The sequence below is a fragment of the Micromonospora sp. NPDC126480 genome, from assembly GCF_040302465.1.
GTDB lineage: Bacteria > Actinomycetota > Actinomycetes > Mycobacteriales > Micromonosporaceae > Micromonospora.
The window spans coordinates 1-57,186 of record NZ_JBEORU010000029.1 but is presented as its reverse complement, the minus strand read 5'-3'; the positions used below and the strand labels follow the sequence as shown (position 1 = coordinate 57,186).

At 72.3% G+C, this 57,186-nt stretch carries 50 protein-coding genes and 1 pseudogene (1 of these 51 only partly in view); 32 read left to right on the top strand and 19 right to left on the bottom strand.

All coding sequences use genetic code 11. From position 1 onward, the window contains the following. The 4 genes from nadA to ABTW87_RS23690 all read right to left on the bottom strand — a co-directional run. Positions 1-439: the start of a quinolinate synthase NadA gene (gene nadA / locus ABTW87_RS23705; protein WP_350653151.1), read on the bottom strand. The gene continues 731 nt to the left of window position 1, outside the view; only the first 439 of its 1,170 coding nucleotides appear in the window; its start codon is at positions 437-439; the stop codon falls past the left edge of the window. A 61-nt stretch (positions 440-500) separates the two neighbouring features. Next, entirely contained in the window at positions 501-1,463 is a 963-nt protein-coding gene (locus ABTW87_RS23700; RefSeq protein WP_350653150.1) for an aldose epimerase family protein, read from the bottom strand. Positions 1,464-1,501: 38 nt separating this feature from the next. Further along, entirely contained in the window at positions 1,502-2,746 is a 1,245-nt protein-coding gene (locus ABTW87_RS23695) for an ATP-grasp domain-containing protein (RefSeq protein WP_350653149.1), read from the bottom strand. A gap of 105 nt (positions 2,747-2,851) precedes the next feature. Further along, positions 2,852-4,219 carry an aldehyde dehydrogenase family protein gene (locus tag ABTW87_RS23690; RefSeq protein WP_350653148.1) on the bottom strand — a complete coding sequence of 456 codons (1,368 nt, stop codon included), beginning with the start codon at positions 4,217-4,219 and terminating at the stop codon, positions 2,852-2,854. A 225-nt stretch (positions 4,220-4,444) separates the two neighbouring features. Between ABTW87_RS23690 and ABTW87_RS23685 the strand changes: the two genes are divergently transcribed. Both ABTW87_RS23685 and ABTW87_RS23680 read left to right on the top strand, forming a co-directional pair. Beyond that, positions 4,445-4,867 (top strand): cupin domain-containing protein, encoded by a 423-nt coding sequence (locus ABTW87_RS23685; protein ID WP_350653147.1) that lies wholly within the window; start codon positions 4,445-4,447, stop codon positions 4,865-4,867. Positions 4,868-4,893: 26 nt separating this feature from the next. Continuing rightward, the gene (locus ABTW87_RS23680) at positions 4,894-5,388 is read left to right on the top strand and encodes an N-acetyltransferase (RefSeq protein ID WP_350653146.1); all 495 of its coding nucleotides are present in this window, start codon (positions 4,894-4,896) and stop codon (positions 5,386-5,388) included. Between the two features lie 61 nt (positions 5,389-5,449). On the opposite strand, the gene ABTW87_RS23675 is transcribed toward ABTW87_RS23680, so the two are convergent. The 5 genes from ABTW87_RS23675 to ABTW87_RS23655 all read right to left on the bottom strand — a co-directional run bounded on the left by ABTW87_RS23675 (position 5,450) and on the right by ABTW87_RS23655 (position 11,668). Continuing rightward, positions 5,450-7,036, bottom strand: a complete 1,587-nt coding sequence (locus tag ABTW87_RS23675; RefSeq protein ID WP_350653145.1) for a class I adenylate-forming enzyme family protein — start codon at positions 7,034-7,036, stop codon at positions 5,450-5,452. Continuing rightward, a complete protein-coding gene (locus ABTW87_RS23670; RefSeq protein WP_350653144.1) occupies positions 7,033-8,634 on the bottom strand; it encodes a pyridoxal phosphate-dependent aminotransferase in 1,602 nt (533 codons plus the stop codon). The genes ABTW87_RS23675 and ABTW87_RS23670 overlap by 4 nt, the downstream gene beginning before the upstream one ends. 19 nt (positions 8,635-8,653) lie before the next feature. Beyond that, positions 8,654-9,523, bottom strand: coding sequence for a TauD/TfdA family dioxygenase (locus tag ABTW87_RS23665; RefSeq protein WP_350653143.1), 870 nt, complete (start codon positions 9,521-9,523; stop codon positions 8,654-8,656). Positions 9,524-9,747: 224 nt separating this feature from the next. Further along, a complete protein-coding gene (locus ABTW87_RS23660; protein WP_350653142.1) occupies positions 9,748-10,863 on the bottom strand; it encodes an SIS domain-containing protein in 1,116 nt (371 codons plus the stop codon). 4 nt (positions 10,864-10,867) lie between these two features. Further along, positions 10,868-11,668, bottom strand: a complete 801-nt coding sequence (locus tag ABTW87_RS23655; protein ID WP_350653141.1) for a BtpA/SgcQ family protein — start codon at positions 11,666-11,668, stop codon at positions 10,868-10,870. A gap of 258 nt (positions 11,669-11,926) precedes the next feature. On the opposite strand from ABTW87_RS23655, the gene ABTW87_RS23650 reads away from it, so the two are divergent. Continuing rightward, positions 11,927-12,892, top strand: a complete 966-nt coding sequence (locus ABTW87_RS23650; RefSeq protein WP_350653140.1) for an LLM class flavin-dependent oxidoreductase — start codon at positions 11,927-11,929, stop codon at positions 12,890-12,892. Between the two features lie 2 nt (positions 12,893-12,894). Here the strand turns inward: ABTW87_RS23650 and ABTW87_RS23645 are convergent, their stop codons facing one another. Continuing rightward, complete coding sequence (locus ABTW87_RS23645; RefSeq protein WP_350653139.1) at positions 12,895-13,137, bottom strand: acyl carrier protein; 243 nt, start codon at positions 13,135-13,137, stop codon at positions 12,895-12,897. Between the two features lie 328 nt (positions 13,138-13,465). Here ABTW87_RS23645 and ileS point away from each other — a divergent pair, with 328 nt between their 5' ends. Next, positions 13,466-16,588, top strand: coding sequence for an isoleucine--tRNA ligase (gene ileS / locus ABTW87_RS23640; protein WP_350653138.1), 3,123 nt, complete (start codon positions 13,466-13,468; stop codon positions 16,586-16,588). Positions 16,589-16,637: 49 nt separating this feature from the next. Here ileS and ABTW87_RS23635 read toward each other — a convergent pair whose 3' ends face one another. Further along, positions 16,638-17,606: a GNAT family N-acetyltransferase gene (locus ABTW87_RS23635; RefSeq protein WP_350653137.1), complete on the bottom strand. Its 969-nt coding sequence runs from the start codon at positions 17,604-17,606 to the stop codon at positions 16,638-16,640. Between the two features lie 151 nt (positions 17,607-17,757). On the opposite strand from ABTW87_RS23635, the gene ABTW87_RS23630 reads away from it, so the two are divergent. From ABTW87_RS23630 to ABTW87_RS23620, 3 genes are all read left to right on the top strand, one after another. Then, the gene (locus ABTW87_RS23630; protein WP_350653136.1) at positions 17,758-18,276 is read left to right on the top strand and encodes a hypothetical protein; all 519 of its coding nucleotides are present in this window, start codon (positions 17,758-17,760) and stop codon (positions 18,274-18,276) included. 56 nt (positions 18,277-18,332) lie between these two features. Beyond that, positions 18,333-19,286 (top strand): lytic polysaccharide monooxygenase auxiliary activity family 9 protein, encoded by a 954-nt coding sequence (locus ABTW87_RS23625; protein ID WP_350653135.1) that lies wholly within the window; start codon positions 18,333-18,335, stop codon positions 19,284-19,286. Positions 19,287-19,400: 114 nt separating this feature from the next. Further along, the gene (locus tag ABTW87_RS23620) at positions 19,401-22,772 is read left to right on the top strand and encodes an endo-1,4-beta-xylanase (protein ID WP_350653134.1); all 3,372 of its coding nucleotides are present in this window, start codon (positions 19,401-19,403) and stop codon (positions 22,770-22,772) included. 86 nt (positions 22,773-22,858) lie between these two features. Here ABTW87_RS23620 and mgrA read toward each other — a convergent pair whose 3' ends face one another. Beyond that, positions 22,859-23,854: an L-glyceraldehyde 3-phosphate reductase gene (gene mgrA / locus ABTW87_RS23615; protein WP_350653133.1), complete on the bottom strand. Its 996-nt coding sequence runs from the start codon at positions 23,852-23,854 to the stop codon at positions 22,859-22,861. Positions 23,855-24,272: 418 nt separating this feature from the next. Between mgrA and ABTW87_RS23610 the strand changes: the two genes are divergently transcribed. From ABTW87_RS23610 to ABTW87_RS23600, 3 genes are all read left to right on the top strand, one after another. After that, positions 24,273-25,517, top strand: a complete 1,245-nt coding sequence (locus tag ABTW87_RS23610; protein WP_350653132.1) for a sensor histidine kinase — start codon at positions 24,273-24,275, stop codon at positions 25,515-25,517. Next, complete coding sequence (locus ABTW87_RS23605; RefSeq protein WP_350653131.1) at positions 25,514-26,167, top strand: response regulator transcription factor; 654 nt, start codon at positions 25,514-25,516, stop codon at positions 26,165-26,167. Before ABTW87_RS23610 ends, ABTW87_RS23605 begins: the two co-directional genes overlap by 4 nt. 76 nt (positions 26,168-26,243) lie before the next feature. Beyond that, on the top strand, positions 26,244-27,314 hold the full coding sequence (locus ABTW87_RS23600) for a hypothetical protein (protein ID WP_350653130.1): 1,071 nt from the start codon (positions 26,244-26,246) through the stop codon (positions 27,312-27,314). A gap of 44 nt (positions 27,315-27,358) precedes the next feature. Here the strand turns inward: ABTW87_RS23600 and ABTW87_RS23595 are convergent, their stop codons facing one another. Beyond that, positions 27,359-27,823 (bottom strand): GNAT family N-acetyltransferase, encoded by a 465-nt coding sequence (locus ABTW87_RS23595; protein WP_350653129.1) that lies wholly within the window; start codon positions 27,821-27,823, stop codon positions 27,359-27,361. A gap of 76 nt (positions 27,824-27,899) precedes the next feature. Here ABTW87_RS23595 and ABTW87_RS23590 point away from each other — a divergent pair, with 76 nt between their 5' ends. The 5 genes from ABTW87_RS23590 (at position 27,900) to ABTW87_RS23570 (ending at position 33,080) form a co-directional block, all read left to right on the top strand. Continuing rightward, positions 27,900-28,487, top strand: coding sequence for a TetR family transcriptional regulator C-terminal domain-containing protein (locus ABTW87_RS23590; RefSeq protein ID WP_350653128.1), 588 nt, complete (start codon positions 27,900-27,902; stop codon positions 28,485-28,487). A gap of 43 nt (positions 28,488-28,530) precedes the next feature. Beyond that, a complete protein-coding gene (locus tag ABTW87_RS23585; RefSeq protein ID WP_350653127.1) occupies positions 28,531-30,042 on the top strand; it encodes a magnesium chelatase ATPase subunit I in 1,512 nt (503 codons plus the stop codon). A gap of 2 nt (positions 30,043-30,044) precedes the next feature. After that, entirely contained in the window at positions 30,045-32,000 is a 1,956-nt protein-coding gene (locus ABTW87_RS23580; RefSeq protein WP_350653126.1) for a VWA domain-containing protein, read from the top strand. Between the two features lie 109 nt (positions 32,001-32,109). Continuing rightward, positions 32,110-32,577, top strand: a complete 468-nt coding sequence (locus ABTW87_RS23575) for a hypothetical protein (protein WP_350653125.1) — start codon at positions 32,110-32,112, stop codon at positions 32,575-32,577. A gap of 35 nt (positions 32,578-32,612) precedes the next feature. Further along, positions 32,613-33,080 carry a hypothetical protein gene (locus ABTW87_RS23570; RefSeq protein WP_350653124.1) on the top strand — a complete coding sequence of 156 codons (468 nt, stop codon included), beginning with the start codon at positions 32,613-32,615 and terminating at the stop codon, positions 33,078-33,080. Between the two features lie 36 nt (positions 33,081-33,116). Here ABTW87_RS23570 and ABTW87_RS23565 read toward each other — a convergent pair whose 3' ends face one another. Further along, positions 33,117-34,115: a GlxA family transcriptional regulator gene (locus ABTW87_RS23565; protein WP_350653123.1), complete on the bottom strand. Its 999-nt coding sequence runs from the start codon at positions 34,113-34,115 to the stop codon at positions 33,117-33,119. 125 nt (positions 34,116-34,240) lie between these two features. On the opposite strand from ABTW87_RS23565, the gene ABTW87_RS23560 reads away from it, so the two are divergent. Then, on the top strand, positions 34,241-35,515 hold the full coding sequence (locus ABTW87_RS23560; RefSeq protein ID WP_350653184.1) for an MFS transporter: 1,275 nt from the start codon (positions 34,241-34,243) through the stop codon (positions 35,513-35,515). A gap of 3 nt (positions 35,516-35,518) precedes the next feature. On the opposite strand, the gene ABTW87_RS23555 is transcribed toward ABTW87_RS23560, so the two are convergent. Next, on the bottom strand, positions 35,519-36,232 hold the full coding sequence (locus tag ABTW87_RS23555; protein WP_350653122.1) for an RICIN domain-containing protein: 714 nt from the start codon (positions 36,230-36,232) through the stop codon (positions 35,519-35,521). Between the two features lie 57 nt (positions 36,233-36,289). Beyond that, positions 36,290-36,574, bottom strand: coding sequence for a DUF427 domain-containing protein (locus ABTW87_RS23550; protein ID WP_350653121.1), 285 nt, complete (start codon positions 36,572-36,574; stop codon positions 36,290-36,292). A gap of 117 nt (positions 36,575-36,691) precedes the next feature. On the opposite strand from ABTW87_RS23550, the gene ABTW87_RS23545 reads away from it, so the two are divergent. The 6 genes from ABTW87_RS23545 to ABTW87_RS23520 all read left to right on the top strand — a co-directional run bounded on the left by ABTW87_RS23545 (position 36,692) and on the right by ABTW87_RS23520 (position 43,655). Then, positions 36,692-38,074 carry an FAD-binding oxidoreductase gene (locus ABTW87_RS23545; RefSeq protein WP_350653120.1) on the top strand — a complete coding sequence of 461 codons (1,383 nt, stop codon included), beginning with the start codon at positions 36,692-36,694 and terminating at the stop codon, positions 38,072-38,074. Next, a complete protein-coding gene (locus tag ABTW87_RS23540; protein WP_350653119.1) occupies positions 38,071-39,414 on the top strand; it encodes a class I SAM-dependent methyltransferase in 1,344 nt (447 codons plus the stop codon). The genes ABTW87_RS23545 and ABTW87_RS23540 overlap by 4 nt, the downstream gene beginning before the upstream one ends. 293 nt (positions 39,415-39,707) lie before the next feature. Beyond that, the gene (locus ABTW87_RS23535) at positions 39,708-40,619 is read left to right on the top strand and encodes a CHRD domain-containing protein (RefSeq protein WP_350653118.1); all 912 of its coding nucleotides are present in this window, start codon (positions 39,708-39,710) and stop codon (positions 40,617-40,619) included. Positions 40,620-40,728: 109 nt separating this feature from the next. Further along, positions 40,729-40,962 (top strand): zinc-ribbon domain-containing protein, encoded by a 234-nt coding sequence (locus ABTW87_RS23530; protein ID WP_350653117.1) that lies wholly within the window; start codon positions 40,729-40,731, stop codon positions 40,960-40,962. A 281-nt stretch (positions 40,963-41,243) separates the two neighbouring features. After that, on the top strand, positions 41,244-42,629 hold the full coding sequence (locus ABTW87_RS23525; protein ID WP_350653116.1) for an MFS transporter: 1,386 nt from the start codon (positions 41,244-41,246) through the stop codon (positions 42,627-42,629). A 267-nt stretch (positions 42,630-42,896) separates the two neighbouring features. Then, entirely contained in the window at positions 42,897-43,655 is a 759-nt protein-coding gene (locus ABTW87_RS23520) for a MerR family transcriptional regulator (protein WP_350653115.1), read from the top strand. A 45-nt stretch (positions 43,656-43,700) separates the two neighbouring features. On the opposite strand, the gene ABTW87_RS23515 is transcribed toward ABTW87_RS23520, so the two are convergent. Then, positions 43,701-45,971 carry a VPS10 domain-containing protein gene (locus ABTW87_RS23515; RefSeq protein WP_350653114.1) on the bottom strand — a complete coding sequence of 757 codons (2,271 nt, stop codon included), beginning with the start codon at positions 45,969-45,971 and terminating at the stop codon, positions 43,701-43,703. A gap of 181 nt (positions 45,972-46,152) precedes the next feature. Here ABTW87_RS23515 and ABTW87_RS23510 point away from each other — a divergent pair, with 181 nt between their 5' ends. Beyond that, positions 46,153-46,437, top strand: coding sequence for a putative quinol monooxygenase (locus ABTW87_RS23510; RefSeq protein ID WP_350653113.1), 285 nt, complete (start codon positions 46,153-46,155; stop codon positions 46,435-46,437). Positions 46,438-46,464: 27 nt separating this feature from the next. On the opposite strand, the gene ABTW87_RS23505 is transcribed toward ABTW87_RS23510, so the two are convergent. Next, on the bottom strand, positions 46,465-47,703 hold the full coding sequence (locus ABTW87_RS23505; RefSeq protein WP_350653112.1) for a serine hydrolase: 1,239 nt from the start codon (positions 47,701-47,703) through the stop codon (positions 46,465-46,467). A gap of 70 nt (positions 47,704-47,773) precedes the next feature. Then, entirely contained in the window at positions 47,774-49,321 is a 1,548-nt protein-coding gene (locus ABTW87_RS23500) for a gluconokinase (protein ID WP_350653111.1), read from the bottom strand. A gap of 351 nt (positions 49,322-49,672) precedes the next feature. On the opposite strand from ABTW87_RS23500, the pseudogene ABTW87_RS23495 reads away from it, so the two are divergent. The 9 genes and pseudogenes from ABTW87_RS23495 to ABTW87_RS23455 form a co-directional block, all read left to right on the top strand. Continuing rightward, positions 49,673-49,999 (top strand): annotated as a pseudogene (locus ABTW87_RS23495) (IS110 family transposase); the annotation flags it as partial. 43 nt (positions 50,000-50,042) lie between these two features. After that, complete coding sequence (locus ABTW87_RS23490; RefSeq protein WP_350653110.1) at positions 50,043-50,909, top strand: ABC transporter permease; 867 nt, start codon at positions 50,043-50,045, stop codon at positions 50,907-50,909. 45 nt (positions 50,910-50,954) lie between these two features. Beyond that, positions 50,955-51,350: a hypothetical protein gene (locus ABTW87_RS23485; protein WP_350653109.1), complete on the top strand. Its 396-nt coding sequence runs from the start codon at positions 50,955-50,957 to the stop codon at positions 51,348-51,350. A gap of 135 nt (positions 51,351-51,485) precedes the next feature. Further along, positions 51,486-51,866, top strand: a complete 381-nt coding sequence (locus ABTW87_RS23480) for a peptidase inhibitor family I36 protein (RefSeq protein WP_350653108.1) — start codon at positions 51,486-51,488, stop codon at positions 51,864-51,866. 318 nt (positions 51,867-52,184) lie between these two features. After that, positions 52,185-53,318 carry a hypothetical protein gene (locus ABTW87_RS23475; protein WP_350653107.1) on the top strand — a complete coding sequence of 378 codons (1,134 nt, stop codon included), beginning with the start codon at positions 52,185-52,187 and terminating at the stop codon, positions 53,316-53,318. Between the two features lie 228 nt (positions 53,319-53,546). After that, positions 53,547-54,686: a hypothetical protein gene (locus tag ABTW87_RS23470; RefSeq protein ID WP_502891637.1), complete on the top strand. Its 1,140-nt coding sequence runs from the start codon at positions 53,547-53,549 to the stop codon at positions 54,684-54,686. 111 nt (positions 54,687-54,797) lie between these two features. Then, on the top strand, positions 54,798-55,211 hold the full coding sequence (locus tag ABTW87_RS23465) for a GntR family transcriptional regulator (protein WP_350653105.1): 414 nt from the start codon (positions 54,798-54,800) through the stop codon (positions 55,209-55,211). Positions 55,212-55,222: 11 nt separating this feature from the next. Continuing rightward, complete coding sequence (locus tag ABTW87_RS23460; RefSeq protein ID WP_350653104.1) at positions 55,223-56,110, top strand: ABC transporter ATP-binding protein; 888 nt, start codon at positions 55,223-55,225, stop codon at positions 56,108-56,110. Then, positions 56,107-57,162 carry an ABC transporter permease gene (locus tag ABTW87_RS23455; RefSeq protein ID WP_350653103.1) on the top strand — a complete coding sequence of 352 codons (1,056 nt, stop codon included), beginning with the start codon at positions 56,107-56,109 and terminating at the stop codon, positions 57,160-57,162. Before ABTW87_RS23460 ends, ABTW87_RS23455 begins: the two co-directional genes overlap by 4 nt. Positions 57,163-57,186 lie beyond the last annotated feature (24 nt).

Below are 57,186 nucleotides of genomic sequence, written 5' to 3'. Positions count from 1 at the left end.
TCAGCAGGTCCCAGCACTGCTCGACCTGCTCCAGCACGGCCATGTCGGCCATGGAACAGCCGGCGGCCAGATCCGGCAGGACCACGCGCTGGGACCCGGAGGTGAGGATGTCGGCCGACTCGGCCATGAAGTGCACGCCGCAGAACACGATGAACTCGGCGTCCGGCCGCGCCGCGGCCTCGCGCGCCAGCTTGAACGAGTCGCCGGTCACGTCGGCGAACTGGATGACCTCGTCACGCTGGTAGTGGTGGCCGAGCACGAAGACCCGTTCACCGAGCGCGGCCTTCGCGGCGGCAGCGCGTCCGACCAGGCCGGGGTCGCTGGGTGCGGGCAGGTCGCCCGGACACTCGACACCGCGTTCGGAGTTCGGGTCCCTGCCGCGTCCCAGCAGCAGCAGCGCGGTGGCCGTAGCACCTGGTGCACCCCGTGCGATCGTCATGCGGCGGATCCTCCCATGGCAGGCGCCGGCGCGCGGTCCTGTCGAGTTGCCGGGCCGATCCTCACGGTGCGACCGTGAAGACGTAGCGCGTCCGGCTGCGGTACGTCTCGCCGGGGCGGAGCAGGCACGAGGGATAGTCGGGCCGGTTCGGCGCGTCCGGCCAGTCGCCGGTCTGCACGCAGAGGCCCGCCCGCGGCCGGGCGAGACCTTCCGCGGTGTACAGGGCGAGCCCGGGTTGATCCGTCCAGACACGCATCCGCCGGCCGCCCGCCGGCTCGGACAGCTCCAGGCACCAGGCGTCGTCGACCGCCCAGCAGGCGTCCAGGCGGAGCCCGGCGAGCGGACGCGGTCGGCGTAGATCGGCTCCGGTGCCGTCCACCGGCGCCGGGGGGCCGGTCGGCACGAACGCCTCGTCCGTGGGAATGACCCGGCCGGACGCCACGCGCAGCTCGTGGTCGTCGATGACGCCGCGCCCGGCCAGGTTCCAGTACGCGTGCGTGGTCAGACCCACCACGGTGGGGCGTGTCGTGGTCGCCTCGTGCTCGACCGACAGGGTGTGGTCGGCTACCACCGTGTACGTCGTCCGGGCGAGCACCTCGCCCGGGTATCCCTGGTCGCCGTCGGGCGAGCGGTGGGTCAGGCGCACCCAGGCGGTCCGCGCGGTGGCGCCGGACTCGGCAGCCCACACGTGGCTGTCGAACCCCCGCGAACCGCCGTGCAGGTGGTGCCCGTCGATGTTGCGGTCCAACTGATGCGGCACGCCGTCGATGACCATGCGGCCGTGGGCGACGATCCGGGCGTACCGGCCCATGGTGACGCCGAGATAGCCGACGGACGTGCGCAGGGAGGCGAGGTCGGGGGCACGGTGGACGACGTTCGCGAACGCCCCGGACCGGTCGGGCGCCCACACCTCCAGCAGCGCCGCGCCGTAGGAGCAGACCAGGGCGTCGAACCCGGTGCCCGTCCGCAGGTGGTACGCCCACACGGGCACCGACCCGCCGGCGCCGTCCGGTACGGACCCCAACGGGCTGCTCGACACCGACGGGCGTGCGGCAGGGCCACTCATTCGACTTCGACCGGGAAGGTCGTCTCGATGTCCTCCGCGACCGAGACCAACTCGCTCTCCGAGTCGGCACCGATGATCAGCATGACGCACCACGCGGAGGGATGGTGGACCTCGATCTCGTCCCCGCTGGCGTAGAGGACGGACGCACCGAGAACGTGCGGATGGGCCAGCAGCTCGTCGCGGCCGGGTACCGCCGTGAGGCGACCCGAGCGCGGCGGGGCCACGTTCATCATGCCGACGTAGCGGAAGCGCCCACGGTGGAAGTCGAGAACGTCGGGATTGCCGCCCAGCAGCTCGTGGGCCCAGGCTTCCCGCATGTCGACGCCACAGTAGGCGCCCACCATCTCCGAGATGTTGCCGCCGCCGATACGCGACGCCATCTCGGTGAGGACGATGCGCTCGGTGCCCTTCTCGAGAAAGACCTCCATGTGGGTTGCCCCACCACTGATGCCGAAGGCCTTGTTGAGGCGGGTGTTGAAGTCGAGCAGGCGGGCGTAGAGCTCGCCGAAGTCCTCCTCGGGGAGCACGATGGAACCGTTGAGCCCGCCGGACATCCACAGCTGCAGCAGCGGCTTGAAGTATCGGCTCACGCAGAACAGCCAGGGCCGGTTGTCCCGCCAGATCGCGTCCACGTGCAGTTCGACGCCCTCGATGTACTCCTCGGCGACCAGGTGGTGCGAGGTGAGGTCGCTCTCGAACCGGTAGTTCCGGAGCACGTCCGTGAGTTGCTCACGGCTGTCCACCTTGACCGTGGACGAGGCGCCCCAGCCGTTCGCCGGCTTGACGACCAGCGGCAGGCCGACCGTCCGGACCACGGCGTCGAGGTCGGCGTCGCGTCCCGCGTCGGGTAGCGAGTGGAATCGCGGCGTGGCCAGGCCCTCGCGCTGCGCGTGCAGTTTCATGAGCCGCTTGTCCCGGCTGTTGGCGGCCGACTGGATGGAGAATCCGGGAACGTCGAGGAGGCTCGCGAGACAGCCTGCGGCGTACTGCGTGTATTCGGTGGTGCTGGCGATGCGGTCAATGGTGACGCCACTGACGATCAGGTCGGCCGCGACCGCGTTCAACTCCTCGACCGAGTCGTAGGACCCGATTCGATAGATGCGCTCAAAGCGATCGGCAACGCTCGCGGGAAGCTTCTCCGAGTCGCTGTGGGTGACGACGGCATAGACGCGGGCGTCGCGCGCGAGCAGTGGTCCGTACCAGTATCCGCTGTATCGCAGCAGCAGCACGTTCAACGACATCCAGACACGCCTTTCGGACCCCTGGCACGACAGGCGGCAGAGTAGCCGACGCCGATGGCGGCTGCTACCCCGACGCCGCTCGGCAGCGGCGTACCCGACCGGCGGTCAGTCCAGGCGGACGGTGACCGTCTTGGGGCGCTGGTACTCGGTCAGGGCGATCGTGCTCAGATCGGTGCCGTGGCCGGAGCCGCCACGGCCGCCGTGCGGGAGTTCCGCGGTCTGCTCCAGGTGGCAGTTGACCCACACCTCACCCGCGTTGAGGGCACCGGCGACGCGCAGCAGGCGCCCCGCGTCACTGCCCCAGACGCTCGCGGCCAGCGCGTGCGGCGTGGAGTTGGCCAGCCGGACGGCGTCGTCGAGGTCCTCGGCTGCCTGCACCGTCAGGCAGGGCCCGAACACCTCCTCGGCCACGGCCGGATCACTCTGTGCGGCCGCGGCGATGATCCGCCCGGGACGCCAGAAGCCGCCGGCCTGGTCCGGGGCGATCTCGGTAGGGGCGACGACGACGACGTCGCCCTTCGACTCGCTCACGATGCGGTCGTAGCGGTCTGCCTGGTCGGCGTTGTTGAGCGGACCGAAATCGACGCCCGCGCGCCGCTCGCTCATGGCCGCGGCCAGCCCGGCGACGACCTCGTCGTGGCACTCGGCCGGTGCGATCACCCGAGCGGGTGCGGCACAGCTCTGGCCGGCGTTGTACACGCACGCGTCCACGATCGCGGCGTAGGCGTAGTGCGGTGCCCCGGGCAGCACCAGCACGGGACAGTTGCCGCCCAGTTCCAGGCTGGTGCGGCGCAGCCCGGCGGAGGCGGCCACGTCCAGCCCGGCCGTGGCGCTGCCCGTGAAGGCGATCATGTCGACGTCGCTGCGGACCAGCGCGCGTCCGGTCCCGCGATCACCGGGGACCGCCGTAAGGACGGCGGGGCCGAGAATCGTGCCCGCCAGCTCGTGCAGCAGCAGCGCGCTGTCCGGCGTCGTTTCCGCGGGCTTCAGCAGCACCGTGTTGCCGGCGGCCAGTGCGGGACCGATCCGCCACGCCGCCATCAGGATCGGATAGTTCCACGGCACGACGCAGGCGACGACACCGATCGGCTCCCAGCGCACCCAGCTCTCGCGCTGCGGCAGCAGGTGGCCGGACGCCGGCGCGGTCGCGGCTCGGGAGGCTCCGGCGTAGAACCGGATCACGTCGGCCGCCGTGCGCACCTCGGCCTGCGCGTCGGCCAGCGGCTTTCCGGTGCCGGCCACCTCGGCCGCGGTGAACCGGTCGAGGTCCGACTCGATGGCCGCGGCCAGTTCCAGTAGGCGTGCCGCGCGGTCGGCCGGCGTACGGGCGCCCCACCTGCTCGATGCCGCCCGGGCAGCCCGCACGTGCTGCTCGATCTCGGCCGGCGAGGTCACGGCGAGTGTGTCGCGCACGCGTCCCGTCCGCGGATCGACGAGGTTGACATCGACTGCGACCGACGAGGTGATCGTCATGGCCCCCGCTCCCTGTGCTGGCTCCACACTGAACAACAGGCTGGCACTGTACTCCGGGCAGTGGGCGGTCTCGATCCGCTGCCCCCCGGAATGGTTCATGATCCGGTAGCATCCTCGACTGCCGGAGAAGGAATCCACCGTGGGTCGTCGCGTAATCGCCTTCGCGGAGACCCTCGTCCGTCGCAACCTGTTGGCGCGTCACGGAACCGAAGAGGGGGACAGCAGGTGCAGGCGCAATTCGATCCGCAGCGGCACATCCAGAATCTGTCGACCGGGCAGGAACGCAAGCTCCTGAGCAACGACGGCAGCATTCTCGACGGGATTCTCGGAGTGCCGGGAGCCGCCGAGCTGATCGAGACGGGCGTCGAGATCGGGGTCGACCGCATCGTCATGAGTCCCGGGGCCGAGTTCGAGCTGCACACGCATCCCGGCGCGCACATCCTCTACGTGCTCAAGTCGCGTGGATTCATCCACGTGGACGGCGTCGACTACGACATGGTCGAAGGCGACTCGGTGTACGTCCCGGCCAGGTTCGCCCATGGCGTGAAGACGAACAGGAGCGTGGACGAGCCGTTCGAGATCCTCGCCTTCGGCGTGCCGCACATGCCGATCGACTCCCGCGACCGTATGACGGTCGTCAGGCGGTGAGCCGGCCGCCCCGATGGGCGCTGGCCGTGGATGCCGACGCGGTGCACGCGCTCCTCCGCGAAAGCGATGCGTACCAGGCGGCCAAGACGGGCACGGGTGTCCCGGCACGCCGGCTGGAGACGACCCGCCGTCTGGTGGCGGCGGGGGCGGTCCGGATCCTGGCCGCGGACGACGTACCGATCGCCATGTTCACACTGACCGAGACCCCTCCGTTCGACCTCGCCGCCACCGGATACGGGCCATCGCCGCGTCCGTTGTACCTGCAACGGTTGGCCGTCTGCGCCGAAGCGGCCGCGGCTGGATCGCTTGTCGGCGTGCAGGCGGTGCGCCGGGCGATCGAGGAGGCGCAGGATCTGGGCGCCACTGCGCTGCGGTGTGAGGCCAACCCCGACCTGACCGGCACGCGGCAGTTGCTCGATCGCCTGGGATTCCGGCAGCGGGGCCGGGTGCACGCCGACGTCACCCGTCGCTGGGTCCATCTGGAACTGCCGCTCGAGGCGGCGGTTACCGAAGCCGGCTGAGCCGCGGTGCCGGCCCGGCCCGATGCCACATCGGAAGACGGGCGACGCACCGGCTCGGCTGTCACCGCAGGTTCGGCAGGATCTCACGAAGCTGCGGGCGGAGCACCTTGCCGGTGGGTGTCCGCGGGATCTCGGCCAGGTGCACGACCTGGGCGGGCAGAAGATTCTCCGCGAAGTGCCCGCGCAGAGCCGCCCGGACGTCGACGTCCGGGCTCGCCTCCGGGGACCACACGACCGCCGCGATGATCTTCTCGCCCAGGTACCGGTCGGGAACGGCGACGCACGCCGCGTCGCGGATGGACGGCATGCCGCGCAGCACCCGGTCCATCTCGTCGAGCGACACCGCCTCGCCGCGGACCTTGGCGATGTTCTTCAGCCGTCCGGTGATCGTCACGTAGGTACGGCCGACCGCGTCGTGCGTCTCGAACCCGGTGTCCTGCGAGTGGAACCAACCGTCGGCGAAGGCCTCGGCGGTGGCCTCGGGATTGGCGGCGTACTCCGTCATCACGTTGTGCCCGCGCATGCAGATCTCGCCGACCTCGCCGGGCCGGGCGAACGAGCCGTCCGGCCGCAGGACGCGGACCTCGTTGCCGAACAGAGGCGTCCCGACAGAGGGGATCTCGCAGTCCAACAGGAAGCGGCGGTAGGTCTCGGCATCGACGTCCGGGGGCATGGTGGTGGAGAAATTCGTGGTCTCGGTCAGGCCGTATCCCTGCAGGACGCGGATGCCGGTCCGCTCGACGACCGTCCGCGCGGCTGAGGCGGTCAGTGGCGCGGCCGCCGTGACAACGTAGTCGAGGCCTTCGGGCGCCCCGGTCAGGCGCCAGGTCTGCGCGAGCGCCTCCAGGATGCTCGGTACGACGCTGGCGATGCGTGGCCGGTAGGTCTGCAGCAGGCTCGGGTAGCGGAACGGATCGAACCCGGCGTCGAGCACGACATGGGCGCCCGCGACCGCGACACCGAAGACGGTGAAGTGCAGGCCGTTCACGTGATGCACCGGCAGGCAGCCGAGCAGCCGGTCACCGGGGGTGAGGCCGTGATGCCGCAGGAGCCCGTACGCGTTGGCGGCCCCGTTGTAGTGCGACTGGGTGACGATTTTGGAGGCGGCGGTCGAGCCGGATGTACCGAAGAAGAACGCCGGGGCGTGCGGGTCGAGCGCGGAATCGCCCGGACCCTCCGGCAGCGTCGCGGGGAGCGCGGCCGGGTCCGGCACGTCGACGCCCGGGCCGTGGAGTGCCTTGGGGCCTCGCAGGAACACGTCCACGCCCAGCACCGCGGCCTGCTGGCGCACCCGGGACTCCGGGTCGCCCGGATTGGTCAGCAGTGTGGGACAGCCGGAACGCAGCAGCGCGTACAGCGTCACGACGGAGGTCAGGTCGTTCGACGGGGAGAAGCAGACCTGCGTGCCACGGGTGACGCCGATGCTGGACAGCCAGCGCGCCATGTGACGGCTCTGCCGGTCGACGTCCAGGTAGGTCAGTGTGACCGGCTCCGGCCCGTCCAGGAAGGTGAGGTACGGAGCATCCGGCTGCACGGCGACGCGATGCAGGAACGCCGCGAGGACCGTCGGTTGCGGAGTGAGGATGCGGGAGTTCGGCGTGCCCAGGTACGTGTGCGCGCGCTCCGCGTCCGTGGGCGCGCCGGTCACGAGCCGGCTCGCTGGGCCGGGATGACCAGCGATCCGTGGCTGCGCTGGTCGAGGTAGCGGGTCAGCCGCCGCATGCCCTCGTCCAGGATGTCCCAGCGGCGCGCCGCGGTGACGCGCATGATCGACTTGGACAGGCAGAACGTGAGGATCCCGGGAAGCACGGAGACCCCCGTGTTGCGGAGGACATCGCGGAAGCAGAGGTACGAGTCGTCCCACCCCCGGAACTCGACGGCCATGTTGATCGAGTACCGCGGTGGCGTCACCGTCATGGCCGGGTGACAGAGCCCGCCGACGGCGGCGTCACGCAGCAGCATGAGCCCGTCCGCTCGTTCTCTGCGCTCCTGGCGGTAACCGTCGTATGCCTGCTGCAGGCCGCGCAGGTCCATCGCGTACGTCGACTCGAACTCGCCGGCGTGCTCACCGGTGAGGATGTCGACCCCCTCGACGACCCAGCGCTCCATCCGTGCCAGGACCTCGACGAGCGTGTAGAGGAAGGAGGGCGGGCCGCCGAAGGTCGTCGAGGCGTACTCGTAGTAGTCGGCGACGAGACGCTCGTCCGCGACGATCCAGCCGATCTTCAGACCGGGTGCCGACCAGTTCTTGGAGAGGCTTGAGATGCGGATGACGTTCGGGGCGGCGCGCTTGGCGTCGGCACGCCGCAGCGGGCCCAGCCACTCGTGGCACTCGTCGAGCAGGATCATGGTCGACGGCCCGGCGGCGTCGATGAGCCGCGCCAGGTCAGCCTCGAGCACCGCGGCGCCCGTGGGGTTGCCGACGGTCTGCAGCATGATCAGGGGGGTGTCCGGACGCAGCGCCGCGATGAGCGGCTCCAGCGAAGTCCGGCCGTCCTCGCTGGCGAGCGGAACGAGTTCGATGGCGCCTCGGCGGGCGATCGTCTCGACCAGCGGCGGATAGTTGGGCGTAGCGCACAGGGCCGGGGCGTTGGTCTTCGCCTCGTGGAGCAAAAAGTCGGCCAGCGAGCTCATCGCGAATGTGCCGCCCAGGGTGAGGGCGATGTTCCCGGCGGTGTAGGGCTCGGTCTCGATCCGGGAGTTCTCGTAGCGGGCGACGGCCTCGCGGGACGGCTCGCGTCCGCGGGAGTCGGAGTAGCCGTACCAGTCGCGGTCCAGCGCGTACCGGATGCAGTCCTTCAGGGCCGAGGGGACTCCCCAGGCCTCCTCGTCGACGGCGCCACCGGAGAGGATGATCTCGGCCTGGTCACGCAGCCTCCCGTAGAGCTCGTCGCGGAAGTACCAGTTGAACAGCTCCTTGACGAAGCGCACGGTGGCGCGAGAGCGCAGCACGTCCTCCGCCCCGACCTGGCGGCGCACGGCTGAGCTGCGCCACTTGTCCGCCTGCCAGGTGCGGTCGCCGTGCTTGCCGAGTTCCTGGTCGACGCGGCCCAGCCAGAGGTCGCGCAGCTCCATCGGATCGTCGGGATTCTGCGCTCGGGCGTACACCTCAAGCATCCGCTCGTCCACGAAGCTCTCGAAGCGGTCGGGGCCGGTGCTGGCGGCGGACGTCGCGTGGGCCGCCTGGTGGACGGCGTCCGGCACGTCGAAGACACGCGGCGGGGAAGGGCTGGCGAAAAGCTGCATGGGTTCCCTTGTCCGTGGGTCAGCGGTGCGATGACGAGATGATCCGGAGCCGCTTGAGGTGGCGGCTGCGGACCACCGCACGCGTCGACCGGCTCGTCCGCGCGTGGAAGTAGCGAGTGTTGTCAATGACGACGAGCATTCCGCTGCGCCAGTGCACGCCGGTGGCGTCGTCGCCCTGATAGGTGGCGCGGAGGAGGCTGAGCAGGGCGTCGTTGACGTCCTCCGGCGTGGCGCCCGCACAGGTCGAGACCCACTCCAGGGGATCCGCCATGAAGTCGCGGAATGAGAAGACCAGGCCGTGGCCTTCGGCCCGGCAGATGTTCGGCCCGGCAGTGTTACGCAGGTAGCGGGTCTGGCTGAGGATCTCGATCGCCCGGTCGCTCAGCCGCGCGGCGACGTCCGCCATCGACACCAGCGCCGTCTGCGCCGTCGTCGCGTCGTCGCCCGGTTCGCAGCACATCAGAACGATGTACCTGGGTTGCTCGGCGACGGGACGGCCGCTGCCCTCGCTGTGCACCGAGAGGAAGGTCCGCGCGAACGGCTGCAGGTTGGCGTCCGTGGTGGCGCCGTGCCTGGCGATGAGATTGAGAATGACCTCGGACTCGACGTAGGACGCGACGGTCGGGTGTGATTCCGGCATCGGCTCACCCAGGGTCCGTCCGAACGAGAGGAACGCCGGGTTGGACAGGACTTCGTCGAACTGGATCACCGCCAGCCCGTCGCGACGCAGTGCGGCGATTGCCTGGTCGCCGCCGAATTCCGGAAAGCGCGCGGATATTAGATTCAGCGCTGGAATCGTCGGCGGCGGCAGAATCGCGCCGCACAGCATTGCCTCGCGCAACTTGACATGCACGTCGTCGGGCTTCTCGAGAAAGGATCCTCGCAGCATCTTGATCCCCCGTGATCAATGAGAAAAATGCCGCATAGCCCTGAGGAGAAAGCGAACCGCGGTCTGGCGGCGATCCATACAGTACCCGGGATGATCGTTCCGTCAAGACCCGAACCATCCACTCCCGCTGATGGCAGCCTCGCCCGCCGGGGCGACGGCGAGCCGCCGTGCGGCCTGCCCCGCCGCCTCCGCCCCGCGTCGTGAGCCCGCCGGACCGGGTTCGTTCACATCGTTGTCGTCGGTGATGCCGCCCGCACCGGTCGTGACCGCCCGGTCGCACCGCCCTGGAACGGGATCCAGCCGCGTGCCTTCGCGAGGTGCGCCGCCAGCAGCCCGCCCACGACGCTGTAGACGAGAGGGCTGAACTCCTCCCGCATGGTGCCCGGCATCGGCAGGTGCCGCCAGCCGGCCCGCACCAGTTCCGTGTTGCCGGGCGGTGTCACCGCGACCACACGCCGTCCCAACGAGGACGCCTTGACGCCCATCGCCGTGGCGCACCACTGCGCCCGCCCGGTCGGGGCGTACACCAGGATCGGCATGTCAACGGGAGCGGCGAACCGCTCGACGTGGCACCACTCCTCGGCGTCCTGCCCGACGGCGAAGCATCCGGCGGCCTCGACCAGTTTCGCCGCGCCGAAGGTGGCGGAGCCGCGGCTCGGCCCGCTGCCCACGATGACGACGACCGGTGCGGACCCGATCTCGTGCGCGATGTCCCGGCAGGGCGCATCCAGCCTCTCGACGGTGTCCGCTATGACGTCGGCCGACGCGACGAGTTCGCCGCGCAGCCGGTCCGCGGCACCGGCATCGAGCCGCCCGCGCGCCTCGGCGAGCCTGATCGCAGCGAGCAGCATGGTCGTCACGCTCACCTGGTAGGTGCGCATCCCGGGTGACGGCTCGCTGCCAGGGAGCGGGATCGCAACGTGGTCGTCGGCGACCTGGGTGACAGGTGAGCCGGGGGTCACCGTGACGGCCAGGGTACGGGCGCCGAGCCGCTTGGCCCGCTCCAACACCTGCACGACGCGCTCGGTGGCCCCGGAGGCCGACGCGGCGATCACCAGCGTCCGGCCGGGGCCTGCCCGCTCCACCCGCTCGGCGGCGTACTCGAGCATCTCCAGGGCGCTGATGGCGTCGCAGGTGGAGCCCGCGATGGACTCGAACGCCAGGGCCGTGGCGAGCCCGGCGTGGTAGGAGTCGCCGTCGCCGGTCAGGATGACGGACGCGTAGTCGGCCCCCTCGCCGGCAGGGATCATGCCGGCGAGCCGCTCGGCGATCGCCGGGACCACGGCGGTCAGATCCTCCGGGAGGCGGCTGACCTGCCGCAGCAGCACTTCGGGTTCCATTGGCTCACTCCTGCTCGAGGCCGCGCACCAGGTGCACGAAGGACGTGACGAGATCGAGGTCGACGACACCGTGCTCCCGCTCCAGGCATCCGCCGACGTACGCGCCGTCGGCCTTCCGGATGAGGGTGGTGATGTTGTCGTGGTTGGTGTACCCGGCCAGCAGCACCCGGGCAGCGGGATCCACGGCGCGCACGTCATCGAGCAGGCGCAGCGTGGTGGCCGGGTCGGGCGTGCACACGGCGACCGCTGCGGCGCCCGCGAGGCGGGCGTTCTTGGCGACCTCGCCGACCGACTTGGCCGGGTCGAGCGGCCGGAAGTGCATCGAGTGCACGTCGGCGAGGATGGCCACGGACTCGGCGCCGATCTTGGTGCGGTACTCGAGCGCCCGTACCGTGTCCGGCTCGACCAGGCCGTGGACGGTCTCCGTGCGGCCGATGAACGCGCCCGCTCGGATGAACGTGGCGCCGGCCACCTGGGCAACGGCGAGCGAGGCGATCAGATCGTTGCGCAGCATGTGCACGCCGACCTCGAAGCCGTCCCGGGTGGCGTCGACGACCGCCCGCACGACGAGGCTCATCGCCGCCACGCGGGCGGGGTCGCTGAGGTCCTTCGTCGTGTAGATCCGGTCCGAGGTCTGCACGAGGCAGCCGTCCGCGCCGCCCTCGTCGAGAGCGCGCGCCGCGGCGACGGCCCTGGCGATGATCTCCGTGAGGCTTCCGCGCTCGTAGAAGGGTGTGCCCGGCAGCGGTGCCAGGTGGACCATGCCGATGATCGTCTTGTGGCCGGGTGCGGGTTGCAGGTTCACGTTGCTCCGGGTGGTGGCAGGGCGGATCGAACACGACCGTCCAAAGTGAATGGCAGCCGTCGGAAGTCCACCCCAGCGTAGCGGCGGCCCGGCCCCGGCCCCGTCCCGCCGAAGTCGCGTCGGCGCCGTCGGGATTGATCAGGAACCGGGCGGTCGTTATCGTCCTGCCTGCGGTCGCGGACGGCGGCACACCACCTCTCGGGAGGACCACATGCGCGACGTCCGGAACCAGTCGGCCACCGTGGTCCGGCGCGCCGCGTGAGCCTGCCACACCCCTCCGCGGTCCGGGTGGGGCTGCACTCCGGGCAGATGCACGGCAGCTTCCCGGCGATGGTGCGGCTCTGGCAGCGTGCGGAGAGCCTCGGCTACGACTGGATCTCGCTGTTCGACCACCTGCGGCCGCACCTGTACGGCCCGTCGGCCGACTGCTTCGAAGGCACCACCATGCTGGCGGCCCTGGCCGCGAGCACCACGCGCATCCGCTGCGCGATCCTCGTCTCCGCCGTGACGCTGCGGCATCCGGCGCTCGCCGCCAACATCGCCGCGACGATCGATCACGTCTCCGGCGGCCGGCTGGAGTACGGCATCGGGGCGGGCTCGGCGGACCTCGCGTACGCCGAGTACGGGATCCCCTTCCCGCCGCCGGGGCAGCGGGTCGACATGCTGGAAGAGGCCTGCACGGTGCTGCGTGGTCTCTGGACGCAGAAGGAGACGACCTTCTCCGGAGAGCATTTCCAGCTCGACGCGGCGCACCTGGGTCCGAAACCTCTGCAGGGAACGATCCCGCTGGTCATCGGCGCGGAGGGTCCGCGCATGATCCGGGTGGCGGCCCGGCACGCGGACATCTGGAACACGCTGGCCGGGGACGTCGCCCACTACCGGGGCCTCAGCGATCGTGCGGATGCGGCGTGCCGGGCGATCGGCCGCCCACCGGAGGAGCTGCGCCGGTCCGTCACCTTCCGCGCCGTGCTGGCTTCGAACGCGAGCGAGGCGGAACGGCGCTACGCCGAGGTGTTGGGTGGCGCACCGGGTGAGGTCAGGTCCGAGTGCCTCGTCGTCGGCTCGGCCGCGGACTGTGTGGCGGCCCTGGAGCCGTTCGCGCGTGCCGGGGTGCGTGACTTCGTGCTGGCCGTCCGACCGCCGCTGGACTGGCAGACGATCGAGATCGTCGCGGAGAAGGTGGCGGTCGAGCTACGGGATCGCGCTGAGGCCTGGAACGGCTGACCTCAGGAGGCGGTCCGCAGGGACTCGATGGCCGCCGACGCCGCCCGGGGGGTGCGGAACGTCGACGCCGCGACGAGCTCCGCGGGGAAACGCACCGCGAACCGGGTCTCCAGGTCGACCATGAACGCCACCGTGAGCAGGGAGTCCATCCCCAGCGCGGGAAGGTCCGCGTCGAGGTCGTCGAGGTCGGCCCGTTCGAGCACGTGCCGGGCCGACTCAAGGACCTGGGCTGCCAGGTTGTTCATGGCGGGGCAGCCTAGCAGCCGTCAAGGGTGCCGTGAGCCCATGGCCGATGACCGCCCGGAGTGCGGCTACAATGCGAGCTGCAAGGCGTGGATGGGGACAGGTAACGCCGTACGCAGCCGATAGAGACCCGGGGACGGTGGAAGCCCGGGGGTGTGCGCGGCGTGAGGATCACCCCGGAGCCGTCGGAGGAAAGGCCCTCATCGGGGGCCGAGTAGAGCCGGCAGCGACACCAATGAGAGGGCTGTTCGCAGCCAAGGAGGGTGGTACCGCGGGACGCGAGTCTCGTCCCTCCGCCGGAGTCGACGCTGCATCCGACGGAGGGTTGAGATGTACAACGCCGTGCCCAATCAAGTACATCTGCCGCGGCTGGAACACGAGATCCTGGATTTCTGGCGGGAGCGCGGCGTCTTCGAGCGGAGCCTGAGCCAGTCGGCGGGTCGGCCGGAGTGGGTGTTCTACGAAGGTCCGCCCACCGCGAACGGCATGCCCGGCGCGCACCACATCGAAGCGCGCGTGTTCAAAGACGTCTTCCCCCGCTACAAGACGATGAAGGGGTTCCACGTCGCCCGCAAGGCCGGATGGGACTGCCACGGCCTGCCCGTCGAGCTCGCGGTGGAGAAGGAGCTCGGGTTCTCCGGCAAGCAGGACATCGAGGCGTACGGGATCGAGAAGTTCAACGAGCGCTGCCGCGAGTCGGTCACCCGGCACACCGACGCGTTCGCCGAGCTGACCCGCCGCATGGGCTACTGGGTCGACATGGACGACGCCTACCGGACCATGGACCCCGGCTACATCGAGTCGGTCTGGTGGTCGCTGCAGCAGATCTTCGACAAGGGTCTGCTGGTCCGGGACTTCCGCGTCGCACCGTGGTGCCCGCGCTGCGGCACCGGCCTGTCCGACCACGAGCTGGCCCAGGGGTACGAGACCATCACCTCCCCGTCGGTGTACGTGCGGTTCCCGCTGACCTCCGGCCCGCTGGCCGGTCGAGCCTCGCTGCTGGTGTGGACGACGACGCCGTGGACGCTGGTGTCCAACGTCGCGGTCGCCGCCCACCCCGACGTCACGTACGTCGTGGTCACCGACGGTGTCGAGCAGTTCGTGGTGGCGGAGGCGCTGGCGGCGAAGGCCCTGGGGGAGAGCTTCACCCCCACCGGTGAGTCGTTCACCGGCAGCCAGATGGAGCGCTGGACCTACGCCAGGCCGTTCGAGCTGGTCGACGTCCCGAACGCGCATTTCGTGGTCAACGCCGGCTACGTCACGACCGAGGACGGCACCGGTCTGGTGCACCAGGCGCCGGCGTTCGGCGCTGACGACCTCGCCACCGGTCGCGCGTACGAGCTGCCGATGGTCAACCCGATCCGCCCCGACGGCACCTTCGACGAGGAGCTGCCGCTTGTCGGCGGGATGTTCTTCAAGGACGCCGACCAGGTCCTGCTGGCGGACCTGGCCGAGCGCGACCTGCTGCTGCGGCACCTGCCGTACGAGCACAGCTACCCGCACTGCTGGCGCTGCCACACGGCGCTGCTCTACTACGCCCAGCCGTCCTGGTACATCCGCACCACCGCCATCAAGGACCAGCTCCTGCGGGAGAACGAGGCCACGAACTGGCAGCCGGACACCGTCAAGCACGGTCGCTTCGGCGACTGGCTGAACAACAACATCGACTGGGCGTTGTCGCGCAGCCGCTACTGGGGCACCCCGCTGCCGATCTGGCAGTGCGAGGAGGGCCACCTCACCTGCATCGGCTCCCTGGCCGAGCTCGGCCGGCGCGCCGATCGCGAGCTGGGCGACCTCGACCCGCACCGGCCCTTCGTGGACGAGATCACCTTCGCCTGCCACTGCGGGCTGACCGCCACTCGCGTACCTGAGGTGATCGACGCCTGGTACGACTCGGGTGCCATGCCGTTCGCGCAGTTCGGCTACCCGTACCAGAACGCCGACCTGTTCGAGAGGCGTTACCCCGCGCAGTTCATCTCCGAGGCCATCGACCAGACCCGGGGCTGGTTCTACACGCTGATGGCCGTCGGCACGCTTGTCTTCGGGAAGTCCTCGTACGAGAACGTGGTCTGCCTCGGTCACATCCTGGCCGAGGACGGGCGCAAGATGTCCAAGCATCTCGGCAACATCCTCGACCCGATGGCGCTCATGGAGGAGCACGGCGCCGACGCCGTCCGGTGGTTCATGGCGGCCGCGGGCTCGCCGTGGGCGGCCCGGCGCGTCGGGCACAGCGCGATCCAGGAAGTCGTCCGCAAGACGCTGCTGACGTACTGGAACACCGTCGCGTTCCAGGCGCTGTACGCCCGCATCGCGGGCTGGGCGCCGTCGGCCGCCGATCCCCGCCCGGCCGACCGGCCGCTGCTGGACCGGTGGGTGCTCTCGGAGCTCCACCTGCTCATCGGCGAGGTGGACGCGGCGATGGAGCGGTTCGACACCCAGCGGGCGGGGCGGCTGTTGTCCGCCTTCGTCGACGACCTGTCGAACTGGTACGTCCGCCGGGGCCGCAAGCGGTTCTGGCGCGGCGACCCCGCCGCCCTGGCCACGCTCCATGAGGCCGTCACCACCGTCACCCTGCTGCTGGCACCGATCACCCCGTTCATCACCGAGCGGGTCTGGCAGGACCTGGTCGTCCCGGTGACACCGGACGGGCCCTCGTCGGTGCACCTGGCCGACTACCCGGTGGCGGACGCGAACCTGGTCGACCCGGTGCTGTCGGCGCGGATGGCGCTGGTGCGCCGCCTCGTGGAGCTGGGCCGGGCGGCCCGGGCCGAGGCGGGGGTCAAGACCCGACAGCCGCTGTCGCGGATGCTCGTGTCGGCGCAGGGCTTCGACGAGCTGGACGAGCAACTGCTCGCGCAGATCGCCGAGGAGCTCAACGTCGCGGAGGTCCAGCCGCTCGCCGCCGTGGGGGGTTCGCTGGTCCGCACCACCGCCAAGGCGAACTTCCGCAGCCTGGGCAAGCGTTTCGGCAAGGCGGTGCAGTCCGTCGCCGCGGCGATCGCCGCGGCGGACGCGGCCGCGCTGAACGGGTCCCTGCGCGCCTCCGGGACGGCCACGCTCGTGGTCGACGACAAGGAGATCACGCTCAGCGCCGAGGAGCTCGTCATCACGGAGACGCCACGCGAGGGCTGGGCGATGGCCACCGAGACCGGTGCGACGGTGGCGCTGGACCTGCAGTTGACGCCGGAGCTCCGGCGAGCCGGCGTGGCCCGCGAAGCCATCCGCCAGATCCAGGAGGCCCGCAAGTCGAGCGGTCTCGAGGTCGCGGACCGGATCGTGCTGCGCTACCGCAGCGACGACGCGGACACCGCCGCCGCGCTGGCCGAGCACGCGCCGCTGATCGCGGACGAGGTTCTGGCGGCGGACTTCGGCGCCGCCGAGCCCGAGTGGCCGGATCCGCTCGCCTTCACCGACGCCGGTCTCGGCCTGACCTTCTGGCTGCGCAGGGCGTGACACCACCCGGGTGTACGGGCGCCCTGGGGCGCCCGTACCCCCGGGACGGTCAGTAGCCGATCAGGCGGTGCAGTCGGAGGAACGTCTCGGTGAAGCCGAGGGCCGGCCAGGCCCGCGAGGAGAGCAGGTTGGTCACCCGCCAGTCGGTGACCACAGTGTCGAACCCGACCGACCCGGCCCAGTCGATGACCGCCGTGCCGAGCGCCCGGCCGGCACCGGCGCCGCGGGCCTCCGGGAGGACCGCCGCGAACCCGAGGAACCCGGCGTTGTCGGGGCGGGCCAGGCTCAGGTGCCCGCTCGACATCTCCAGCGCGCAACCGACGGCGGAGCCGATGACCCGGCCGCGCGATTCGGCCACGAAGGTGGCGTACGCGGGGTTGTCGACGTCGGCGGTCCACTCGGCGACGCTCTCCTCCAGAGTGCCCACCGGGCCGGCTGAGAACGTCGGTGAGCGGCCCTGATGCCGCGGCAACTCGATGTCGAGCCGGGCGAGCGCCGGGACGTCGGCGGGGGTCGCCCGGCGCACCGACAGCCCGGCCGGCGTAGCCGTTCCCGGCGGGGTGGCCGGCCGGATGGCGTGCGCGTGCTGCTGGCCGAAGCCCAGGCGGAACCAGGCCCGCAGCAGTTCCGCGTCGTGCGCCGGTACGACGACGTAGTGGGCAGTGCGCCCTTCGTCGACCCATCGGGCGGCGGCGACCGCGTACAGGTCGCGCATCACCTCGGGATCGGTGGCGGCGAGTCCGGCGGCCTCCACCCAGATGTTCGGCCCCCAGACCGGTGACGGTTTCGGGGCGCCGAGGACGAAGCCCACCGGGACGCCGGCGCGGTACGCGACCGCTCCCGAGGCGTCCGGCGTCTCGTACGCGGCGGTCAGCTCCGCCAGCGCGCCGGTCGCGTCCTCGAACCGCGCCGGCAGCAGCGGCTGGGCGGCGCGGTGCCGGCGGTGCCGGTCGGCCAGTAACGCGCCGCAGGCGGCCAGATCCTCGGCCGTGAACGGCCGCAGCTCGGTCCGGGACATGGCCGGCACGGTACGCGTCACGGGCGCCGGGGTCACCCGGGTTTCTGCGGGGCTTCGCAACTCGACGGAGGTTGATCCCGCGGGTGGCGGGTGTCAGACTGCCATGGGAACGCTCCCAACGACTCTGATCGATGCCAACGGAGGTCTGTCCATGCGTCGCACCACCGCCGCTCTGATCGGCGCGGTCCTCCTGGCCGTCGCGACCGGCTGCGGCACCGGAACCGGCGGCCAGGGCACGCCCGCACCGCCGGGGGCGAGCCAGCCGGCCGCCGACGGCACCCCGGTGCCGAACGGCCCCAACGTCGCCGAGGCGCTGGACGTCGCCAACAAGCAGTTCAAGCTCCTCGCCGACGGCGAGTGGGCCGGCGCGTACGCGCTCTGGACCGACGCGGCCAGGAAAGAGGTCGCTCAGAAGGACTTCGAGAAGGTCAACCGGGCCTGCCCGTACCTCGAGGGTGAACAGATCCAGCTCCAGGACGTCAAGGCGGTGAACATGGAGCTGGTCGAGCTGACCTGGCGGCACGGCGACCACGTCGGGCACAGCGCGCTGCGCCACGACGGCAAGACCTGGCGGTACGACCCGGGCGGCGAGACGCTCGTCGAGTACGCCTCGGGCGCGGACGCGGCGATCGCCAAGCGGAAGGCCGACAACCTCTGCCCCGCCACCTGAGAGCCTTCGAACTGTTGTGAGTCGCTACCCGTACCAGTGTGCGGGAGGTGGACGCCATGCCCGTACGCCGGATCCTGGTAGCGGCGCTGGTCGCGCTGGCCGCCGTACCGCTCGCCGGCACGCCGGCCCGCGCCCACGGCGCCCCGACGAGCCCGGTGAGCCGTGCGGCGGCCTGCGGTCCCGAGGGCGACCACGGGGGCGACTCCGCCTGCCAGGCCGCGACCACGGCCGGGGCCGCCCTGCGGGAGTGGGACAACATCCGGGTCTTCGGGGTCGACGGGAAGGACCGGGAGCGGATCCCGGACGGGGAACTGTGCAGTGGTGGGCTGTCCGCGTACCGGGGGCTGGACCTGGCCCGCGACGACTGGCCGGCGACCGAGCTGACCGCCGGCGCCCGGTTCAACTTCCGCTACCGGGCGACCATCCCGCACGAGGGCACCTTCCGGCTCTACCTGACCCGTGACGGGTACGACCCGTCGAAGCGGCTGCGCTGGGCCGACCTGGAGCGGGCGCCGTTCGTGCGGGTGACCGACCCGCCGCTGCGCAACGGCGCGTACCAGTTCGCGGCGCGGCTGCCGGCGCGGACCGGGCGGCACCTGATCTACACGGTGTGGCAGAACTCCGACTCCCGGGACACCTACTACTCCTGCTCGGACGTGGATTTTCGGGAGCCTGCCGGAAAGTCTTCGCTGGGCGGGCCGGGTGGCTCCCCGGCACCGTCCCCGGCCGGTCCGGTCGAGGAGGCCACCACGCTGGGCGGCCCGGCAGCCGCCGCAGGCGGGGACGGCTCCGGCGCGCGTACCTCGTCGGGAAGCGGGGCCGGCGGCGTGCCGGTCGCGGCGGTGTCCGACCTGGACCTGATGCGCTGGCCGCTGATCGGCGGCGTCGGTGCCGGCACGCTGCTGCTGGTCGTGGTGGTCGCGGCGCGGCTGCGGCGCGCCGGCAGCGTCCCGGTCGGCCGGCCCTGCGAGGTGCGCAACCACCGGGCCGGTCGCCGAAGGGAGTGGTGAGAAGCCCTAGGCCGGAGGCCCGGTCTCGGCTTAACATGCACGCGCTTGGATTGTTTCGGAAGTTTACCGGAAGTAGTGGCGCCCGCCGCTCCCGATCGCGTGAGGACACCACCGATGCGCCCCTGGTACCCGTCCCATCGAACACGACCACGCTCGCGAACACTTGCCGCACTGTGCTCGACCGCGCTCATCGCCGTCATCGCCGCGGCACCGGCTCCGGCCGCCGCCGCGCAGACCGTCCTGTCCAACGACTTCGAGTCCGGGTCGTACGCCCCCTGGGGGCCGCGCGGCGACGTGACCCTCGCCGTGGCCGACGAGGGCCACGAGAGCGGACACAGCCTCTCGGTCACCGGCCGCACGGCCAACTGGCAGGGCCCGGCGACGAGCGCCACCGCACTGTTCGAGCCCGGTACGCCGTACTCGGTCACCGCCTGGGTGAAACTGCCGGCCGGCACCGAGGGGAGCGCCGGCGTGCACTTCACCGTCGAGGCGACCCCGGCCGACGGCGGTGCCAACACCTACACCTGGATCGGCGACAACGTCACCACCACCGCGGACGGCTGGGTCCGGATCGGCGGCGACTACACGCTGCCGACCGGAGTCGGCGCGGCCACCCTCTACGTCGAGGCCGAGGGGACCACGCCGTTCCTCCTCGACGACGTCCTGGTCACCGGGCCGGACGGCGGTCCGGGCGGGCCGGAACCGGGCACCATCGTCATCGACACCGACTTCGAAGCCGGGCTGGACGGCTGGGGCCCGCGCGACGGCGGCCCGGGCGCCCCGACCGTGCAGCTCACCGACGTCGCGCACGGCGGCGCGGCCGCGGCGCTGGTCACCGAGCGGGTCAACCAGGGCGCCGGCCTCGGTCGCGACGTGACCGGCCTGTTCGAGGCGGGCGTGACCTACGAGTTCACGGCCTGGCTGCGGTTCGCCGCCGGCCAGCCGACGGACCAGATCTGGCTGAGCCTCGCCAGCACCACCGACGGCAGCCAGTCGTTCAGCACCCTCGCCCAGTTCGAGACCGTCAACAACACCGGCTGGACCGAAGTGACTGCCCGCTTCACCATGCCGGCCGCGGACAGCGCGTTCCTCTACTTCGAGACCCGCTGGCAGGGCGCCGACGTGCCCGGCAACACGAGCGACTTCCTCGTCGACGACATCCTCGTCCGGGTGCCCGAACCGCCGGTCATCGAGGACCTCACCGGCATCCACGAGACCACCGACTTCCCGGTCGGCGTGGCGATCGACAGCCGGGAGACGGTGGGCGCGGCCGCCCAGTTGCTGACCCGGCACTTCAACCAGATCACGGCCGAGAACCACATGAAGCCCGAGGCCTGGTACGACGCCGAGCGCAACTTCCGCCCGCACGAGCAGGCGCTGACCCTGATGGACTTCGCCCGGGACAACGACCTGCGCCTCTACGGTCACGTGCTGGTCTGGCACAGCCAGACCCCCGCCTGGTTCTTCCAGGACTCGGCGGGCGAGCCGCTGACCACCTCCGCGGCCGACCAGCAAGTGCTGCGCGAGCGGCTGCGCGCCCACATCTTCAACGTCGCCGAGTCGCTCAGCGAGCGGTACGGCCCGTTCGGCTCCGCCACCAACCCGCTGTACGCCTGGGACGTGGTCAACGAGGTGGTCAGCGACAGCGGCGAGCACGCTGACGGCCTGCGCCGCAGCGAGTGGTACCGGATCCTCGGCGAGAGCTACCTCGACCTCGCGTTCGAGTACGCGCACGAGGCGTTCAACGACGTCTACGCGGTCGCCGGCACCGACCCGGTCACCCTGTTCATCAACGACTACAACACCGAGCAGAGCGGCAAGCAGGCCCGCTACCGGGCGCTCGTGGAGCGGCTGCTCGCCCGCGACGTGCCGATCGGCGGGGTGGGCCACCAGTTCCACGTCTCGCTGGCCATGCCGATCGACAGCCTGGAGGCCGCGCTCGACGCGTTCGCGGACCTGCCGGTGACCCAGGCGGTCACCGAGCTCGACGTCACCACCGGCACCCCGGTCACCCAGGCGAAGCTGATCGACCAGGGCTACTACTACCGGGACGCCTTCCGGATCTTCCGGGCGCACGCCGACGACCTGTCCGCCGTGACGGTCTGGGGGCTCACCGACGGTCGCTCGTGGCGGTCGAGCAGCGGCGCCCCGCTGATCTTCGACGACAACCTGCGAGCCAAGCCCGCCTATCACGGGGCGGTGGACGGCGAGCTGCCCGCCCGGCTGCGGACCGCCAACGTCTTCGCCGGTGACGTGCCGATCACCTCGGCCGCCACCACCGACCTGACCTGGCGCAAGCTCCCGCTGCACCAGGTGGAGGACAAGGCGGAGTTCCAGCTGCGCTGGGCGCCGGACCACCTGACCGCGTACGTCACGGTCACCGACGCCACCGCCTCCGGCGACGACCGGGTCAGCTTCGTCCTCGGCGGCGAGACGTACCGGGTCGCCCGGGACGGCACCGGAGACGTGCCGGCCGTGGCAACCGCACGGGACGGCGGATACCACCTGGTCGCCTACCTGCCGCTGAACGGCGCCGCCCAGGGCGACACACTCGCCCTCGACGTGCAGGTCAGCGACGACGGTGCCACGTCCGGTTGGAACACCCCCGGGTCGACCGGCACCCTGACCCTGGTCGAGGAGCTGTCCTACCTGGAGGTGCTCCAGACCGCCACCGCGCCGGTGATCGACGGCACGGCCGACGCCGCCTGGGCCAACGCGGGCGTGGTGACCACGGCCAAGGAGGTCTCCGGCACCGACGGGGCGATCGCCGAGGTCCGCACCCTGTGGCGGGACCAGACGCTCTACGTGCTCGCCGAGGTCACCGACCCGGTGGTGGACGTGTCCGGGTCCGACCCGTGGACCCAGGACTCGGTCGAGATCTACGTCGACGCCGGCAACTTCAAGAACGGTTCGTACCGCTACGACGACACCCAGATCCGGATCAACGCCGACAACGTCGTGTCGTTCGGCACCGGCGACGAGGCGTTCCAGGCGAACCGGCTGACCAGCGCGGCCGTGCGCACCGAGACGGGTTACACCGTCGAGGCGGCGATCAGCCTGCTGGAATACGGTGGCCTCGGCACGTTCCACGGCCTGGACTTCCAGGTCAACGACGCCTCGGACGGCGCCCGTACGGCGATCCGCAACTGGGCCGAGCAGGAGGGCGCGGGCTACCAGAGCACCGCCCGGTGGGGTGTGGGCCGGCTGGTGCGGGGCACCAACGTCGAGGTCGTCGTGAAGACGTTCACCGAGTGGCAGTCCGGCAAGGGCGGCGGCTACTGCGCCACCATCACGGCCACCAACAAGAGCGACAAACCGGTCGAGTGGAACGCCGTCGTCCGGCTCGACGGCGACATCTACACCGCGTGGAACTTCGAGCGGGAACGGCTGGCCAACGGCAGCTACCGGATCCGGGGCGTGGGCTGGAACCGGATCCTGGCACCGGGTGCCAGCACGTTCAGCGTCGGTTACTGCGCCAACGTGTGACGCGCGGCGCGGCCTGACCGGCGGCCACCGCCCATCGCGGGCGGTGGCCGCCGCCGGCGTGCCGACCCGGTCGACGACGCGGAGCGTCAGCCGAGGTGACGGTCGATCTCGGCCAGCTCCTCGGCGGTGAAGTCGAGGTTGTCCAGGGCGGCGATGTTGGCCTCCAGCTGCGGCACGCTGCTGGCGCCGATGATGAGGCTGGTCATCCGCGGGTCCCGCAGGGCCCAGGCGAGCGCGAGCTGCGCCAGCGACTGGCCGCGCCGTGCGGCGATGTCGGCCAGCCCCCGGATGGTGGCCATGCGTTCCTCGCCGAGGTCGCTCTCGTCGAGGAAGACGCTGGTGCGCACGCGCGAGTCCGCCGGGATGCCGCCCAGGTAGCGGTCGGTGAGCAGGCCCTGGGCGAGCGGGCTGTACGCGATGCAGCCGGCGCCGACCCGCTCCAGCGTGTCGAGCAGGCCGTCGGCCTCGCTCCAGCGGTTGAGCATCGAGTACGACGGCTGGTTGATCAGCAGCGGCGTGCCGAGGTCGCGGAGGATGGCGGCGGCCCGCTCGGTCTGCTCCGAGTCGTAGTTGGAGATCCCGACGTAGAGGGCCTTGCCGGAGCGGACGACGGCGTCGAGCGCGCCCATCGTCTCCTCGAGCGGAGTGTCCGGGTCGAACCGGTGCGAGTAGAAGATGTCCACGTAGTCCAGGCCGAGGCGGCGCAGGGACTGGTCCAGCGACGAGATCAGGTACTTCCGGGAGCCCCACTCGCCGTACGGGCCGGGCCACATCAGGTAGCCGGCCTTGCTGGAGACGACCAGCTCGTCCCGGTACGGCATGAGGTCGGTGGCGAGCATCCGGCCGAAGTTCTCCTCGGCCGCTCCGGGGGGCGGGCCGTAGTTGTTCGCCAGGTCGAAGTGCGTCACGCCGAGGTCGAAGGCGCGCCGAACGATGTCCCGCTGCCGCTCGGCCGGCCGGTCCGGCCCGAAGTTGTGCCAGAGGCCGAGCGAGATCGCGGGCAGGCGCAGCCCGCTGCGGCCGCTGCGCCGGTAGGTCATCGTGTCGTAGCGCTCATCGGCGGCGAGGTAGGTCACGATCATGAGCCTAGTCCGGCACGGCTGCGGACGGAGGACTCGTCGTCTCCCCGGTACGGACGGCGCCGCGCGACCCTGGCGTACGGCGGTCCCGTGATGCCGACGCTTTGGAGCTGATGTCGTGAACGGATCGGCTCCCCGGTCGGCGTCGCCGGTCGAGTCGGTGCCGCCTCGGCGCGTGCGAGTCGGTGCCGCCTCGGCGCGTGCGAGTCGGTGCCGCCTCTTCGCGTGGGAGCCGGTCCGCCCCGGGCACCCGGGACGGCCCCGGATGACATGAACGAGTCAGCTCCAAAGGGAGTGCGACGTGCCACCGGACCGACACGACTGCGTCGGCCCGCCGGCGGCGTCCGCTCCGCGGCCCGCCGGCCGCGCCTCCCCGACGTGGGGGAGTCGGGGCGGGCCGGCCGGCGGCAGAATGGGCCGGATGAGAGCGCCCGCGGTCGTTGCTCCGCTGCTGGCCGCCAGCACCTGGCGGCGTGGCGTGTTCCTGCTGCTCGGCGGGGTGCTCGCGCTGCCGTACGTGCTGCTGGCGGTCACGTTCGCGCAGATGTTCGCCCAGGACGAGGTGTCCCGGCCGCTGGTGCTGGGCCTGCTCGTGGTGGCGGTCGGCATCGCCGCCGTGCCGCTCCTCCTCGACGGCCCCCGGGCACTGGAGATCGCCGCCGCCCGGTCCCTGCTCGGTGTGGACCTGCCCGATCCGGCACCCGGGCATCCCGCCGAGCGGGAGACCCGGCTGCGTTCCGCGCTCTGGATCGCCCTGCACCTGGCCAGCGGCGGCCTGGTGGTTGCCGCCCTGTTCAGCGCGGTGCCGATGGCGCTGGCCCTCATCGCGCACCAACTCGGTGTCGACACCGGGCTGACCGCACGGGACCGGTTCGGGCCGTTCGACGGCGGGGACACCGGCTGGCTGACCCTCACCGGGATCGTCGTGCTGGTGGCCCTCGGCTACGCGGTGGCCGGGCTCGGGGCCCTCGCCACGTCGATGGCGCCGGTGCTGCTCGGGCCGGCGGAATCGGAACGGGTCGCCGCGCTGGAGGCCCGGGCCACCCGGCTCGCCGAACGCAACCGCCTGGCCCGGGAACTGCACGACTCCGTCGGGCACGCGCTGACCGTGACCACGCTCCAGGCGGGAGCCGCGCGGGAGGTGCTGGACCGGGACCCGGAGTTCGTCCGGCGGGCGCTGACCGCGATCGAGGAGGTGGGCCGGACCGCCCTGGACGACCTGGATCACGTGCTGGGGCTGCTCCGGGAGACCGACGCCGGGCGGGCCGCGCCGGCGCCGCAGCGTACGCTCGCCGACCTGGACCGGCTCCTGGCCGAGACCCGCGCGGCCGGGCTGCCGGTCGAGGTGGTGCGCTCCGGCGACCTGGCCGAGCTGCCGGCGGCGGTCTCCCGGGAGGCGTACCGGATCATGCAGGAAGGGCTGACCAACGCGGCGCGGTACGGGCGCGGCCCCGTGACGGTGCATCTCGCCGCCGGGCCGGACGCGCTGGAGGTGGCGCTGGTCAACGCGTTGGACCCGGCGCGCCGCTCCGCCCCGGGCCGCGGCGGCCGCGGGCTGGACGGGATCCGGGAGCGGGTGCTGCTGCTCGGTGGCCGGCTGACCGCCGGGCCGGACGGCGACCGGTGGCGGATCGAGGCCCGCCTGCCCCTGGAGGAGGCCGGGTGACCCCGATCGGTGTGCTGATCGTCGACGACGACGAGCTGGTCCGGGTCGGCCTGCGGACGATCCTCGACGCCCAGCCCGACCTGCGGGTGCTGGGCGAGGCGGCGGACGGGTCGGCGGTGCCGCCGCTGGTCGCCCGGCTCCGCCCGGACGTGGTGCTGATGGACGTCCGGATGCCGGAGATCGACGGCATCCAGGCGACCCGCCGGCTGCTGGCCGCGTCCGCCGGGCCGCCGAAGGTGCTGGTGATCACCACGTTCGCCAACGACGAGTACGTCTACGACGCGCTGCGCGCCGGGGCGAGCGGCTTCCTGCTCAAGCGTGCCCGCCCCGCCGAGGTGGTGGAGGCGGTCCGGGTGGTCGCCCGGGGCGAGTCGCTGCTCTTCCCGGCCGCGATCCGCCGGCTCGCCGGAGCGTACGGTGGGCGGGGCAGCGATCGGCTGCGTGCCGCCCGGCTCACCGACCGGGAGGCCGAGGTGCTCCGGCTGATGGCGACGGGACTGTCCAATCCGGAGATCGCCGGGCAGCTGGTGGTCGGGGTGGAGACGGTGAAGACGCACGTCGGGAACGTGCTGGCCAAGCTCGGGGTGCGGGACCGCACCCAGGCGGTGATCGCCGCGTACGAGTCGGGGTTCGTCACCCCCGCCGGCTGACCGGTTCCCCCGCCCGGGGGAGCGGATTCCCTCTCCGCCGGGAGGGTTCGTGGGGCGCCCCGGCCGAGGGTGGAGCATGACGACGACAGCCGTACCCACCCACTCCCGGACGTCCCGCTGGCCCGACCGGCTCGCCCCGCTCGCCGCCGGTTGGCTCGGCCTCTGGGGCGTCCTGGCCCTGCTCGCCACCGTCACCGGCGCCGGCTACCCGTTCGGCGCGAACGAGTCGCGGCCCAGCGGGGCGAGCCTGCTCCGGCTCGTCCCGGTCGAGGCGGGACCGCCGCTCTTCGCCGGTCTGCTGCTCACCGCGGCGGTGGCCGCGCTCGCGATGAGCACCGTCCGGCCGTCCGGTCCGCTACGCGCGGCGCTGCTCGGTTACGGCTGGGCGGCCGCGTTCGTCCTGGCCGTGGTCGTACCGGACAGCACCGTGCTGGCCACCCTCGGCTACGCGCCGATGCTGCTCGTCGGCGCCCCGTTCGGCTGGCCGCCGGTGGACTACTCCGAGATCTTCACCTGGGCCCTGTTCGCCAAGTTCGCGGCCGTCGCGGGCGGAGTGCTGCTTGCCGGGGCGTCGCTCACCTTCGCGCGGCGTACCGCCGGGGCCTGCCTGGCCTGCGGCCGGGACGGCACCGACCGGGGCTGGACCAGCGCGGCGGCCGCGACCCGCTGGGGTCGGTGGGCGGCGTGGACCGCGGCGGTCATCCCCTTCGCGTACGCCCTGACCCGGTTCGCCTGGTTGGTCGGCATCCCGCTCGGCCTCGACCCGGAGTTCCTCGACGAGATGCACCGCACGGGCCTGGTCTGGGCCGGCTTCGGGTTGGGCGCGTTCGCCACCGTCGGGTCGGTGCTCACCCTCGGACTGGTGCAGCGCTGGGGTGAGCGGTTCCCGCGCTGGCTGCCCGGGCTCGCCGGTCGGCCGGTCCCGGTGAAGCTGGCCGTGGTGCCGGCGACCCTGGTGGCCGTGACGGTCACCGCCGCGAGCCTCGGCCTGTTCAGCGTCCCGGGGTTCTGGCAGCTCGGCGGCGGCTTCAGCGCCGCGTCCGCGCCGATGCTGCTCTGGCCGTTGTGGGGGGTGGCGCTCGGTGCCGCCACGTACGCGTACCGGCTGCGCCGGCGCGGTGCCTGCCGCGGCTGCGGTCGGGCGTGACACCTGCCGTCCGGTCCGGCCCCGCCACGCGGGGCCGGACCTCGTCACGGCAGGTCGCGGGCGTAGCAGACGGACAGGGGCTCACCCTGGTACGGGCCGAAGTTGTCGATCCGGTGGTAGCCCTCGCGTTCGTAGAACCGCATCGCGTCAGGCTGGGCGGTGCCGGTCTCCAGCAGCAGCGTCGTGACGCCGGCGGCCCGGGCCGCCTCCTCCAGGGCGTGCAGGATCGCGGTCGCCACACCGGTGCCGCGGGCGGCCGGCTCGACGTACATCCGCTTGATCTCCGCCTCGCCGGGGCCGAGGAACCGCAGCCCGCCACAGCCGACGGCGGCGCCGTCGGCGTCTCGTGCCACGAGGAAGACGCTGACCGTCTCGCCGGTCGGCGGTGCGCCCGGCTCGTGGTCGTCGTTGCCGTAGCGGGCGTCCAGCTCGGCCCGCTGGGCGGCGCGCAGCCGCGCGGCGTCGGCCGACTCCCACGGTTCCCGCTCGATGGAGACGGTGCGGATCATGCTCCCCCTCTTTCCGTAACAAGTGTTACCGTAACGCACGGTACGACAACGCTCCGGGTCAGGGGAAGGGGTACGGATGGCCAGGCGGCGGGATCTGCACGGCCAGCAGGAGCGGCTCTCCGCGGCCACCTGGGCGGTCCTCGCCGAGCAGGGCCTGCCGGGGCTGACCCTCCGGGCGGTCGCCGAACGGGCCGGCTGCACCACCGGCATGGTGCTGCACGCGTTCGCCGACAAGCGCGCCCTGCTCGTACACGCCCGGGAGGTGCTGCACGACCGGACCGGGGTGCGCGCCGACGCCGCCGCGTCCACCGCCGGCACGCCGCTCGACGCGCTGCGGGCGGTGCTCCTCCAGGCCGCCTCGACCAGCGCCGAGAAGCGCGAGGAGGCGCGGGTGTGGATCGGTTTCCTGGCCGCCGCGCTGGCCGACCCGGCGCTTGCCGAGCTGCACCAGCGGTACAACCGGTCCTTCGTGGACCGGATCGGGCGCCTCGTGGCCGCCGTCCGGCCGGACTGGGGCCGGGCCGCCTGCGCGACCGCCGCCACGACCCTGGTCGCCCTGGTCGAAGGGCTGAACGCGCTCGCCGCCGTCGACCCGGACACCTATGGCGAACCGGCACAGCGGTCGGCCATCGAAGCGGCCCTCGCCCGGCTGAACGCCGGGTGAACGGTCTCCTGGACGCCTGCCGCACCCCGGCCGCCGAGATAGCGTGGGTCGGGTGACCGCTCCTTCCCCGGTTATCCCGGTTCCGCCGGCCGACCTGCCCGGCACGCTCGGTGAGCTGCGCGCGGCGGGCCACCGGTACCGCAGCGTGAAGCAGGAACTCCGCGACAACCTCCTGGCCCGGATGCGCTCCGGCGCCGACCGTTTCCCCGGCGTCGTCGGGTACGACGACACCGTGCTGCCCGAGGTCGAGCGGGCGCTGCTCGCCGGCCACGACCTGGTGCTGCTCGGCGAGCGGGGCCAGGGCAAGACCCGGCTGATCCGGTCGCTGGCCGGGCTGCTCGACGAGTGGACCCCGGTGATCGCCGGGTCGGTTCTCAACGAGCACCCGCTGCACCCGATCACGCCGGCCTCCCGGGCGCTCGTCGCCGAGGCCGGTGACGACCTTCCGGTGGGCTGGCTGCACCGTTCCATGCGGTACGGCGAGAAGCTCGCCACCCCGGACACCAGCGTCGGTGACCTGATCGGCGACGTCGACCCGATCCGGATCGCGGAGGGCCGCACCCTCGGCGACCCGGAGACCATCCACTTCGGCCTCGTGCCCCGGACCAACCGGGGGATCTTCGCCGTCAACGAGCTGCCGGACCTGGCCGAGCGGATCCAGGTGGCGCTGCTCAACGTGCTGGAGGAGCGGGACATCCAGGTCCGCGGCTACCAGCTCCGGCTGCCGCTGGACCTGTTCCTGGTGGCCAGCGCCAACCCGGAGGACTACACCAACCGGGGCCGGATCATCACCCCGCTCAAGGACCGGTTCGGGGCCGAGGTCCGTACCCACTACCCGCTGGACCTGGAGCTGGAGCTGGACCTGATCCGGCAGGAGGCGGACCTGGTCGCGGAGGTGCCCGAGCACGTCCTGGAGGTGCTCGCCCGGTTCGCCCGCGCGGTCCGCGAGTCGCCCTCGGTCGACCCGCGCTCCGGCGTGTCCGCCCGGTTCGCGATCGCCGCCGCCGAGACGGTCGCCGCCGCCGCGTTGCGCCGCGCGGCGTTGCTGGCCGCCGCGCCGGGTGGGGACGGTGCGGGGGTGTCAACAGGGGACCCTTCCTCTACCGCAGGCGTTAACAGGGGGCCCTTCCTTACGCCCGTGGCGCGGGTGGGGGACGCGGTGTCGGTGACCTCGACGCTGCGCGGCAAGGTGGAGTTCGAGAGCGGCGAGGAGGGGCGGGAGGTGGAGGTCCTCGCCCACCTGCTGCGGACCGCCACCGCGGAGACCTTCCGGGCCCGGCTGGCCGGGCTGGACGTGTCCGGCTTCACCGCGCTTGTCGACGACGACCGGGTGATCGAGACCGGCGAGCTGGTCGGCGCCGCGGAGCTGCTGCGCCAGGTCGGCACCGTGCCGGGGCTGGCCAAGGCGCTCGACCGGCTCGGGCTCGGCGACGCGCCCAGCCCCGAGCAGGCCGCCGCCGGCGTCGAGTTCGTCCTCGAAGGGCTGCACCTGACCCGCCGGCTCGGCAAGGACGTCACCGACTCCGGCCGGACCCGGTACGGCGGTCGGAGCTGACCGTGGCCGGCAACCGGTTCCGGTACGGCCAGTGGCGTGGCGGCCCCGACCCGCTCGCGCCCCCGTACGACGTGCGGGCCGCGGTGGACGAGGTCGGCGCCGAGGTGCTGGCCGGCGGCAGCCTGCGGGAGGCGCTGCGGAACCTGCTGCGGCATGGGCCGCAGGGGCGGGGCGGCCTCGACGACCTGTCCGCTCGGGCGCGCCGGCTGCGCCGCGAGGCGCTGCGCCGGGGCGACCTGGACGGGGCGGTGACCCGGGCGCGGGCCCTGCTGGACCAGGCGCTCGCCGCCGAGCGGGACGAGCTGCGTGGCCGCGACGACGAGAACGCGCGGTTCGCCGAGGCGGTGCTTGACAACCTGCCCCGGTCGACGGCCCGGGCGGTGGCGGAGCTGTCCGGGTACGAGTGGGCCAGCGCCGAGGCCCGGGTCACGTACCAGCGGATCCTCGACGGGCTGCGCGCCGACGTGCTCGGCCAGCGCTTCGCCGGGCTGCGTGACGCGGTGCGGGCGTCCGCCGACCCGGCCGCGCAGCAGCGGCTGGCCGAGCTGATGCGTGACCTCAACGACCTGCTGGCCCGGCACGCCCGGGCCGAGGACACCACCGACGCGTTCGCCGAGTTCATGCGCCGGCACGGCGAGTTCTTCCCGGAGCAGCCGAAGGACACCGACGAGCTGGTGGACGTCCTGGCCCGCCGGGCGGCCGCCGGGCAGCGGTTGATGAACTCGCTGTCCGAGCGGCAGCGCGAGGAGCTGGCCGGCCTGATGCGCCAGTCGCTGGGTGACCGCCTGGCCGGCGAGCTTTCCGCGCTCGACGCGAACCTGCGCGCGCTCCGGCCGGACCTGCGCTGGGGGCGCGGCGAGCGGGTCCGGGGCGAACAACCCCTGGGGTACGGGGACGCGGCCGGCGCCCTCGGCGAGATCGCCGAGCTGGACGACCTGCTCGACGCGCTCGACCAGGAGCACCCCGGCGCCACCCTGGACGACGTCGACGTCGACGCGGTGGCCCGGACGCTCGGGCGGGACGCCGCCGACGACGTACGCCGGTTGCGTGAGCTGGAGCGGGAACTGCGCCGGCAGGGCTGGGTGAGCCGGGACGCGGAGGGGTTGACGCTGAGCCCGAAGGCGCTGCGCCGGCTCGGCGGCACGGCGCTGCGGCGGGTCTTCGCGGACCTCACCGCCGGTCCACGCGGCCAGCACGACCTGCGCTCTGCGGGCGCCGCCGGCGAGGTGAGCGGGGGCTCACGCCCCTGGGAGTACGGCGACGAGCAGCCGCTGGACGTGGTGCGCACCCTGACCCGGGCGGTACGCCGCAGCGGCGGCGGCGTGCCGGTGCAGCTCGCCGTCGAGGACTTCGAGGTGGTGGAGACCGAGCGGCGGGCGTCGGCGGCGGTGGCGCTCTGCGTGGACCTGTCGTACTCGATGATCTCGCAGGGCCGGTGGGGCCCGATGAAGCAGACCGCGTTGGCGCTGGCGCACCTCATGGCCACCCGGTTCCCGCAGGACGCGCTCCAGATCGTCGGGTTCGGCCGGGCGGCGTCGCCGCTGACCCAGCAGGAGCTGGCGGCCGTCGAGCCGGACCTGCAGCAGGGCACGAACCTTCAGCACGCGCTGCGGCTGGCCGGCCGGCACCTGCGGCGGCACCCGGACGCCGAGCCGGTGGTGCTGGTGGTGACCGACGGCGAGCCGACGGCTCACCTGGACCCGGACGACGGGGCGGCGTTGTTCCACTGGCCGCCCCTGCCGGAGACGGTGGAGGCGACGATCCGGGAGGTCGACCGGCTCACCCGGTACGGCGCGACGTTGAACCTGTTCCTGCTCGGCGACGACCCGGGCCTGCGCCGCTTCATGGACGCGGTGGCGCGCCGCTCGAAGGGCCGCCTGTTCACCCCCGACACGAAGGACCTCGGCGAGTACGTGGTCTCCGACTACCTCCGCACCCGCCAGTCCCGCCGCCGCTGACCCTCGCGTCGATCATGGAGTTGTGGTGGTGGACGAAAGCCGCCCATCCGGGTGAACCGGGCACCACAAGTCCATGATCGACGGGGCGGGGCGGGGTTGACTGGCGGGCATGGACAGCGGCGGGTTGCGGCGGGCGTACGGGGAGGTGCTCGCGGAGGTGGAGAAGGGCGGGTTCGGGAGGGCGCCGGAGGGGCAGCTCAGCGCCGAGCAGATCGTGGCCCACCTCGCCGCCAACGACGAGCTGATGAGCGAGGCGACCGAGGCGGTGCTCGCCGGGACGCCGTACGCCTACTACGACCTGGCCGGGGTGCACCGGCCGGAACTCGACGCGCTGGCCGCCGAGTGCGGCGGCCTGGACGGGCTGGCCACCCTGCTGCGCGCCACCAGCCAGAAACTGCTCACCCTGGTCGACCGGCTCGGTCCGGCCGCGGCCACCCCGGTCGAGACGCACCTGCGCGAGGGCTTCGACCTGATCGTGGACGAACCGTTGCCCTGGGCCCGGGTGCTCGACCTGCACAGCCGTGTCCACCTGCCGAAACACCTGGCCCAACTGCGGATGCTGCGCGCGGTGCCGTGACCTGACGCTGGCGCCGGCGATCTACCGTCGTGGCCATGTCGAGTGTGCGGCGGGCCCTGATGCGGCGGGTCGACCATGTGCTGGACCTCGGTTGGCGCAACCTGATCATGCTCGGGGTCGTCGCGTTCTTCCTCCTGTGCGCGTCGTTTCCGTTGCGGGACGGGGTCGACAACCTTCGGGCCGAGAAATGGGGGGTCGGCGGGACGCTGACGCTGACCCGCTGCGCTCTCGACGAGTGGGGCAAGGGCGACCCCTGGTGGTGCCACGGCACATTCGTCTCCGCCGACGGCGCGGTGCGGATCGCCGATGTCCGATACGGGATCTACTTCGACGAGGACCCGCGGGCCGCCGGCGAACCGGTCACCCTCGACGTCCGGGTCGCCGGGCCCGGCTCGTCGGAGGCCTGGCCGCCGGGGGACGAGTGGCAGCCCTCGCTGATCGTCGGGGTGTTCGCTCTCATCCTGGCCGGGCTCGTCTTCTCGTGGTGGATCAACCCGCGATGACGAGAGAGCCGCCGCCGGTGAGGCGTACGCCGGCTCTCATCCGGTCGGCCCGCCCCGGAAGGCGCGCCGGTAGGTCGACGGGGAGACGCCCAGCCGCGAGTGGAGGTGCTGGCGCAGGGAGGCGGCGGTGTTGAAGCCGCTGCGGCGGGCGATCTGGTCGACCGTCAGGTCGGTGGTCTCCAGCAGCAGACGGGCGTGATCGGTGCGCTGCTGGAGCAGCCACCGCGTCGGGCTGAGGCCGGTCTCCGAGCGGAACCGCCGGGTGAACGTGCGCACGCTCATCCGCGCCTGACCGGCCAGGTCGCGCAGGCTGACCGGCTCGTGCAGCCGCTGCCGGGCCCATTCCCGGGCTGCGGCCGTGCTGGTGTCGGCCGCCCTCGGCACCGGACGCTCGATGTACTGGGCCTGGCCGCCGTCCCGCCAGGGTGGCACCACGCAGCGCCGGGCCGCCCGGTTGGCGATCTCGCTGCCGTGGTCGGTGCGCACGACGTGCAGGCACAGGTCGATCCCGGCGGCGACGCCGGCCGAGGTGAGCACGCGGTCGTCGGCGACGAAGAGCACGTCCGGGTCGAGGTCGACGTCGGGGTGCAGGGTGCGGAACCGGTCCGCGTACGCCCAGTGGGTAGTGGCGCGGCGGCCGTCCAGCAGGCCGGCGGCGGCGAGGGCGAAGGCGCCGGTGCAGATCGACATGATCCGCTCGCCCCGGTCGTACGCGGCGCGCAGCGCGTCGGCCACGCCGGCGGCGAGCAGCCGGTCCGGCATGAGGGCGCCTCCGTGCACCCCGGGCACGATCACCGTGTCGGCGCTCTCCAGCAGTTCCAGCCCGTGGTCGGGGAGCACCTGGTAGCCGGCGGTGCTGCGGACCGGCCGGCCGCCCGGGGTGCAGGCCTCGACGGTGTAGAGCCGCTCACCGGCCGGGCTGCGGGCGGCGCCGAAGACCTGGGCCGGGGTGCCGAGGTCGAGACCGACGACATCGTCGAGGGCGAGCACGGCGATTCGGTGGGGTGCGGCGGTCATGGCCCGATTATTGCGCATGATGGCTTCCCGGCCACTCGTCGCCGGACCCGCCGAGCCCGAGACTCGTCACCGTGACCCGTACGACCACGGGCCCGGGCACGCCGGGCCGTACCCGCCACGGCCGCTCGGGCCAGGCTCGCCGGCTGCACCCGGCCTGGATCGTCGCCGCCGTCGCGTTCGTCGCGCTGGTCGGCGCCGCCGGGTTCCGGGCCACCCCGTCGGTGCTGCTGCACCCGCTGCACGCCGAGTTCCGCTGGCCGCTGGCCACCATCTCCGCGGCCGTCTCGGTGAACCTGCTGCTGTTCGGGCTCACCGCGCCGTTCGCCGCCGCGCTGATGGACCGGTTCGGCATCCGGCGCGTGGTGGCCGTGGCACTGGTGCTCGTGGCCGCCGGCAGCGGCCTGACGGTGTTCATGACGGCGAGCTGGCAGCTCATCCTCTGCTGGGGCGTCCTCGTCGGGCTGGGCACCGGGTCCATGGCGCTGGCGTTCGTGGCGACCGTCACCGGCCGCTGGTTCGTCCATCGCCGCGGGCTCGTCACCGGGGTGCTCACCGCCGGCGGGGCGGCCGGGCAACTGGTCTTCCTGCCACTGATGGCGGTGCTGGTCCGCGAGCACGGATGGCGAGTGGCGGCCCTCGTCGTGGCCGGGGCCGCGCTGGCGGTCGTACCCCTGGTGGTCCGGCTGCTGCGGGAGCACCCGGCGGATCTCGGGCTGCCCCCGTACGGCGGGACGGAGGTCGTACCCCCGGCGCCCCCGGCCGGCGGGGCGGCGGCGCGCGCGCTCACGGTGCTCGCCCGGGCGGCGCGGACCCGGCCCTTCTGGCTGCTCGCCGGCGGGTTCGCGATCTGCGGCGCGACCACGAACGGGCTGGTCGGCACGCACTTCGTGCCGGCGGCGCACGACCACGGCATGCCGCAGACCACGGCCGCCGGGCTGCTGGCGCTCGTCGGTCTGTTCGACATCGCCGGTACGGTCGCCTCCGGCTGGCTGACCGACCGGGCGGACCCGCGGGTGCTGCTCGGCGCCTACTACGCGCTGCGCGGCGGGTCGCTGCTGGTGCTGCCGGGGCTCTTCGCGGCCACCGCCGAGCCGAGCATGCTGGTCTTCATCATCTTCTACGGGCTGGACTGGGTCGCCACGGTCCCGCCCACGGTGGCCCTGTGCCGCGAGTACTTCGGCGACTCCGGCGCGGTGGTGTTCGGCTGGGTGTTCGCCGCGCACCAGGTCGGTGCGGCCGTCGCCGCGACCGGCGCGGGCCTGGTCCGCGACCAGCTCGGCAGCTACGCGCTCGCGTGGCACGTCGCCGGGGCGCTGTCGATCGGGGCGGCGGTGCTGTCGCTGCTGCTCCGCCGGGGGCGGGCGCCGTCGCCGCCGCCGCCGGTGGTCGCACCTCGGGCCTGGCGCTACCGGGACTAGGGCTCAGGCCAACTGCCACTGCTGTTCCGGGACGCCCGCGCAGGTCGCCTGCCGGATGTCGGTGCCCGCCTCGGCGCCGCCGTTCTCCGGCCGCGCGCACCGGCCGCTGTGCAGGGCCGCGAGCAGCACCCGGTCGCCGGCGGTGGGCACGATCCGCCACTGCTGGTTGGCGTTGCCGTGGCAGGGGTACTGCTGCAGCTTCGCTCCCTCGTCGTTGCTCTCGCCCTCGACGTCGAGGCAGAGGTTGGAGGCCTGGTTGACAAGTGTGACCAGGTCCGGGCCGGCCGGGTTGGGGATCCACTGCTGCTCGGGGCCGCCGGTGCAGTCGGCGAGCTGCGCGACCGCCTCCTTGCCGTCGCCGTCCACACCGAGGCAGCGGCCGGACGCCACGCCCCGGAACACGGTCGGGCCGGTGGGCCGGGCCGCCGCGGTGGTCGGTGCCGTGCTCGGGGCCGCCGTCGAGGTGGTCGGGGCGGGCTCGCCGGCCGGCGAGGTCGGCGCGACCCCGGCCGAGGGCGTGCCGGCCGCCGCGGGTACGACGGGAGCGGCACCGCCACCGCCGAGCACACCCGTGGCGAGGAACGCCCCCAGCAGGAGGCCGGCCACACCGACGAGCACCGCCACCCGCATCAGCGGGTCGCGGGGCAGCCCGGGACGGGCGGTACGGCGGCCGTACACCGTGCCGGAGGGATCGGGGCGTTCACCGGGGGCGGGCATACCGCATCCTGACCCACCGGCGGGGGCGACGGCCACCCACCCCCGGTGCGGCGTCGCTCAGTCGACGACCCGGACGTCCTTCCAGAACGCGACCCGGTCCCGGACCATCGCCGCCTCGGGTTTCGGGTCCGGGTAGTACCAGATCGCGTCCGGGCTGGTCCGCCCGTCGTGTTCGAGGGTGTAGTAGGAGGCGGTGCCCTTCCACGGGCACACGGTGTGCGTGTCGGACTCCCGGATCACGTCCTCGCGCAGCGCCGCGCGCGGGAAGTAGTGGTTCCCCTCGACCAGCACGGTGTCGTCGCTCTCCGCGACGACGAGGTCGTTCCACATGGCCTTCGGCATGACCTCCACGCTAGGCCGCCGTACCGACCGCGGCCAGTCGGCGTTCCGGCGTCCGAGTGAGAAACGGCCACCGTGGACATCCCGCGAGAACCGGCTCCGGGCGCGTAAAGTGATCTCATGTACGCCGTGCGTGATCATGACCAGGCGGTGGCCCGGCTCCGGCGGTCGTACGCGGCGGTGCCGCCGGGGGAGCCGGTCCGACTCGCCAAACGCACCTCCAACCTGTTCCGCCCGCGCAACGCACCCCGGACGCCGGGGCTGGACGTGAGCGGCCTCGGCGGCGTCCTGGGCGTCGACCCGGCCGCCCGCACCGCCGACGTGCAGGGCATGTGCACGTACGAGGACCTCGTCGACGCGACCCTCCCGCACGGGCTGATGCCCCTGGTGGTGCCGCAGTTACGCACCATCACGCTGGGCGGCGCGGTGACCGGCCTCGGCATCGAGTCCACGTCGTTCCGCAACGGACTGCCGCACGAATCGGTCACCGAGTTGGACGTGCTCACCGGGGCGGGCGAGATCGTGACGGCCCGGCCGGAGGGGGAGCACGCCGACCTCTTCGCGGCGTTCCCCAACTCGCTCGGCAGCCTCGGGTACGCGACCCGGCTGCGGATCGAGTTGCAGCCGGTCGGCCGGAACGTCGCCCTGCGCAACGTGCGGTTCACCCGGCTGGAGGACCTGGCCGACGCGATCGGGGAGGTCAGCGCCACCCGGGCGTGGGCCGGGGAGACGGTCGACGCGATGGACGGGGTGATGTTCAGCCCCGGCGAGTCCTACCTGGTCCTCGCCACGTTCACCGAGGACGCCGGGCCGGTCAGCGACTACACCGGGCAGCACATCTACTACCGGTCGCTGCGCCGGCGCACCCGCGACGCGTTGACCGCGAACGACTACCTGTGGCGCTGGGACACCGACTGGTTCTGGTGCTCGGCGGCGTTCGGGGCGCAGCATCCGGTGGTCCGGCGGATCTGGCCGGCGCGGTTCCGGCGCAGCGACGTCTACCACCGGCTGGTCCGGTTGGAGCACCGGCACCAGGTGGCCGCACGGATCGACCGGTGGCGCGGCCAACCGGCGCGGGAGCGGGTCGTGCAGGACGTGGAGATCCCGCTGGAGCGCAGCGCCGACTTCCTGCGCTGGTTCGCCGGCAACGTGGGGATGACCCCGGTCTGGCTCTGCCCCCTGCGGCTGCGGGAGCCGACCGGCCCGGGGTCGGCGCGGGCCTGGCCGCTGTATCCACTTCGGCCGGGGCAGGACTACGTCAACATCGGTTTCTGGGGGAGCGTGCCGATCGCCCCGGGCGCCGCCGACGGCGACGTCAACCGGGCGATCGAGCGCGAGGTGTCGGAGCTCGGCGGGCACAAGTCGCTCTACTCCGACGCGTACTACGACCGGGAGGTGTTCGACCGGCTCTACGGGGGCGACACCTGGCGGACGGTCAAGGACCGCTACGACCCGGATCACCGGCTCACCGGACTGTACGAGAAGGCGGTAGCACGAGCATGAGCCTCATCGATCGAGAACAGGGAGCGGCGAGCGCTCCCGCGACGCCGCCGGCGGGGGGCCGGCGACCTCGTCCGACCGTGGCCGACGTCGTCCGGGCGTTGACCACCGGGCCGCTGCCGGTTCGGGTGGCCGGGTACGACGGCAGCGCCGTCGGCCCGGCCGACGCCGGCATCACCCTCTCCGTTCATTCCGCGCGGGGCCTGTCGTACCTGCTGACCGCGCCGGGCGACCTGGGCATGGCCCGGGCGTACGTCAGCGGCGACCTCGGGCTGGAGGGTGTGCACCCGGGCGACCCGTACGAGGCGCTGCGGATACTCAAGGACGAGGTGCGACTGCGCGTGCCGCCGGTCGCCGAGGCGCTGGCCCTGGCGCGCGGGCTCGGCTGGGAGCGGCTGCTGCCGCCCCCACCGCCGCCGCAGGAGGCGCTGCCCCGCTGGAAGCGGGTGATGAACGGGCTGCGCCACTCCCGTACGCGGGACAGCACCGCGATCTCGCACCACTACGACGTGTCGAACGCCTTCTACGAGAAGGTGCTCGGCGAGTCCATGACGTACACCTGTGCGGTGTTCCGCTCGCCGGACGACTCGCTGGAGACGGCGCAGGCGGCCAAGTACGACCTGGTGGCGCAGAAGCTGGCGCTCAAGGCCGGGACGCGGCTGCTCGACGTGGGGTGCGGTTGGGGCGGCATGGTCCGGCACGCCGCCCGGGAGTACGGCGTCAAGGCGCTCGGGGTGACCCTGTCCAGGGCGCAGGCGCAGTGGGCGCGGGCCGCGATCGAGCGGGAGGGGCTGACCGGCCTGGCGGAGGTCCGGCACCTCGACTACCGGGACGCTCCGCGCGAGCAGTTCGACGCGGTCTCCTCGATCGGGCTGACCGAGCACATCGGGGTGCGCAACTACCCGGCGTACTTCGGGTTCCTGCGGGACCGGCTGCGCCCGGACGGCCGGCTGCTCAACCACTGCATCACCCGGGCGGACAACCGCGCGCCGCACCGGTCGGGGGCGTTCATCGACCGGTACGTCTTCCCGGACGGCGAGCTGGCCGGGCCGGGCCGGGTGCTCTCCGAGATCCACGACGTGGGCCTCGAGGTGCACCACGAGGAGAACCTGCGCCAGCACTACGCGCTGACCCTGGCCGCCTGGTGTCGCAACCTCGTGGCGAACTGGGACTTCTGCGTCTCGGAGGTCGGCCCGGGCACGGCCCGGGTCTGGGGCCTCTACATGGCCGGCTCGCGCCTGGCGTTCGAGCGCAACGGCATCCAACTGCACCAGGTGCTCGCCACGAGGACCGGCCCGGCGGGGGAGACCAGCTACCCGCTGCGCCCCGACTGGCTGCCCTGACCGCGTCCGCACGAGGGCCGCGCCGACCGGTCGGCGCGGCCCTCGTCGGGTGGAAGCTCCCGGGTCGGCGGCACTGTCGCCTGTAAGGGGGGCTCTACGCCCGAATCAGGAAGCTCCTCACCTTTGGTCGCCGAATGTGTGACTATTTCGTCATAGGCGCTGTTCAGGTCGAGTGCCGGGGTTCATCACACTCCAACACCTGCTGAACGGTGCCTTCCGCCTGTGTCCTCATCGACTGATGACGATCAGCCGTTGAGTCTGGCCAGGCCTGACCTAGGTGAGGAGCAGCAACGATGATGGGACGTACCCGACTGTGGGCAGTTGCGCTGGCGGCCGGCGCGGCCGTGGTGGCCACCGCCGCGGGAAGTGCGGCCATGGGCGACGGCAGGGACGACGCCGGCGGCGACAAGCGCGACTGGAGTGACTCGCGAGACTGGGGTGGCTCCCGTGACCACGATGACTCGAAGGGCGAGCGGTTCTCGGTGAAGGCGAGCCTCGACGGTTACCAGGAGGACCCGCTCACGATCTCGACACCGGGCAACGGTCGCTTCGAGGCGCACGTCGACGAGGAGAAGAAGGAACTCACGTACAAGCTCAGCTACGCCGACCTCGAGGGGGATGTCCAGCAGGCGCACATCCACTTCGGCGGCAAGCACCAGAGCGGCGGAATCATCGCCTTCCTCTGCTCGAGCGTGAAGGACGGCAAGGGCGGCGCGCCGAAGGGCACCCCGGAGTGCCCCGACGCCCCCGCCACGGTCGAGGGCACGATCAAGCCCTCGGACGTCATCGGCCCCGAGGACCAGGGCATCAAGCCCGGCGAGTTCGGCGAGATGGTCGACGCGATCAAGGCCGGCGTCACGTACGTCAACGTGCACACCGACAAGTACCCGAACGGCGAGATCCGCGGCCAGATCAAGTCCGACGACCGGAAGAAGGACGGCGAGGACTGGGGCTGGGGCGCCGACGAGGAGGAGCCCGGCCACTGGGGCAAGGACGACGAGGAGTCGGACTGGTCGAAGGGTGACGAGGAGTCGGACTGGGGCAAGGACGACGAGGGGTCGGACTGGTCCAAGGGCGACGAGAAGCCGGAGCACGGCAAGGACGCCAAGGGCGGCGAGGAGTCGGGCCACGGCAAGGACGCCAAGGGCGGCGACGCCCAGGACGAGCGCGGTGACCACAAGGACTCGGAGCACCGCGAGGGCTGACGGCTAGACCCGACGGGGCATTCCCTCACCTCGAGGGGATGCCCCGTCGTCATGCATTCGGCGGGGCGATCGAGGTGACTTCCCCCGCCGAGGTGGGTACTGGCGGGCGATGTTCTTCATCTTCGGCCTCCGCACCAAGGTCAGCCGGTCTGGCGTGGTGCAGCAGGTGTGCCGCAACTGCGGCAACCACGCCGCCCAGGTCGTCACCCGCCGGTCGACCCGGTTCACGCTGTTCTTCGTCCCGCTCATTCCGATCCGCACCCGGTACGTGCAGCAGTGCACCTTCTGCGGCGCGCAGTACGACGTCGCGAAGGCCGACGCGCAGCGGCTCCCGGTCGCCTGAACCGATGGCCCGTCTCCTCCACTGGCTGATCGGGCTGGGTGCGCCGGCCGTTGCCGCCGCGGCGCTCAGCGCTGCCCGCAGGCCCTGCACGCCGGGGCGCCGGCACCGCCGCCGACGACGCCGGCCGCCGGCCGGCACCGCCCTCCCCCGTTCGCCCCGGAACCGCTCGGCGGGCCGCTGACCGCGGTCCGACCAGGCGGCGCTGTGATCTTCGCCCCGACCTGGCGGCTGCCCCACCTCGCGCAACTAGCCTGGAGCGGTCGCAAGGAACGAGGGAATCTGTGCGTAACCACCCAGCCGTCGTGCTGGTCGCCGTCCTGCTGTCGACCTTCTCGCTGCCGCTCTCGCTGACCGGTGCGTCCGTCGCGCTGCCCGACATCGGGCGGGATCTCGAAGCGGGCCTGGCCGCCGTGCAGTGGGTGGTCAACGGCTACAACGCCACCTTCGCCAGCTTCATGCTCGCCACCGGCGCGCTCGCGGACCTGCTCGGCCGGCGGCGGGTCTTCGTCGCCGGGCTCGCGATCTTCGCCGGGGCGGGGCTGCTCGCGGCGGCCGCCGACAGCATCCTCGTGCTCGACCTGCTGCGCGCGCTCGCCGGCGTCGGTGCGGCCGCCGCCGCGACCAGCGCCTCGGCCATCCTGGCCGGCACGTTCCACGGCCGGGCCCGGGCACGGGCGTTCAGCGTCTTCGGTACGACCATCGGCGCGGGTCTGGCCTTCGGCCCGTCGATCGCCGGCCTGCTGATCGACGCCTTCGGGTGGCGGGCCGTGTTCGCCGCGCCGGCTTCGGCGGCAGGGGCGGTGCTCCTGCTGACCCCATGGTTGCCGGAGTCGCGCCAGCCGCACGCCGGCCGGATCGACTGGTCCGGCACGGTGTCGTTCACCGCCGCGCTGCTGCTGCTGATCTTCGGCTTCGTGCAGGGCCCCGAGTACGGCTGGAGTGACCCGAGGATCCTCGCCGCCTTCGCGGGGGCGGTGCTGCTGCTGGTCGTCTTCGTCCGGGTGGAGCGGGCCCGCCACGACCCGATGTTCGATCTGGCCCTGCTGGCGAACTCCCGGTTCGTCGCCATCTGCCTGGCGGCGGCCGTCATCGTGGCGGTCATGGTGCCGCTGCTGGTCTACCTGCCGTCGTACTTCACGACGGTGGTCGGGCTGACGCCCGGCGCGGCCGGCGCGACGCTGATCCTGCTGACCGCGCCGACGGTGGTGCTGCCGCTGCTCACCGGTGCGCTGACCCGGCGGGTGCCGGCACCGGCGGTGATCGTCACCTCGGTGGCGGTGGTCGCCGCCGGTGCGGCGTGGGCGACCGTGCTGGCCCCGGCCAGCGACGCGCGCGACCTGGCGGGCCCGCTGTTGACCATCGGCGTCGGCATCGGGCTGTCGATCGGGCTGCTCGACGCGCTCGCCATCGGCAGCGTCGCGCCGCACCGGGCCGCCACCGGCGCCGGGATGATCAACACCGCCCGGCTGTCGAGCGAGACGGTCGCGATCGCGGTCGTCGGGGCGGTGCTGGCGAGCACGACCGCCGGCCGGCTCGCCGACCCCGGCTTCACCAGCGGGCTGCGGACCGTGCTCTGGACGATGGCCGGCGTGACGGTGCTGGTCGCCGTCGCCGTCGCGGCCCTGCTCCGCCGCGGTGCCCGGGAGCGCGAGCCGGTCGCCGGCTGACCCCTCCGGCCGGCCGGCGAGAGCCGCACCGCCCGCCTCGCCCGCCGCGCCGTTCCACCCCCACTACGCAGCGTTACCGCCCGGCAGGTGAAGTCGCCGCTGAGCGGTATTCCTGTCAGTCATATTTATGCCGGAGAGGCATACCGCTCAACGGCGACATCTTCTCCGCGCCACGACACGCCGAAAGAACACGGCGAGCGCGGCGAATCCGGCTTGACCCTCACGTTGCGGGAGGCGGGAGCCTGGATCGCGGAAGGGAGGGAGACCATGGCGTACACGGTGGGACAGGTGGCGAAGGCGGCCGGCGTGACCGTCCGGACGCTGCACCACTACGACGAGATCGGGTTGCTGTCGCCGAGCGGTCGCAGCAGCGCCGGCTACCGGCGCTACGACGACGCGGACCTGGAGCGGCTGCAGCTCATCCGCTACTACCGCGAGCTGGGTTTCCCGCTGGAGGAGATCGCCGCGATCCTCGACGACCCGGCGAGCGACCCGGCCGAGCACCTGCGCCGGCAGCACGAGCTGCTGAGCGCGCGGATCGGCAAGCTGCAGGAGATGGTCGCGGCGATCGAGTTCGCGATGGAGGCACGAAAGATGAACATCCCACTGACCCCGGAGGAGCGGTTCGAGGTCTTCGGTGACTTCGACCCGGACGAGCACGCCGAGGAGGCGGAGCGCCGGTGGGGCGGCACCGAGGCGTACCGGGAGTCGACCCGGCGCACCGCCGGCTACACCAAGGACGACTGGCTGCGCAACAAGGCCGAGAACGAGGACTGGGGCCGCCGGTTCGCCGAGGTGATGGCCTCCGGCGCCCCGGCGGACAGCCCGGCGGCGATGGAGCTGGCCGAGGAGCACCGGCAGCTCATCGGCCGGTGGTTCTACGACTGCTCGTACGAGATCCACACCGGCCTGGCCGACATGTATGTCGGCGATCCCCGGTTCACCGAGTACTTCGAGAAGATCCGGCCGGGGATGGCCGCGTACCTGAGCGAGGCCATCCACGCCAACGCGATCAGCCGCGCGTGACGCGCCGTGGCCCTGGCGGACCCGCCAGGGCCACGGCGGTCCGGTTCAGTCGCCGATCGTCGCGTGCAGGATGCCGCGCCCGAACGTCGCCGCGAACAGCGTCTTCGACCCGGCGTGGAAGTGCACGTCCATGACCGGCACGGCGGGGAACGACGCGCCGACCTTCAGCCAGGTGCGGCCGAGGTTCGGGGTGAAGAAGACGCCCATGTCCGTGCCGATGTAGAGCCACTGGCGGTGCTTCGGGTGCCGGATCACGTCGTTGACCGGCGCCTGCGGCAGGTTGCCGGAGATGTCCCGCCAGTTCGCCCCGCCGTCGGTGGTCATCAGCACGTGCGGCTGCGTCTCGCTCTCCCAGCGGAAGCCGGAGTACGTCACCCAGGCGGTCCGGGAGTCGGCCGGGTCGACGGTGACCCGGGTGACCCACCGGTCGGGCAGATCCGGGTCGGTGAGCCGGGTCCAGGTGCCGCCGCCGTCCCGGGTGACCCACAGGTAGCCGTCGTCGGTGCCGACGTACACGACGTCCTCGTCGCTCGGCGCGATGCCGATCGTGGTGATCGTCGCGTACGACGTCGCGTTGCGCGGCGTCGGCCCGCCGGTCAGGTCCGGGCTGACCGCCCGCCACGTGCGGCCCCGGTCGTCCGAGCGGTTGAGCACGTTGGAGCCGAAGTAGACGGTGTCCGGCGCGCCGGCTGCGATCTCCAGCGGTGACACCCAGTTGAACCGGGTGCCGGCGAACCGCGACCGGATCGACTGCATGGTGTCGCCGCCGTCGTCCGAGCGGGCGCAGCCGCCGTTCTGGGAGCAGGCGTACACGTTGTTCAGGTCGACCGGGTTGATCCGGTTCATCATCCCGTCGCCGCCCCGGTAGAGGTTCCAGTCGGTGGCGCCCCAGGAGCGCAGCGAGCCGTTGTCCTGGGTGCCGCCGGAGACCCGGCTGACGTCCTGCGCGCTCGCGTCCATCGCGTAGAACTGCATGTACGGCTGGACGGAGGCGGCGGTCCACGGCCCGACCACGTCGCCGCCCTGGTCGGACCAGTAGAGGCCGCCGTCGTTGCCGACGTACACCCGGCCCGGGTGGTGCGGGTCCCAGGCCATCGCGTGCTGGTCGACGTGGATGCCCCGGCCGGTCACCCAGCTGCGGCCGCCGTCGCGGGACTCCATCATCGGCACGCCGGCGGAGAAGACGTGGTCGGCGTCGGCGGGGTCGACCCACAGCCGGCCGAACCACCAGGCGAATCCGCCGTCGGCGGCGTCCAGCGCCGCCTCGCCGGTCATCGGCCGGGTCCAGGTGGCGCCCGCGTCGTCGGAGACGAAGAAACCGGTCAGGTTGCCGATCCGGTCGTTGGTGATGGCGTACGCGCGGTCCGGGTCGCCGGGTGCGAACGCGACGCCGATGCGGCCCGGGTCGGTGGCCGAGGCGGGCAGCGGGGCGCCGATCCGGGTCCAGGTGGCGCCGCCGTCCGTCGAGCGGTACAGGCCGGAGCCCGGACCGCCGTACTCGCGCCCGTCGGGGTAGCGCAGCTTGTCCCACATGGCCGCGAGCAGGACGTCCGGGTCGGCCGGGTTGATCGCGACGTCGATCGCGCCGGTGGAGTCGTTCAACCCGTCGAGCACCTGCCGCCAGGTCGCCCCGCCGTCGGTGGTCAGGTAGACACCCCGGTCGCCGCCGGTGTCGAAGAGCCGTCCCTGCGCGGCGACGAGGATGCGGCGTGGGTCGGTCGGGTCGATGCGGATGCGCCCGATCGCGCCGGTGTCGGTGAGGCCGAGGCTCTGCCAGGTCGCGCCGCCGTCGGTGGAGCGGTAGACGCCGGTGCCGTAGTACGAGCCGCCGCCGCCGTGGTCCGGTTCGCCGGTGCCCGCGTACAGGGTGCCGTCGGGCGCGATCGCGAGTGCGCCCATCGACTGCGGCAGGTCGTCGGACCAGGTGCTGGTGAGCGTGGCGCCGCCGTCGGTGCTCTTCCAGACCCCGCCGGTGCCGGCGGCCACGTAGACCGTGCCGGGCGTCCTCGGGTCGAGCACCACGTCGATCAGGCGCCCGCCGATGTTGGTGGGGCCGAGCAACCGCCACTGCACGTCGGACAGCTGCGGCGAGCCCCGGCGGGTCGCGCCCTCCAGCGTCCGCGCCTGGGCCAGCGCCTCCTGGTACGCGGTGGCCGGGATCGAGCCGTCCGCGTTGGCCCGCTGCGCCCACATCCACTCGGCCGGCGCGGCCGGATTCTCCTCCTCGAACGCGACCGGCACCGGCGGGTCGCCCGCCAGGTGCACCAGGGTCGTCGCGACCGCGAGTGCGGCGGCCACCGCTCCCGCACCGATCATCCGGAACCGTGTCCGCCTCGACAGCACCGACCGCATGGATTCACCCGGCTTTCCGCGGCATCGTCGCCGCTCGATGTGCCGGTCAGCGTACGCAACCATCGACGTACGTGGAAGGTCCCTTCGACTGTCGTAGGACTGTGAGACGGTCGCGGCAGGATCGCGTACACCGGAGGTTCGACAAGTGCTCATCGTCGCCGGAACTCTGCACGTCGACCCGGAGGACCGGGAGGACTACCTCGCCGGTTCCGCCGGGGTGGTGGAGGCCGCCCGGGCGGCCCCCGGCTGCCTCGACTTCGCGATCAGCGCGGACCTGGTCGAGCCGGGCCGGATCAACGTCTACGAGCGCTGGGACACCGAGGAGGAGTTGCTCGCCTTCCGCGGCTCGGGCCCGATCGAGGAGCAGGCGGTGGCGATCCGCGGCGCGGAGGTCCACCGGTACCTGATCTCCAGCGTCGAGGCGCCCTGACCCGGTGTGGCCGGGCGCCGCGCCCGGTCACTCCTCCAGGTAGTCGTAGACGGTCCGGGCCAGCCGGCGGACCACCGCGTCGCCGGTGGCGGGCGGGCCGCTGGTGAGGAAGGCGACGGCAACCTCGGTGCCGGGGATCAGGTAGTACCCGACGTCGTGCGAGACGTCGTCAAGCTCGCCGGTCTTGTGGGCGGCCGGCACGCCGGGCGGCAGTGCGGCGGGGATCTTGGTGTTCAAGGTCTGCCGCCGCATGAAGCCGATCATCAGGTCGCGGCTGGGTGGTGCCAGGATGTCGGCGTCCCAGACCGCGCCGAGCAGCGAGATCACGTCGTCCGGGCTTGTAAAGTTCTCCTCGCCGCGCCGGGCCGCCTCGGTGTCGAGCATCTTGCGGGCGAGGATCGTCGCGCGCTGGTTCATCGAGTCGATCAGGGCGTTCACCGGCGCGAACCCGCCCAGGTAGTCGATCAGGACGTTCGCCGCGGTGTTGTCGCTGTAGATGATCATGTATTCGGCGAGCCGGTACAGCGTCACCACCTGGGGGAACGTCTCGAACTGCAGCTGGCCGGTGCCGCCGACCACGTCGGCGGGGGTGACCAGCACCCCGTCGTCCAGCGACACCTGGCCGCAGTCCACCCGGCGCAGCAGCTCCACGAGGATCCACAGCTTGATCACGCTGGCCGCCTTGGGGCGGAAGGCGCCGTTCACCGCGAGCTGCTGGTCGCCGTACCGGCCGCTGAGATCACGGACCGTCACGCCGGCCGGGTTGGTCGGCGCGGCGTCGGCCACCACCTCAGCGAGCTGGCCGGTCAGGGGCAGCAGCGGCCGGCCGGCGGCCGGGTCGGTCGGCGGCATCGGGTCGGTGACCACCGTGCCGAGGTGGCCGTCCGGTCGACCGGCGGGCGGGAACACCGCGAGGAAGCCACGGCTGCGGCCGGTCAGCGGAACCTCGTAGGCGTAGGTCGTACCGTCGACCGTGACCCGGCCCCGCGCGACGCCGCCACGTACCCGCAGGTCGGGGTCGGCCACGCGGCCCGTGTCGCCGTCGCACGCCCGGTACCGCACGGTCCGTGCGGCGGCGTCCACCGAGAACACCCCGCCCGCGAAGGCCAGCCACGCCAGGTCGCTGACCGGCCGCGCCGGCGCCGGCGGGGGGCCACCGCCGTCGGCGCGTGCCGGCTGCGGGAGCAGCGCCAGGACCAGCACGAGCAGGAGTACGCGGACAGCGCTCGGCCGCGAAGATGAGAGCTTCTTGCCGGTTATCCTCACGTTTGCACGATATGAAGCGAACGTGCCGACGGACGAGTCGCACGACCCGGTCACCCGATGGGGGTGCCCGTCAGGTCGGCGGTGGTGCCGTCGGGCGCTCCGCCGGCAGGCTGGGTGCCAGCCGGCGCAGCGAGGTGAAGGCCGGAACCAGCGCCTCGTACAGCTCCGAGAAGAGCGGCAGCAGCGACGCGTACGTCGCGGCGGCGGCCGGGTCGGGGCGTACGGTCTGCTGGATCTCGACCAGGTCGACGGCGACGTCGATCGACTCGATCAGCCCCAGCGCCTCCATGCCCAGCAGGGCAGCCCCGAAGCCCGACCCCTCGTGGCCCGCGGGGAAGTGCACCGGCATGCCGAGCACGTCGGCGAGCATCTGCCGCCACAGTGGACTGCGGGCGAAGCCGCCGCTGGCCCGGATCTCCCGGATCTCGTTGCCGGCGGCCCGCATCGAGGCGAGTACCAGAGCGAGCTGCTGGCACACCCCCTCCAGCGCGGCCCGGACCAGGTGCCGGCGGCGGTGGCCGTGGGTCAGGCCCACGTACGCGCCGCGCGGCAGCGCCGACCAGTGCGGGGCGCGTTCGCTGAGCAGGTACGGCAGCATGAGCAGCCCGCCCGAGCCGACCGGGGCGCGGTCGGCCTCGGCGAGCAGCTCCTCCTCGGCGTCGCGGCCGAGCTCGGGGGTGAGCGCGTCACCGGCCCAGCCGAGCACCAGGCCGCCGTTGTTGACGGCGCCGCCGACCGCCCAGCGCTGCTCGGTCAGCGCGTAGCAGAACACCCCGCCGAGCGGGTCGACGCCCGGCTTCTCGCACATCACCCGGATGGCGCCGCTGGTGCCGATCGAGCAGGCGGCCATGCCGGGGGCGACCGCGCCGAGGCCGAGGTTCGCCAGCGGCCCGTCTCCGGCGCCGACCACCACGGGCGTGTCCCGGGGCAGCCCGGTCGCCGCGGCGGCCTCGGGGGTGAGGCCGGGCAGCACCCGGGTGGTGGGCACCAGCTGCGGAAGCTGCACCTCGGTGATGCCGGCGACGCCCAGCGCCTCGGAGTCCCAGGACAGCTGGTGGATGTCCATCAGGCCGGTCGCGGAGGCGATCGAGTGGTCGGTGACAAGCGCGTCGCAGAGCCGCAGCAGCAGCCAGTCCTTGATGCCCACCCAGTACGCCACCCGGCCGAAGAGCGTCGGCTCCTGTTCGGCGTACCAGAGCAGCTTCGGCAGCGGCGCCATCGGATGGATTGGGGTGCCGGTGCGCCGGTGCAGGGCCAGCCCTGCCGGCACCGCCCGCAGCCGCTCGGCCTGCCGGACGGACCGTGCGTCCGCCCAGGTGACCGACGGGGTGAGCGGGTCGCCGGCGGAGTCCAGCCCGATCAGGCTGTGCATCGCGCTGCCGAACGACACGGCGGTGACCGGCCGGCCCAGCTCCGCCACAACCACCCGCAGCGTCTCCAGCACGGCCGCGTGGATCCGGTACGGGTCCTGCTCGGCGTAGCCGGGCTGCGGCTCGTCGAGGGGGTAGCCGACGGAGTGGTGCGCGAGCTGGCGTCCCCGGACGTCGTACGCGACGGCCTTGGTGCTGGTCGTACCGACATCGATGCCGACCACGACGCTGGGCCGGCTGTCGATCACCAGCCCTCACCTCTTCCGTCGCAGCCGCTCGGCCGAAAAGCCTTCCCACGAAGACGTTACCGACCCTTGACGTCTCCTCGGGGAGGAACGTTCGCTCGCCCGTTGACCAGCCGGCAGCGGTCAGGCTGCCCTACCTTCCTGGGTGTGCCCCGGTCCTCCGGAATGATCGGGAAGCGCAGGCGGGGTCGGGATGGCTTTCAGGCTGGCTGCCCTCGATGGCTCAGGAGGCTTGGCCCCCGGCCCCGCACCCTTGCTCTGACCGCTGATTAGGCACTGCGATCGATCGCTATGTAGGGCGTTGACGGCGGGGCGGGGACGCATCGATACGACGGACCTGAAAGCGAGGCATCGATGGCGGTAGCCGTGGGTGTGGACGTGGCCAAGGACTTTCACTGGGCCGCGGTCGAACTGACCGAATCGGGCGAGCTGTTGCTGAGCAAGAAGATCGACAACGACCCGGCGAGCATCAACGAACTGATCGGCTACCTGCTCAGGGTCCAGGCCGATCATGGTCCTGTGACGGTGGCTATCGACCTGATGGGCGGGGTCGCCAGCCTGTTGACCACGATGCTGCTGGAGGCCGGTCTGCGGCTGGTGCACGTGCCTGGGCTGGTCGTCAACCGAGCCCGCCGCGCCACCCGAGGCGGCGAGCACAAGTCCGACCCGCGAGACGCCAAAGTCTGCCGGCATTTGGTGGCCCATCCCAGACGGTGGGCAGCGGGTGAGCACGGCACCGGGTGTTCGTTCGAACGCCGGTGTCAGCGTCATGGCCGCCGGGAGCGGCGCACTGGCGGCGTCCCATGCACGGGTGGCGTACGGCCGCCTGTACGACCGGTTCCACAAGGACCGGAACGAGCGCGTCGCGGTCCTGGGAGTGGGGGCGGCCAGGAGTCTGGGCATCACGGAGCTCAGGTACCAGCCTTCGGTGTTTCTGGATGACATTCCCTTCACGGTGATTGCCGTCATCGACTCGGCGGACCGCCTGCCGGAGCTGCTCCTCAGCGTCGTCATTTCGCCACAGGCGGCCCTCGCGGCATTCGGTTCGCCGAACGAGCCTCGCGCCCGGATGCTGGTGGAGACCGAGTTGGGAGCGGCCGGTCTGGTCGCCTCCCAATCGGCGGTGGCGCTCAGGCCGGAGTCTCCGGAGCGGTTCAGGGTGATTTCGGCCGTGGACCCGGACCAGCTCCGGACCAAGGTGAGCGGTGACATCAATGACATGATTCTGGTCCTTGCCGCCGTGTGTCTGCTCATCGGTGCGGTGGGCATCGCGAACACCACCCTGGTTTCGGTTCTGGAGAGGGTTGAGGAGATCGGTCTACGAAGAACGCTGGGCGCGCGGCGTTACCATGTCGGTCTGCAATTCATCGCCGAATCAGGATTCCTTGGCGTGGCCGGTGGTCTGGTCGGTGCCAATATCGGGGTCGGTCTGGTGCTGCTAATCGCGGTCGCCAAGAACTGGACGGCGGCAATCGAACCGTCGACCGTGGCGATGGCTCCCGGCCTGGGCCTGCTGATCGGGCTACTCGCCGGGCTGCATCCAGCGATTCGCGCCGCACGGGTTGAGCCGGCACGGGCCATGCGCCGGTAGGGTCGGAATAGTTCGTTGGTCATCGATCTGCTGTGGAGGCGTCGCATGGAGAAGTTCGGCCGTTTTGCCTGGCTGCTGGTGTCGGCCACCTCCGCGATGGCGGCGTTCACTGCTTGCGAAGGGCCCCAGCCGGCCACTGTCGAGGTGCAACTACGGCTGAACGTGTGCGTGGCGGGCGGCGACCCGTGCTTCGCGCTGGGGCTGCCGGAGGCGGACGTCTCCCTGGTCGGTGTCGACGGGGGGGGCCTGGCCAGCGGCACCTCGGACGAAGCGGGCAAAGTCGTGTTGGCGACAGGAGGCAGCACGGGTGAGGTCCGTGTCGTGGCGGTCTCCCCGTTGATCGAGGGTGGGCGCACGGAGTCCACGGTCGTTCTTCCTGCCCAGGGGGAGCGAACGAATATCACGATCGGGGCTGGCCGCATCTATTCACAGGCGGGTTGAATTTCATTTCGTCCTCGCGGAAAGCCGCAACCTTGATGGCGGCCTATTGCCGTCATATTGCACCCTTCATAGTCTGATCATCATCAGTTGCATCGTTTGAAGGGGTGTGTCAGAAAAATGGAATCTTATCGCTTGATGAGGCGTGCGTCAGGGGTCGCTGCGGCCACCGCCTTGATTGCTCTTGCCGGTTTCTCCGGCGCGCAACCGGCCTGGGCCAACGACGGCGTCTGCGGTTCGGGTGACGTGTGTTTGTACGAAGACACCTCCTGGAGTGGCGGTCGGTGGGACGACAGCGGCAGCGTCCACAACTTCACCAACGAGCGTTGGTGGGGGACATCGCGCTCGATCAACGACGCTGCCTCCTCGACGGAAAACAAGTACAGCTGGGCGATCGCGACCCTCTGGGAGCACTCGTACAACCGCGGGAGCAAGGTGAGCTTCGGCCCGGGCATCCGCATCGGCAATCTGTCCGACTACGGCATGAACAACAAGGCCAGCTCGAACTGGTGGGGTTAGCAGTTCTGACCGGCGGCAGCGGATCGGAAGCTGCCGTTGGTCCGGCGTCGGCGACGGCAGCCGGCCAGCTGAATCGGTAGTGGTCAGCTACGAGCGGACCAACGACCGGCTGCGGCTGCCGTTCGCCGTGTGGACGTGCGGCGACCGGCCGCAGCGACACGCGCGAAGTGCGCAACCGGGCGCAGCGGAACCGCCCTATCGTCCGGGTTGCTCCACCGATCGGGCAATTTGCACCCGGCAACCCGTCCCCGTGCGGACCCAATTGGAGTTAACAGGTGTGACACCCCGGTTGGTGGCCTGCGCGGCGAAGGAGTCGGCGTGGCAATGACTGATTCGACGGGTTCGACGTGGCGGTACCGGTGGGCACACCGGCAGAACGAACGGCGGCAGCGGACCTTCCGCGACGCCGACGAGGCGTGGCGACGGCGTGACGAGGAACTACGCCGCCTGCGTACGCTCGCCGGGCAATTCGCGGGCTCGGTCGAGGCCGGGGCCGGCCTCCCGATGGAACTCGCCCCCGGTGAGGTGGTCTTCTGGGCGCTGCCCGCCGCCCAACTGGTCGAGGTCCGGCACAACGCGGTGCTCCCCGCGCCCGACCTCACGGTCACCGCGCAGTCGAACCCTCTGCGTAACCGGCGTCCCGACGGTATCCGGATCGCCGACGCCGGCATGGCGGTGATCACCAACCGCCGCCTGGTGCTGCTCGGCGGGCGGGGCCGGCGCGACTGGGCGTACGGGAAGATGACCGGCCTGGCGCACGACGCGACAGCGCCGGTGACGCTGATCCAGGTGCTCGACCGGCGGCGCGCGTCCGGGCTGCTGCTCCCGGTCGACGTGGCGGCCGACTTCCGGTTCAAGCTGACCCTGGCCTTCGCCGACGCGATCGAGCAGCGCTCGGCGGTCATCGCGCAGCTCGACGAGGCGATCGCCGAGCACGACCAGATCAAGCCGTTCCGGCCGGCCATCGCCACGCCGGGGCAGGCGCGGCTGACCGGGTTCGTGCCGGGCGGCCGGCGGACGGTGGCCGTCGCCGCCGCGATCGCCCTGCTGGTGCCGCTGGCGCTGCTGGAGTCCGACCCGTCCGACCCGACCCGCTCCGAGGTGGCGGTCGCCGCGACCCCCGGGCCCTCGGTGACCGCGTCGAAGCCGGTCCCGGCGTCCCCGCGCGCGGCGGCGCCGCCCGCGTCCACGCCCCCGAGGTCGCCGTCGCCGGCCGCCGCGTCGAAGGACCTGTGCGGGGCGCCCGCCAACCCGATGGGGTACGGCTTCTGCGCCGGCAACCGGGTCCGCAAGCCGGCCGCCGAGGTGTGCGACTGGTTCGACTGCGTGCCCGAGTTCTGGGCCGGCCGCGGGTACCTGGTGCAGTGCCGGGACGGCTCGGTGAGCCTCGCCGGCGGCAGCCCGCGGGCCTGCGGCTCGTACGGCGGGGTCCGCCACACCTTCCGGCGCTGATCGGTCCCACGACCCGGCCCACTGATGATCGACGATGCCGGCCGTGACCGACCGGGGACGTGAAACGTTGTACCGTACGTGACGGCGACATCACCCCCCGCCGACAACGGTCGACGGTCGTCCTGGCGTGCCCGGTGGGCTGAGCGGGAGAACGACCGGCGGCGACACGCGCACGCGGGTCACGCGGAGGCGTGGCGGCGCCGCGCGGATGAGCTCACCCGGTTGCGCGTGGAGGCCACCGGCCTGCTCGGGGCCGGCCCGCCGACACCCGCGGTGCCGGTGAAGCTGCGCCACGGTGAGGTCGTCCACCGGGTGATCCCGATCGCGGAACTGGTCGAGGTCGACACCCGGGAGGGCGCCGGGCTGCCCGCGCCGGGCCTGGCGGTAGACCCGGCCGGCACCGACGCGCCGGCCCGCCCGCTGCCGCGCGGCATCCGTGCGGTGGACACCGGCCGGGTGGTGGTCACCGACCGGCGGGTCGCCTTCCTCGGCCGGCGCCGCCAGCGGATCTGGTGGTACGAGGATCTGGTCGGACCGGCTCACCATCGACACGCCCCGGTGACCCTGCTGCCGACGAACGACGGGTCCCCCCTTGCCGGCCTGCTGGTGTCGCGCCCGGCGACGCTCACCTTCCGCTTCCACGTCACGCTCGCGTTCGCCGACGGTCTCGGCAACCGGGACGCGGTCGCCGCCTGCCTGGACGAACTGGTCGCGGCGCACCAGCGCATCCGGCCGGCGGCGCCCCCGGTCGCCGTGCCCGACCAGGCTCCTCCGGCCGCCCGCCTGCAGGACCGCCGATTCGCGGGCGCCGCGGTGGCGCTGGCCGCGTCACTGGTGGCCGTCACCGCCGTGACCACCGGACCCGCGCTCTACTCGGCCACTCCGGTGGGAAGGCCGAGCCGGGTCGTCGTCGCCGACGGCTCCTCCGGCGGTACGCCGGGGGCCGGTGTCGCGCCCGCGGTCACGCCGCCGCGCCCCGTACGGCCCGCCGCGACACCGGCTCGCCGCGCGACCCCGTCCGCCATCGGCCGCCCGGTGCCGGGCGCGCCGGCCACCGTCGCCGCCGAGGCGAGCGCCTCCGAGGTGGTGCCGCAGCCGGTTCCGTCCTTGTCGTCGATTGTGCTTCCGGTCGGCTTCTGCGGTGCCCCGCCCAACCCGTACGGCTACACCTACTGCGGTGGGCTGCTGATCCACGACCCTGCCGCCGACGTGTGCGGCTGGTTCCGGTGCGTGGCCGACTTCGACCGGGGGAGGGGCTTCCTCGTGCAGTGCGTGGACGGGCGGATCGGCTGGGTCGGGGGACCGGCCGGCACCTGCGCGCAGGACCGTGGCCCGAAGCGCCCGGTCTACCGGCCGCTTGTCAGCTGACCCGCGCTCATTCCGGCTCGTGGCACACGGAGTGGCTTGACAGCCGGCCCGTTCATGCTCACCCTGTCTTATAGTCCTACTGTCGTAGGACAATAGGGGAGGCTACGGCGAGTGATCGAGTTCGTGTTGGACAGCCGGTCGAAGTTGAACACCTATGTGCAGCTCGTGCAGCAGGTCAAGCAGGCGTTGCGGGTGGGCATGCTGGCCCCCGGCGACCAGTTGCCGAAGGTGCGCGACGTGGCCCAGTCGCTGGCCATCAACCCGAACACGGTCCTCAAGGCGTACCGGGAGCTCGAGATCGAGGGCCTCGCGGAGGGCCGCCCCGGGGTGGGCACCTTCGTCACCCGCACGCTGGCCGGGGCGTCCCTGCCCAACCAGGCCGAGCTGCGGGCGGACCTGGTCGCCTGGCTCCAGCGGGCACAGGCCGCCGGGCTGACACCGGAGGACGTCACCGCCCTGGTCGAGACGACGCTGCGGGCGTCGCTCCCCGTCGAACCACCACAGCAGACCGCGTCGGCGCGATGAGAGGACAGGCCATGCAGACAGCGGTGGAAACCGACCGGCTCGGCAAACGGTACGGCAGGCAGTGGGCGCTGCGGGACTGCTCGCTGCACCTGCCGGCCGGCCACATCGCCGCCCTGGTCGGCCCCAACGGAGCGGGCAAGAGTACCCTGCTCCACCTGGCGGTCGGGCTGTCCCGACCCGACGCCGGCACGGTGCGGATCTTCGGCGAGTCGCCGTACCGGAACCCGGCGGTCCTTGACGACATCGGCTTCGTCGCGCAGGACACCCCGCTCTACCGCGACTTCACGGCCGTCGACCTGATCACTATGGGCGGCAAGCTGAACCGGCGGTGGGACGCCACGCTGGCCCGTACCCGGCTGGCGGACCTGGGCATCCCACCCGACAAGCCGGTCGGCCGGCTCTCCGGTGGGCAGCGCGCCCAGGTCGCGCTGGCCCTGGCCCTGGCGAAGCGGCCCCGGCTGCTGCTGCTCGACGAGCCGGTGGCAAGCCTCGACCCGCTCGCCCGCCGGGAGTTCCTGCAGGCCCTGATGGGCAGCGTGGCCGACACCGGCACGACGGTGCTGCTCTCCTCGCACCTGCTGGCCGACGTGGAGCGCGTCTGCGACTACCTGATCGTGCTGCACGCGGCCCGGGTCCGCCTCACCGGGCCGGTCGACGACCTGGTCGCCACGCACCGGCGCCTGGTCGGTCCCCGCCACGACGGCAGCGCGATCACCGGCGTCGCGGAGATCGTCCGGGCCAGCCACACCGACCGGCAGTCGACGCTGCTGGTCCGCACCGACGGGCCCGTCGATCCTCTGTGGACCGAGCATGAGCTGGCCCTGGAGGACGTCATCCTGGCCTACCTCGCCGACGGCGACACGCAGGCCAGCCACGAGGCCTGGGGGGTGCCGGCATGATCTGGCTGACCTGGCGGCAGCACCGCCGTGAGGCACTGTTCACCCTGGCCGGGCTCGCGGTGCTCGGCACGCTGATGGCCGTCACCGGGCTGGCCATGCGTAGGACCTTCGACGACTACGGGCTGCCCGCCTGCGTGAAGCGGGTCCGGGACACCAGCGGCGTACCCGATCTCGGCGACACCTGCAACCAGGCCTTCAACCGGTTCTACGACCAGTACGACATCCTCAACCTCGCGGGCGTGTTGTTCCTGGTACTGCCGCTGATCGTCGGGCTGTTCTGGGGTGCCCCGCTGATCGCCCGCGAGGTCGAGCAGGGCACCCACCGGCTGGTCTGGACCCAGGGCATCAGCCGGCGGCGCTGGGCGCTGGTGAAGGTCGGCCTCATCGCCCCCGCCGTGCTCCTCGCGGCCGTCGGCTACGGGCTGGGCGTGTCCTGGTTGATGTCCCCGCTCAACCAGGGTTGGGAGCAGAGCCGGTTCGACGCGTTCTTCTTCGACATGCAGGGCGTCGCGCCGGTCGGGTACACGCTCTTCGCGGTCGCGCTGGGCATCTTCGCCGGTACGGTCTGGCCCCGGATGCTCCCCGCGATGGCCGTCACGCTTGTCGGCTTCATCGGCGTACGCGTCGCCGTCGGCGTCCTGGGCCGGCGCCGCTACCTGCCCGCCGAGGAGCTCACCTTCCCGATTCAGGGCGGCACCGGAATGGCGGACCCGTTCGACGGTGACTGGGTCCTGGCCAACGGCGTCCGTGACGCTTCGGGCAAGATGGTCGCCCCCAACGTCCAGGTGAACTGCCCGGAGGGCGTCACCGCCCCCGACGGCCGGGAGTGCGGCGCGGACCTCGGGGTCGGGCCCGACGCGTACAACTGGCAGCTCTACCAGCCCGCCGACCGGTACTGGCTGTTCCAGGCGATCGAGACCGGCATCTTCGTCGCCCTCGCCGCGCTGCTGATCGTCCTCGCCGTCCGCCGGATTCGGCGGAGGGTGTGCCGTGACCAACACCGCCCCTTGTTGCCAGATATTGGCAACAGCGATCCACTTCCAATAGGCTGACCGAGCCGGCGTGGACGGGCCCGC

What these genes read in the sequence shown, in the direction of transcription:
- ABTW87_RS23535 (WP_350653118.1), top strand. Translation starts at nt 39,708, where the DNA reads ATGATGGGACGTACCCGACTGTGGGCAGTTGCGCTGGCGGCCGGCGCG.
- ABTW87_RS23555 (WP_350653122.1), bottom strand. Translation starts at nt 36,232, where the DNA reads ATGCCCGCCCCCGGTGAACGCCCCGATCCCTCCGGCACGGTGTACGGC.
- ABTW87_RS23565 (WP_350653123.1), bottom strand. Translation starts at nt 34,115, where the DNA reads ATGCGCAATAATCGGGCCATGACCGCCGCACCCCACCGAATCGCCGTG.
- ABTW87_RS23455 (WP_350653103.1), top strand. Translation starts at nt 56,107, where the DNA reads ATGATCTGGCTGACCTGGCGGCAGCACCGCCGTGAGGCACTGTTCACC.
- ABTW87_RS23590 (WP_350653128.1), top strand. Translation starts at nt 27,900, where the DNA reads ATGGCCAGGCGGCGGGATCTGCACGGCCAGCAGGAGCGGCTCTCCGCG.
- ABTW87_RS23570 (WP_350653124.1), top strand. Translation starts at nt 32,613, where the DNA reads ATGTCGAGTGTGCGGCGGGCCCTGATGCGGCGGGTCGACCATGTGCTG.
- ABTW87_RS23595 (WP_350653129.1), bottom strand. Translation starts at nt 27,823, where the DNA reads ATGATCCGCACCGTCTCCATCGAGCGGGAACCGTGGGAGTCGGCCGAC.
- ABTW87_RS23625 (WP_350653135.1), top strand. Translation starts at nt 18,333, where the DNA reads ATGCCCGTACGCCGGATCCTGGTAGCGGCGCTGGTCGCGCTGGCCGCC.
- ABTW87_RS23515 (WP_350653114.1), bottom strand. Translation starts at nt 45,971, where the DNA reads ATGATCGGTGCGGGAGCGGTGGCCGCCGCACTCGCGGTCGCGACGACC.
- ABTW87_RS23550 (WP_350653121.1), bottom strand. Translation starts at nt 36,574, where the DNA reads ATGCCGAAGGCCATGTGGAACGACCTCGTCGTCGCGGAGAGCGACGAC.
- ABTW87_RS23660 (WP_350653142.1), bottom strand. Translation starts at nt 10,863, where the DNA reads ATGGAACCCGAAGTGCTGCTGCGGCAGGTCAGCCGCCTCCCGGAGGAT.
- ABTW87_RS23480 (WP_350653108.1), top strand. Translation starts at nt 51,486, where the DNA reads ATGAGGCGTGCGTCAGGGGTCGCTGCGGCCACCGCCTTGATTGCTCTT.
- ABTW87_RS23610 (WP_350653132.1), top strand. Translation starts at nt 24,273, where the DNA reads ATGAGAGCGCCCGCGGTCGTTGCTCCGCTGCTGGCCGCCAGCACCTGG.
- ABTW87_RS23545 (WP_350653120.1), top strand. Translation starts at nt 36,692, where the DNA reads ATGTACGCCGTGCGTGATCATGACCAGGCGGTGGCCCGGCTCCGGCGG.
- ABTW87_RS23635 (WP_350653137.1), bottom strand. Translation starts at nt 17,606, where the DNA reads ATGTCCCGGACCGAGCTGCGGCCGTTCACGGCCGAGGATCTGGCCGCC.
- ABTW87_RS23620 (WP_350653134.1), top strand. Translation starts at nt 19,401, where the DNA reads ATGCGCCCCTGGTACCCGTCCCATCGAACACGACCACGCTCGCGAACA.
- ABTW87_RS23540 (WP_350653119.1), top strand. Translation starts at nt 38,071, where the DNA reads ATGAGCCTCATCGATCGAGAACAGGGAGCGGCGAGCGCTCCCGCGACG.
- mgrA (WP_350653133.1), bottom strand. Translation starts at nt 23,854, where the DNA reads ATGATCGTGACCTACCTCGCCGCCGATGAGCGCTACGACACGATGACC.
- ABTW87_RS23645 (WP_350653139.1), bottom strand. Translation starts at nt 13,137, where the DNA reads ATGAACAACCTGGCAGCCCAGGTCCTTGAGTCGGCCCGGCACGTGCTC.
- ABTW87_RS23630 (WP_350653136.1), top strand. Translation starts at nt 17,758, where the DNA reads ATGCGTCGCACCACCGCCGCTCTGATCGGCGCGGTCCTCCTGGCCGTC.
- ABTW87_RS23575 (WP_350653125.1), top strand. Translation starts at nt 32,110, where the DNA reads ATGGACAGCGGCGGGTTGCGGCGGGCGTACGGGGAGGTGCTCGCGGAG.
- ABTW87_RS23670 (WP_350653144.1), bottom strand. Translation starts at nt 8,634, where the DNA reads ATGCAGCTTTTCGCCAGCCCTTCCCCGCCGCGTGTCTTCGACGTGCCG.
- ABTW87_RS23695 (WP_350653149.1), bottom strand. Translation starts at nt 2,746, where the DNA reads ATGTCGTTGAACGTGCTGCTGCTGCGATACAGCGGATACTGGTACGGA.
- ABTW87_RS23690 (WP_350653148.1), bottom strand. Translation starts at nt 4,219, where the DNA reads ATGACGATCACCTCGTCGGTCGCAGTCGATGTCAACCTCGTCGATCCG.
- ABTW87_RS23665 (WP_350653143.1), bottom strand. Translation starts at nt 9,523, where the DNA reads ATGCTGCGAGGATCCTTTCTCGAGAAGCCCGACGACGTGCATGTCAAG.
- ABTW87_RS23600 (WP_350653130.1), top strand. Translation starts at nt 26,244, where the DNA reads ATGACGACGACAGCCGTACCCACCCACTCCCGGACGTCCCGCTGGCCC.
- ABTW87_RS23485 (WP_350653109.1), top strand. Translation starts at nt 50,955, where the DNA reads ATGGAGAAGTTCGGCCGTTTTGCCTGGCTGCTGGTGTCGGCCACCTCC.
- ABTW87_RS23460 (WP_350653104.1), top strand. Translation starts at nt 55,223, where the DNA reads ATGCAGACAGCGGTGGAAACCGACCGGCTCGGCAAACGGTACGGCAGG.
- ileS (WP_350653138.1), top strand. Translation starts at nt 13,466, where the DNA reads ATGTACAACGCCGTGCCCAATCAAGTACATCTGCCGCGGCTGGAACAC.
- ABTW87_RS23530 (WP_350653117.1), top strand. Translation starts at nt 40,729, where the DNA reads ATGTTCTTCATCTTCGGCCTCCGCACCAAGGTCAGCCGGTCTGGCGTG.
- ABTW87_RS23520 (WP_350653115.1), top strand. Translation starts at nt 42,897, where the DNA reads ATGGCGTACACGGTGGGACAGGTGGCGAAGGCGGCCGGCGTGACCGTC.